This is a genomic window from Rubinisphaera margarita, from assembly GCF_022267515.1.
In the GTDB taxonomy this organism is placed as follows: Bacteria; Planctomycetota; Planctomycetia; order Planctomycetales; family Planctomycetaceae; genus Rubinisphaera; species Rubinisphaera margarita.
Genome location: NZ_JAKFGB010000009.1, coordinates 921,333 through 979,003, shown reverse-complemented (window position 1 = coordinate 979,003; position 57,671 = coordinate 921,333). Strand labels below are relative to the sequence as shown.

The window sequence follows — 57,671 nt, the reverse complement described above, 5'->3', positions numbered from 1 at the left end:
GGTATAGCGCTTATTGAGATCGACGCCGACACGGCGGATCATGCCGATTTCGAACAGGCCAATGCGTTCGACCTGATCCCAGCGATACGTTTTACGCCGGAATCCCGAGGCAACCGTCACGCCGGCGGGATCGACTTCCAGATAGCAGGCGCCCGGCAGGATCACGCTCAGAGAGGCGATGATCGAGAGTGTGAACAACGTCACGAGAAACCAGCCCGCCATGTTGCCCTGGCCGACCATCTCAATGCCGGCGGCCAGAAAGATGACCGAGAAAACCAGCACAATAATGCTGCGGGTCAGATCGGGGGTCAGTCGTAAGGTCGGGACCTCGAACGACGGGTCCTGCTGTTGAGTGTTCTGTTCAGTCATGGGGACATCCTCCATGCTTGCTCCGTACGCCAATGATTCACAGACAGATCAAGGCCGACCTGTACTCCTCGATTATAACAATTCCGGCCGATGATTCCCGCCGTTTTCACAGGACTGTGCCAGATCGAATCGATCGAAGCCGTTGAAACTCGCGCCCCTTCGTCGGAAACCGCCCTCAACCGGTGCCTCTGAAAGAATGCTCGCTCCAACTTCGGGCCTTGCTCAACCGATTCGCTCGAGCAGCGGGTTTGATCCGCCTTCTCTGATTCGGAATTTCAATCGACACATTCGCGGTCGCTCCTATAATCGGCCCTGCAGTCCAGCCGGTGGGAATGAAGATGAACTGACCGACTCCGATGCGATCCCCCGGGGTCTGCCACAGATTCGCTTCCGCGGATCTCTGCCTACAAAGGAAATCCATGCTCCAGTTGCTCGAGTCTCCTCTGATTTATCTGACCGGCCTGTTCGTGCTGGGCATTACGGCGCAGTGGCTGGCCTGGCGTTTGAAGCTGCCGGCGATTCTGCTGCTGCTCACGTTCGGCTTTCTGGCCAATCTTGTTGTCGATCCGACCGTGATCATCGACGACAAGCTGCTTTTCCCGATCGTCTCGCTCTCGGTGGCCATCATTCTGTTTGATGGGGGACTCAGTCTCCGGCTCGCCGAGTTGAAGAACACGTCGAAGGCGCTCACACGACTCGTGTCCGTCGGCTGCCTGATCACCTGGATTCTGGGCACCGTGTTCGCGAAGCTGATCTTTGAAAGCTGGTGGGTCTGCGCACTGGCCGGGGCGATTTATACCGTGACCGGCCCGACGGTCATTGGCCCGCTGCTTCGGCACGTGCGACCGAATGCAACAGTGACCTCGGTCGCGAAGTGGGAAGGGATCGTGATCGATCCGATCGGTGCCCTGCTCGCTGTGCTGGTCTCGACGGCGATCGCCTCGAGCAGCGTTGCCGAAGCAACGGTCGACATCATCATCAGCCTGGGAGCGGCGGTCGCCATTTCTACCGTCGTCGGTTTCATCACCGCTTACATCCTGATCGTGATGATCCGCAAGCATTTGATTCCGGACTATCTGCAGAGCCCGCTGATGCTGATGAGCGTGCTCGCGTCTTACACCCTCTCGAACGTCATGCTGGCCGAATCAGGACTGGCGACCGTAACCGTGCTCGGAATTCTGATGGCCAATCAGCGGAGCGTGTCGATCGGGCATCTGATCGAGTTCAAGGAGAACCTCGGAGTTCTGCTGATTTCCGTGCTCTTCATTCTGCTGGCTTCGCGGTATCCGTTCATGGAACTCCTGGAACTGGGCTGGCCAGCTGTTCTGTTCCTGGCTTTGATGATCGTCATTGTCCGCCCCCTTGCCGTCATGATCTCGACCTACGGAACGAACCTGAAATGGAAAGAACGTATCTTTCTCTCGATGCTGGCTCCCCGCGGGATTGTCGCCGCCGCCGTTTCGAGTGTGTTCGCTCTCGAACTTTCCCACCTGGCTCATGTGGAACACACGCCTGAATCTGTCGCAATGCTGGCAGATCTTTCCAAGCTTGTGCCGCTGACATTCGTGGTGATCGTGGGTACGGTCGCCTTCTACGGCCTGACCGCTGGTCCGCTGGCCCGCTACCTGGGATTGTCCGAATTGAATCCTCAGGGAATCCTCATTGCGGGAGCCGATCATGTTGCTCGCGCTGTGGCCGGTGCGGTCAACAAGGAAGGCTTTCGCGTCCTTCTGGTGGATACCAATCACGAGAACATCAAGTCGGCTCGCATGCTCGGCCTGCCAGCCGTGAACGCCAGCATTCTTTCCGAGTATGCCCGGGAAGAGCTGAACCTGGGCGGCATCGGTCGCTTTCTCGCGCTCACGCCGAACGATCAGGTCAACATGCTGGCCGCGCTGGAGTTTCACGAAATCTTCGAACGAGCCGATCTGTTTCAGCTGAAGCCGAACGTCTCCGAGAAGCATCGCCAGGCTCTGTCGCATCAGTCGAAGCGGGCGCGGTACGTCTTTTCCGGAGGGACGACGTATCGCACGATCAGCGATTTGATTACCGATGGCAGCGTCGTGAAGTCGACCAAGCTGACTTCTGAATTCCCGTACTCGGCCTTCGTGAAGAAGTACGGAGCCCAGGCGGTGCCGCTGTTCGTGATTTCAGAGTCCCGCAAGCTGGAAATTCTGACCGATGAAGATCGCTCGGAACCGCAGCCCGGAGAAACGCTGATCGCTCTTGTTCCCGATCTGACCTACGCTAAAGTAGCAGAAAAGCTGACCTCTACGGCGGAAGCGAAAACGAATTCGGAAAGTTCGAATCCGCCCTCGTAAGAGCCTGCCAGTCGTTCATTCTGCGGGTGTTCTGAAAGGAAAGTGCGATGCGACTTGGCCGGATTCGTCGAAGTGGGAACGTTCAGGACCGGCGGGCCATGGGCCCGAAGAAAGTCGCCGCCGGCGGAGGCCTGGGGCTTCTGCTGATGGTTGGTCTGATTTTTCTCTCGGGCGGCAACCTGGGCGATGTTCTTCAATTCGTCGTTCGGAATCAGGCAAACGTTCAGAATCAGCCGGCTCCGCTCAATCCCCAGCAGCAGGCCGAGCAGGATGAACAGGCGGTCTTTGTCAGCAAAGTGCTGGCGTTGACCGAGGATGTCTGGTCGGAACTCTTCTCGGAATATGGGCGCGCCTATCAGCCCCCTCAACTCGAGTTGTTCCGGGGCACCACGCAGACGGCCTGCGGACATGGAGCAGCCGCAATGGGTCCCTTCTACTGCCCGGCCGATTCGATGGTCTACATCGATCTGTCGTTCTACGACCAGCTGCGGGATGAGCTGAACTCGCCGGGGGACTTCGCTCAAGCGTATGTGATTGCGCACGAGGTCGGGCATCACGTGCAGAATCTTCTCGGTTATTCCGATCTCGTCCAGCGGGCCAGAATGCAGTCGTCGGAAGAGGAAGCGAATCAGATGTCGGTCCGACTCGAACTGCAGGCCGACTATCTTGCCGGCGTTTGGGCCCATCATGCTCAACAGCAGTTTCAGGTGCTCGAAAGCGGCGATGTTGAAGAGGGCCTCAACGCGGCTCGTCAGATTGGCGACGACATGCTGCAGAAGAAATCTCGCGGCGTCATCGTTCCTGAACAGTTCACACACGGCACATCAGCTCAGCGTGTTCGCTGGTTCCGGGAAGGCCTGCGTTCGGGAGACCCTTCGAAGGCGACCCTCGATCAGTTTTTCGATTCGTCTTATTCCTCGCTCTGAAGCGGATCGCTCGACCGGATACGGAGGACTCCTCTCGGATCGGAGCGTCCGCACTATTGAACCAGCCGCTCTAAACCCCCACTCACACAAGCATTTGGACATATACTGACCTGAATTCGGAACACGATTCGCTTAATCCAGTCATCATGTCGCGGCGAGGACGCCGCGGAGGACTGATCCCAGTATTCTACTGTGAAATAAGGGCGAATCATGAACAAACTGTGTCAGCGAGTGCTTGTGACCGTAGCATTGGGTGCCGCTTTCTTCGTCACCTGGAGAGAGGGTTACATTCAGGGATTCTGCGAACGTCAGGAATATGAACAATTTGGAGGACTGATCGAGACTCCGGCAGAAACGGTCAGCTGGAACTTCGATGTCAGCTCGAATCAGTAACTCTGCAAACCCGGACTGAGCCTACCGAAACCCCACCCAGAAGCCCCACCAGTTGACCTGCCGACTCTGAGCTCCCCGCTTCAGAACCCAACAAGCCCAGCGACAACCAACACACGATCGATTATGATAACGGTGCGCACATTTTGTGTGACTCCGGCGTCGCCCTGCACTTCAGTGGACTCACGCCGCCCTTCGTTTCGTAATCCTCGCATGTCGGATATCGCCGCTTGAATCGGCCGTTACATAACCGTGAAGAATACGTCGAGCAGGCCTACTTCTTCCGCGCCTATCGGGAGCGGCTCGAAGAGGACTTGCCTGCGCAGGAGATTCTCAAGTCGATCTCTCAGGAGATTCTGGCGACGACCCGACTGCCGATGGCGCTTGAGTTTCTCGCCTCCGAGTTGATGATGCACGGTCGCATTGGCGGCGGGATGCAGCGTCTGCCCCATTACTTCACGCCGTTTCAAACGTTCGTCATCGGCCAGGCCGAACTGGATCGCTCCCGGTTCGATCTGAAGATTGCGCTGGAGATTCTTGAGAAAGAAGCGGAGTTTCTGGCCGGCGAATCAGCCAGTCGCCAGGGACTGTTCATGTACCAGTTCGAAGCGCTCTCGCGGAACCGCCTCGGCTATCAGGACGGGCTGAACTCGGTGGCCAGCGACCCAATGTTCGACGATGACTGGCGAGACTGGATCGGCAAGGTGAAGCAATCACTCGGCATGGTCGAGTTCTCCGAGATGATCTACCTGCGTTCGGAATTCCGCGTCTTTGAAGTCCAGCGCAGGACCGAGAACCCCGACTACAAGCCGTCCTATCCGGTGCTGTTCGGTTTGCAGGAAGGACGCATTGCGCAGGCGAATCGCGGCCGCGATCCACTTTACATGTTCGCCGCTCTGCAGCGGCATCTGGGCTATCCGAGAGTTCCACGACCGAAGCCGCCGGCCAGCAAACGGATTGATCCTCTCGTTGAAACCCGTCTGCAGCAACTCGAAGCCCGCCTCAAACTGCTGGAAGCCGAACAGGCCGGCCAGCTCGATCTCTCGGAGTTCTACGTGAAGGACGAAAAGCCGACATTCAAGGACGGGCCCGGTTGATGACCGGTCGAAGCGGAACGATTGCCTGAACCGGCGACTCCTCGATAGACTCGAATTCGTCCCCTGCTCCGTTCAAAGGATCGATCCGATGATTCGCCGCAACGCCGTTCTGCTGCTTCTGTTTTCCCTGAGCACCCCGTTCTTTTCGCATGCTGCCGAACCGGATGTCCGCCATTCGTTTCTTACTGCGGACTCGTCAAAGAATCTGATCGCGATCATCGGCGACGACAGTCAACTTCAATGGAGCCATCAGATTGGTCCCCTGCACGACCTGCATCTGCTCGAGAATGGCAACGTTCTGTTCCAGGACAACTGGACGCACATTGTCGAGATGAATCCGGACACCAACCAGGTCGTATGGGAATTCACGGCCGGTCAGAATACGGATCGCAAAGTCGAAGTCCATGCCTTCGAGCGACTCGCGAACGGCAATACGATGGTCGTCGAATCAGGGACGTCGCGGATTCTGGAAGTCGATCCGAACGGGAAGGTCGTGAAGACGATCCCGTTACAGGTGAAGGAGCCGCATCATCACCGCGATACCCGGCTCGTTCGCAAGCTCGATTCCGGAAACTATCTGGTCTGCCACGAAGGCGAGGGCCTCGTCGCTGAGTACAATGCCGACGGCAAGATCGTCTGGCAGTACAAGGTGCCGCTCTTCGGCGAAAAGCCGCGCAAAGGTCACGGCGTCGAAGGATACGGCAACCAGTGTTTCGCAGCCCTGCGACTCAAGAATGGCAACACGCTCATATCGACCGGGAACGGCCATCGTGTGATTGAAGTGACGCCGAAGAAAGAGATCGTCTGGTCGCTCGAACAGAACGAACTGCCCGGCATTCAATTGGCGTGGGTGACAACACTGCAGGTTCTTCCAAATGGCAATATCGTGCTCGGAAACTGTCACGCCGGTCCGGAGAACCCGCAGATCATCGAAGTGACACGGGACAAGAAGGTCGTCTGGTCGTTCAAGGATTTTGACCGTTTCGGGAACGCGCTGACCAACACGCAGATTCTGACAACCAACGGCAAAGGCGTAAATTAAGCTCTCACAGCAGGGCTGGCTTCGAAAGCATCAGGCGAAATCGAGCCCGGTCATCGTCCCCATGCCGGATGAGAACCGGTCGGTCTCGATGCCCATCCGCTGCAGCATGCTGACGTAGAGATTCGCCAGCGGGTAGTTGTTCTTCCGCGAAAACGCCAGATGCTGGCCATGCCGGAATCCGCCGCCGGCGAGCAGGACCGGCAGGTTCGTCGTATCGTGCCGCGAAGCATTGCCGAGGTTACTGCCGTAGAGCACCATGGTCTGATCGAGCATCGTCGCCGATCCTTCCCCGACTCCGCGGAGCCCGGTCAACAGACGGTTCAGTTCCCCGAATTGGGCTTCTTCGACAAGCCGCAACTGCTCCCGCGATTCTTCGAGACTCATCTGATGCGTCAACGCATGGTGAGGCATTTCGACGCCGGGCAGATCGACCTTGGGATTGAACTGTTGCGTCACAAAAACCGTGATCAACCGCGTCGAATCGGTCTCGATCGCGAGCCGTGACAGATCGTAAATTGCCCGCGTCCGCTCGACGAGAGCCGTTGGGTCGAGATTGTCCTTTGGCATCTCCACATCGACCCTGGGCTTTGGCTTCTGCTCCCAGGCTTCGCTCGCTTCGAGCCGCTGTTCGACCTCGCGGACGGACGTGAGAAACTGATCGAGCCGCTGGCGATCTCGCTTGCCGGCTTTCCGTTCGAGAGACTGCAGTCGGCCTTCGAATTGATCCATCAGGCTCTGGCCCTCGCGGAGCCGGGCGATCTGGGCTTCGACTTCGCGCGGAGATCCCTGCAGGAACAGCTGACGGTAAATCGACGAAGGCCGAAACTCACTCGGAATCGCCACGCCGTCGGCGGAGTAGGACAGCGACTTGTTGGAGGGACCGACGCGCAGCGTCAGACTCGGGAAGCGCGTCACCGGACCCTGAATCATGGCGGCGTACTGGTCGAGCGAAATCGAGTTCTTGAAGCCCGGCTTTCGTGGATGGGGCGCCCCGGTGAGGAAGCAGAGATCTGTCTGGTGGCCGCCGGTTACTTCGGGATGCGACAGGCCAGAGAAGACCGTGAACTGATCGCGATGTTCGGCAAGGACTTGCAGGTAGGGCGTCAATTTGAAATCGCGACCGGGTGCTTCCGGGAAGAAATATTCCGGCACAATTCCGAGATCGGTCATGATGGCGATCATTCGGCGCGGTGGCGTTGGTTCGCCCGCGCCGGCCCAGCTGCGTTCCACCAGACATTCGAGCCAGGGCAGCGTCAGACAGGCTCCGGCCGATCGGAGGAATCCACGGCGGTTGAGTGCGTGCTGAGTGTGCATCATCGAACGGTCTCGACTGAAGTTTGCTTGTGGTCCAGAAACATACGGCTTGTCACAACCGCATCGATCATATCACGAATACCGAAATTCCCGGCTTCCAATTCTTTCAGGATCGCTGTGAACTCGGCTTCATCAGCGAAGCTGACGGGCGTACCGGTCGCGTAGACGATGAATTGCCGCAACAGATTCCCGGCCAGTTGCCGCTCTCTCTGCAGCAGAAGCTGCTTGAACTCTTCAATGGTCTGAAACTCTCCCGATCCGGGCATGTCGCCGGAGGGATCGACCGGCAGCGCGAGGCTCACGCGAGCCGGCTGTCCGCCGCGGAGAAACAGATCAGGAATCCGTTCCCCCTGCCCCAGCGACCGATACCGTTCCCGAAAGCCGCCCATCACGTCGAACGATTCGAGAGCGAAACCGGGGGGATCGATCTTCCGATGACATCCCGCACAGGCCGGATCGTCGCGGTGTTGAGCGAGCTGCTCCCGAATCGTGGTCGCTCCCGAAATATCGGGTTCCACAGCCGGTACCGATGCGGGCGGAGGAGGTGGCGGGTCCCCCAGAATCTGCGACATCACAAAAGTCCCGCGCGTCACGGGCGAAGTCGTCGTACCGTTGGCGGTCGTCTTCAACACAGAAGCCTGCGTCAGAATTCCGCCGCGATGGCAATCCTCCGGCAGTTCGACACGACGCATGACCGTGCCGGTGACATCCGGAATTCCGTAATGCTCGGCCAGTCGCTGATTAAGCACGGTAAAGTCGGAATCGGCGATGTGACTCACGCCAAGATTCTCGCGAACCAGCAGCGCGAAGTACTCGCGGGTTTCTTTCATCATCGAATCAAGCAGCAGCGGATTGTACTCGGGGTACAGATTCTCATCGGGCTCGGTGAGTTCGATGTCCTTCAGAAGCAGCCAGTGATCGAGAAAGTGATTGATGAAACGTCCCGCCCGAGGATCGGCCAGCATCCGGTCCACGTGACTGAGCAGGACCGCCTGATCGTCCAGACGACCGGAAGCCGCGTCGCTCATCAGACGCTCATCGGGCGGTGAAGACCAGAGGAAGTACGCCAGTCGCGATGCGATCGCGTATTGAGACTCGCCGCTATCCGGTGCATTCACCAGGACAACGGCCGGCGAGGTCAGGATCGCTCGATAAGCGGCAAGCAGTGCTTCGGCATAGCTGGCTCCGGTGGCAGTCTTCTCCCGATAAACAGACCGCGGCACGTTCAGGTCTGAAGAATTAACGGCGCGGCGTAGAGCTCTGCCCGCAAACTCGGCCAGCAACCGCTCGGCTTGTTGATCAGCGTTCTTCGGGGTCAATGTTGACACGTCGACCGGAGCGTAATCGCGACCGCGGCGTTCGCGGCGATTCAAGCTGGCTTCATTCTTCTTGGTCAGTTTTTGATCGCCGAACAGTCGCTGATGGCTCTCAGGTGGCCACTGGTCATAGAACGGACCTTCCATCTCCAGCCAGTTGAAGACGACGCCATTGCCCCGTTGTCGCTTCCAGGCTCCCAGTCCCTGCCCGCCCGATCGAATCACCGGATACGTCGAGGACGCGACGAGCGGTTTGATGTTGTCTCCCGCGTTGAGCCAGACGGTGATCTCGGCTGTCGTCGGTTCGTAGGACGGCAGATCACAGTAACCGAGCGTGCGGTCATCGGTATAGAAGCCGACCGTCTCTACCCGGTCAGTCGGCACGATCTCACCCAGACGATTCGTGATTCCATAGCCATGCACGCGAAGCGTGTAGTAGCCGGGCAGTTCGACGCGGAATGGTCGGATCGTCATCCCCAGATTGCTTTCTCCATTGATGAAAACCGCGAGTCCGTCGAGTTTCGGCTCCTGGTCGACCACATCGCCGCTGTCCTGGGCCGCGAAGTCGCCAAGGTTAATCTCCAGCGTTTCATCCGGCTGCATCCCGTTCATCGGAATCGCCCGCCCCTGCCGCAGCATGGAATAAAATCCCTGACAAGTTTTCCGGGTCTCGTCAACACCAAGGACTTCGGCTCGAATCAACTTCGGTTCGGGTTTAACGGGTGTCGGTGCAATCGCCTGCTGCAAAGCGAAGTCGGCGGCTTCCATCCACTTCACGACGTGGACATGCGAGATATCGAGAGCCTCGGCGGACTTGTCGAAACCATTCGCCGAACCGTCGGGCGGGAGAATTTCGAGAACGTTCAAATGCGGCATTGCGAGAATCTCACGCAGCGTGCTCTGATACTCATAGCGGTTAAGCCGCCGCAAAGCCGATCGACCTTCCTGGGCATAAAGAGCCTGTTCCAGCGAAGTCAGCTCCTGACGCAGCGCTTCAACGAACAACGTCCGTTCGGCCGGAACAGGCTGTTCCATCTCGGCGGGAGGCATCTCGTGCCGCTCGACCCGCTGATGAATCTGTCGCCATTCCAGAAGAGTGGACCGATCGACGCCGGTATCGAGCAGGTCGTCGAGAGTGAAGCTCGCTTCCGCCGAATCGCCCTGATGACAGTCGAGGCAGTGCGTGTTCAGAAACTTCTGCACCGCGGTTTCTGACGCCCTCACGGGGAGTACGAACGCAACGCAGGCGAGAAAGATAAAGAAAATTGAGCGCAAATTCATTGGGAATCACTCAGCAGGGAGCGGAAGAGGCGGGCCATCAACATGGTATCGGTGCCTTCCGATACGGACAAGGAGTAATTTCGAGCCGAAGCCCCGCCGGGAACCGCAAATCCAGCCGGAATCGGTTAGAGTGACCCTGCACTCTGGCTCCCCTCATCCGCTACTGAATCGCGAGTCTTTCCATGCAATGTCCTTCCCTTTCAATCTGCTTCGGCTTTTTTCTCGGCCTCACGATTGCTTTCGCGAACCCAACTGCGACCAGGGTTCACGGTGAAGAAACCTCCGAAATTCCGCGAACGGGATCGACTGAGTCTCGTCTCTCTGCGGACCAGCAGACTGAGATCGACCAGGTCGTCAAGGAAGGAATCGAGAACGGCCAGATGCCGGGCTGCGTGGTGCTGATCGGTCACCGGGGCAAGATCGTTCTGGCGAAAGCGTACGGCCATCGTCAGTCGGAACCCGAAGCGGTCCCGATGACTCTCGATACCGTTTTCGATCTGGCTTCGCTGACCAAACCAGTCGCGACCGCCACAAGCATTCTGCATCTGGTTGAACAGGGGAAGTTGAAGCTCGATCAGAAGGTGACCGCAATCCTGCCGACGTTCACTGGAAACGGCAAGGAGAATATCACCGTCAGACAGCTGCTGATTCACCAGTCAGGACTGATCGCCGACAACTCCATTCACGACTACGGCAACGGTCCCCAGCAAGCGTTCGAGCGAATCGATGCACTCAAGTTGACCGCCGATCCCGGGACGAAGTTCATCTACAGCGATGTCGGGTTCATCGTGCTCGGCCGGATTGTGGAAGCCGTCAGTGGTACCCCCTTGAACGAATACGCGGCTGCACACATCTTCAAACCGACTGGCATGCAGGAAACCGGCTACCTGCCCGACAAATCGCTGCACAGCCGCACGGCTCCGACGGAACAACGAAACGGTGACTGGATGCGGGGCGAAGTCCACGATCCCCGGGCGTATGCCTTGAATGGCGTCGCCGGACATGCCGGTTTGTTCTCCACGGCAGAGGACCTGGCCCGCTATGCGACGATGATGCTCAACGGGGGCACAATCGATCGGCAACGGGTGTTGAAGCCGGAAACCATCGAGCTGATGATCACGCCCCACGAGGTCTCCCGCGGAGTTCGCGGACTGGGCTGGGATATTCAGTCGCCTTATTCCAGCAATCGCGGCGACCAGTTGAGCGAGCGGGCGTTCGGACACGGCGGCTTCACCGGGACGGTCCTTTGGATTGATCCCGACCAGGATCTGTTCTTCATTTTCCTCAGCAATCGACTGCACCCTGATGGCGAGGGTTCTGTGAACTCGCTGGCCGGTCGGATCATCTCGATTGCGGCGGCTGCACTGTCTTCGACGGAGTGAACTTTGAAAGGTCCCTGAACGAGCGATGAGCACGTTCCAGCTGATTGAATTGATCGCCGTGATTTCGGGCGGAACTTACGGCGTGCTGCTGGCCCGCCGGCATGAGATGGATCTGGTCGGCGTATCGAGCCTGGCGTTCATGGTCGCCTTTGGCGGGGGAACGTTGCGAGATCTGTTTCTCGACCGCTATCCCCTGTTCTGGATTCGACACGATCATTACGCGGTCATCGTCTTCGGGCTGGCCCTCGTCACTTCGCTGTTGCCGCGAATTCCGGACGCCGTTGAGAAATACCTGAGCATCCCGGACGCTCTCGGTCTCGGCATGTTCAGCGTGGCAGGAGCGCTGGCGGGACTGGAATCGGAGACCTCTTTATTCATCGCGGCCATCCTCGGCGTCGTGACGGGAACGTTCGGCGGAGTGATTGCCGATGTCGTCTGCAATCGCGTTCCGAGCCTGTTTCGTCATGCTCCGTTGTATGCAACCTGCTCGTTCGTCGGCTGTTGGCTGCTGTTCGGTCTGCAGTGGCTTCAGATTCCGGATCCCTATGCCATCGCGATCAGCCTGGCGTTCATCGTCACTATGCGGCTGATCGCTCTGCGATGGAACGTCCGCCTGCCGCAATACTCCCCGAGTGATGAGCCGTTCGACGAATAGAGCTCACTGGAACAAATCAGCAGTGGTCCGCCGCTTCACCCTCGACGCTGTCCAAGACATTCCGCATCTGGTCTGTTACAGTGAAACGCCCTTTCTGCGTGAGTGTCACATGATTCATGTCCATAAGCTGACAAAGCGATATTCCGCCACGAACCTCGCGGTGGACGAGCTCTCGTTCTCAGTCAACAGTGGTGAAGTCTACGGCCTGTTGGGCCCGAACGGCGCCGGCAAAACGACGACGTTACGGATGCTGCTCGGCCTGTTGCCACCGACATCGGGAGACGCCAAGATCGAAGAGCATTCGATCATGAACGCTCCGGTGGAAATCAAGCGGCGGATCGGTCTCGTTTCCGCTTCGGCTGGTCTCTATCAATGGCTCACACCGCGCGAGGTGCTGGAGTACTTCGGCTGGGGTTACGGCTTGAAGCCCGAGACCATTCGCCGCCGGACCGCCGAACTGACCGAAGTCATGCAGATCGGCGATTACCTCGATCAACGGTGCGCGACACTGAGTACCGGGCAGACGCAGCGGGTCAATTTGGCTCGCGCGTTGATTCACGATCCCCCGGTTGTTCTGCTCGATGAGCCGACTCGCGGACTCGATGTGCTGGGGGCGCAGGTCATCTTCGACTACGCCGCCCGGCTGCGTCAGGACGGAAAAGCGATCATTGTCTGTACCCACAAGCTCGAAGAAGCGGAACGACTGTGCGATCGCTTCGGCCTGCTCCACCGCGGTCGACTGCAACAGGAGGGAACGATTGAAGAACTTCGAGCCGCCACCGGCGAAGATTCACTGGTCGAGATGTTCCTCAAGATGATCGGCCCACTGCCGACGGAGGAACGGATCGCATGACACAGCCGCCCCCCACTTCGGCCGACGACTCGGATTCTGTCGCCCGACAGATCTTTCATCTGACCCGCAAAGAACTTCGCGAAACGCTGCGCGATCGCCGGACGATCATTACGCTGCTGGCGATGCCGCTACTGCTCTACCCGCTGCTCGGTCTCACGTTCCGCTACATGGCGGTGCTCGAAGCCCGGGCGGAAGCACCTCATGTTCGCCTCGCGTTTGAGTCTGAAGACGAAGCGTTGTGGATTCAGGATGTTCTGGAAACAACAGATGCTCTTCGCAACAGTTCCGAAATCGACGATATCACCGACCCTCGACTGAAGTTCGACTTTCTCGTGGCTCAAGACGGGCAGTCTCTGTCTGATTCGGTCGCGAGAGGAAGTGCCGAGCTTGGCATCCGCGTTTCGATGACCGAGCCGATCACGCGAACCGGCCCGCGGGGACGTTCCGTCGAGTTAATACAGGTGGCGGGGTCGGCAGTCAGCCAGCGAGCCGCCGATGATCTCGAACGCCGCCTCGCTGCCCTCAATGTGGTTACGCTGTCAGACATCGTGAAAGACAGCTACCCGGAGTTCAACCTGCCGATCACCCGCACAATCGAGATGGTCGAACCGGTGGGAGAGACGTCGGCGATTCTGGGACTGCTGCCGCTCGTGCTGTTGCTGATGACGGTGACGGGGGGCGTCTATCCCGCGATCGATCTCACAGCCGGCGAGCGAGAACGCAATACGCTCGAAACTCTGATGGCCCTGCCGGTGCCGCATATTCGGCTGCTGTTCGCGAAGTACTTCGCGGTCATCACCGTGACCATGCTGACCGGGTTGATGAACCTGCTGGCGATGAGTGTGACCGTCTACTCGCTGCAGCTCGAAGGAACGCTGTTTGGCGAGAACGGACTGACGGTGCTTGTGCTGCTCAAGCTATTTCTTGTCCTCGTCGCGTTCGCTGTTTTCTTCTCGGCTGCGCTGCTCGCTTTAACCAGTTCGGCTCGCAGCTTCAAAGAAGCCCAGGCGTACCTGATTCCGCTGCTGCTACTCGCGATTGCCCCCGGCTTCGTGATTCTGCTCCCCGACTGGGAACTGACGCGGACCACCGCGATTGTGCCGATCATCAACGTGCTGCTGCTCGCGCGGGATCTCTTTCAGGGCACCGCGTCGCCCCTGCTGGCTCTGGCCACTGTCGGGACGACGTTGCTGTATTCGACACTCTTCCTCTTCATCGCGGCTCGTATTTTTGGAGCCGATGCGATGCTCATTGGCAGCCGGGGACAGTGGCGGGATCTGATTGATCGCCCCGCGGAGTTCGCCCGAACGCCCACGGCTGCCGCAGCGGGATGCCTTCTGGCGTTTCTGTTTCCGGTGTACTTTGTGAGTTCCGGATTGCTGCAGCGAATGGCCGACGCCTCGATTGCACAACGGCTGACCGTCTCGGCTCTGCTCACCATCGCTCTGTTTGTCGGAATCCCCCTCCTCTTCGCGATGTGGCGTCGATTGCGCGTGTTGACCGCATTCCGGATCGCCGCTCCCGGTTATTCCGTTTGGCCCGGCGTTGTCCTGCTGGGACTGGCGACCTGGCCCTGCATCTTTGAACTGGTCGTGCTTGTGGAATCGACCGGTCTCCAGAGATTGACCGAACAGAACATGGACCGCATTCAGGCTCTGCTCGATGCCTGGCGACAGGTTCCAATCTGGGTGGTCGTGGTTGCCCTGGGAATTGTGCCTGGAGTCTGTGAAGAGTTTTTCTTTCGCGGTTTTCTGTTCTCCGGACTCCGATCGCGAACCAACGGACTGCTGACCGTCCTCGGAACGGCGATCGCGTTCGGACTCTTCCACGTGGTCCTGGCCGGAGGAGCTGCCCCGGAACGGTTGATTCCAAGTACCTTGATGGGCCTGCTGCTCGGCTGGGTTTCGCTGCGAACCGGAAGCATGGTCACCACCGCAATCCTGCACGGGATTCACAACTCGACGCTGCTCATCATGGCCCACAAACGGGACGAACTGGCCAACTGGACCGTCACCGCCGCCGAACAGTCGCACCTGCCCGCGACATGGATCATCGCCTCCGCAGTCGGCATTGTTGTCGGGACAAGCTGGATCTGGATCACAACCCGCCAACCTCAATCGTAATGGCGGGCGCCTTCACGATTCGTGTTGGTTTGCATCCCAACCCGAAGCGTGAGCGAGGGCCGGATGCGCGTCCGACGTCGATTTCCCTCGCTGACGCTTCGGGTTAAGACGTTTCCTGACGGGGAGCGTTTCAGGATTCTCACGGGCGGGGAACGAAGTCCCAAGAGGCTGCGCCGTGGATGAGAGGCGTTTAATACAGAAACGGTATCCAGCGCCAGCGGGTGCGGCAGAACTCGCCGTAATCGGGGAAGCGGGCGTGCAGGGCTGCTTCTTCGCGGCGGGCTTTTGTGTCGAGGACGAACATCAGAGCGATCCAGACCACTGTTCGCCAGGAGAACAGATCGGGAACGATGGTCGCGACCGACGACAGGGCGAGAGCCGAGTACATCGGGTGTCTCAGCCAGCGGTAAGGGCCGTTGGCGACGAGTCGGGCGTTGGCGCGGAGTTCCGGGAGCACCGAGACATACCGCAGGCGCATCGTGAGAACCGCCCAGATCAACAGCAGGGCGCCGAGCACAACAGCCGTCCAATGCCAGACTGTCATCGACTGCCAGGGAAGCGTGAGAAACAGAACCGCGGCAAGAACGGTTTGCAGAACGACCAGCATCCACGACAATCGACGGCTCACAGGACTCCTCCCTCTTTCAGAAGAATCGTCCGATGGATCAGCATCTGATTCCGAATTCGAGTCAGTCCGAACTCGAAGCCGCTCATGCGCCGCCGGCGATTCGTGCTCGCCTCGAGTCGGGCCCCGACAGCAACTATTTGAAGGATGCGATCTATGGGGCGATTGACGGAGCCGTGACCACGTTCGCGGTGATCTCCGGCGTGGCGGGGGCGGGACTGCAGGAGTCGATCATCATTATCCTCGGCGTCGCCAATCTGATCGGCGACGGCTTCAGCATGGCCGCCAGCAACTATCTCGGAACCCGAGCCGAGGAACAGTTGCGACTCAGACTGAGACACCTTGAAGAAGAACACATCGACCGTATCCCGGAAGGCGAGCGTGAAGAAGTGCTGCAGATCCTGAAGAAGCAGGGCTTCAAAGGGGACGATCTTCAGCGAGCAGTCGATGTGATTACTTCCGACCGGGATCGCTGGATTGAGATCATGCTGCGGGAAGAACATGGCGTGGCCCTTTCGAATCCCGATCCGCGGAAAGCCGCCCTGACGACCTTCCTCGCGTTTCTCATTATCGGGTTTCTACCGTTGCTGCCCTTCGTGGCCGATGTGGTCCTTCCCTGGTCGCTCCCTCGCCCTTACCTGATGAGCACCGTTATCACCAGTATCGCCTTTTTCACGGTCGGAGCCATCAAATCCCGTTTCGTTTCACAGTCCTGGCTGATGTCGGGACTGGAAACACTCTCCGTTGGAGGAGCGGCTGCCGGGCTCGCTTACCTGTGCGGCGTGATTGTCGAATCGCTGCTGTGACGCGTCAGGAAAGCTTCGGAATCTCGGCGACCTTCCCGGTATCGACCGATTCCTGAGCAGAGAGGCACATCGCCACCGACCAGCGTCCATCTTCCGCCGTGCACGCGAGCGGCTTCTGACTGCGCACCGCATCGACATACATCGCGATCTGATCTTCCAGCTCGAACAGCTCGCCGGTGATCTTCTCGATCGGCACGTCGCGAACGGTTTCGCCATCGAAGGCACGCAGCGAGAATGTCGGATGCCGCGTCCGGTCCATCGCTCCACTCCACGAAGCCCACAACGCTCCGTCGGTTCCTGTCACCTTCACGGTCACGTGATGTTCGAAGGCGCTGAGCGTCTGTGAAACGACGGCGTATCCGCCCTTCTCGAAGTTGACGATCGCACTGAAGTTGTCCTGCAACTCCGGATGATCCGGCTGCCGCGAATTCGCCGAGGCGTAAACGCTGACTGGATCTCCGCACGGTTCGAGATACCAGCGGGCCAGATCGAAAAAGTGAATCGGCTCCTCCAGAATCCAGTTGCCGACCCGATTGATATCGTACCGCCAGCCGTCCGCTCCGAGTCGATACGGATTCCGTGAGAGCTCAACCAGAGCATATTGCGGCGAACCGATCAGCCCTTCGTCGATGAACTCCTTCACTTTGCCCCAGAGCGAAGAGAGCCGAAACTCGTGGCCGACCGCGAGCATCTTCTGCGTCTCGCGCTGCTGGCGAATCAATTCGTCACACTGATCAATCGAGATGCCCATCGGCTTTTCAAGCAGGACATGACAGCCGGCCTGAAGGACGTCGCTGGTGATCTGAAAATGCAGATCGCTCGGGACGACGATATCAACGACATCGAGTTCGCCCTCGTTGAGCATCTCCCGGTAATCGGTGTAGACGCGGATGCCAGGATACTCGGCCTGAGCCTTCTGAGCAGATGCCTCTGTGCGGGCGACGACGGCACACAAGTCCGCTCCTGCGGTCTTTGCGATGGCCGCTGCGTGATGCTGGCCCCAGGCCCCGAAACCTACCAGTCCGAATCGTACGTTCTCTGCCACGTTGTATCTCCCGGTCAGTTGAATCTGCGTCGACGTCGATTTATTACGATATCGAATTAACAGCAGATTGTCACTCCCGGGAGCTCTACACCAGACGACTCCAGAAACTTCACCTTGCATTCCGCTTTACTCCTGACTATTATTTCGATATCAAAATAACACACTTTTGAAGTGATTCCTGATGAGTGATCCCCTGCCCGCACAAATGGTTGAGGCAATGCGACTGCAGCAGCCGCTGTCGCGTGTGGAGTTGTCGCGGCGGCTGGCGATTGCCCCTTCAACTGCTGGCATCCATGTCGATCGTCTGCTCGAACAGGGTTTCCTGCGGGTCGCATCTGTTCCCGTCTCTTCCCCCGGACGACCGCCGGTGGTGCTGGAATTGAATCCCGAAGCGGGGCAGTTCATCGGCATCGATCTCGACTCCCGATCCATTCGGGGTGTGAGCGTCGACTTTGCTCAACGGCTGCTGCGGGACCGATCCGTTTCCCTGAAGCAGACGGCCAATGCGAACGAAGTCACTGAGCAGATCGCGGCAACGATCGAGGATGTCCGTGATCAATCGCGGCCACTGCTGGCGATCGGGCTTGGCGTTCCTGGAATCTTCGATGCCGAACGCGGCGTCGCTTTGCATTACGCACACATTCGAGGCTGGACCGACCTGCCGCTGGCGGATCGCTTCGGGAACCAGTTCGAAGTTCCGGTTCATCTGGAGAACAACATTCGGGCGATGGCTCTGGCCGAACGCTGGTTTGGTCAGGGGCGCGACAGTCAGAACTATCTCTGTGTCGGCATCCGCAGTGGCATCGGAGCCGGGGTGTTCGTGAATGGCGAACTCTATCGGGGAACGCACGGGCTTGCCGGCGAGATCGGTCGCTGGCCGATTCCGAATGGGGAGTCAGATGCCGCTCTGGAAGACGTCGCTTCCATCAGCAGTCTGCTGCAGTCCGCGACCGAAGCGATTGCCTCGGGACGAAAGACATCAATGCGAGCCGTTCGGCAGCGCGTGTCGTGGGATTCATTCCACGAGGCCGTGGATTCGGGGGACACGCTGGCCTGCGAGATTCTGCAGAAAGCGGCCCAGCACCTGGGAGCAGTCCTCGCTTCTCTGACGCTGGTTCTCGATCCCGAAAAGATCCTGATTGCTGGACCGCTTCAGGAGACAGGCAACCGATTCCTGGACGCCCTTCAGGCGACGCTGCTTGAGCACCTCCCGGCCGTGCATGCCCGAACGCCGGCGGTTGCCTACTCCGAACTCGGCGATCTGGTCGGAGCCTTCGGAGCAGCCGGCGTCGCCGTGCATGCCTGGCAGCCGACCGAAACAGCCGTGACCACACACTGAGACTGTTATCATCCGCACTCAATAAGAGAGATCGAATCATGAGCACCTGGCCCCCGCAGGACTTGAAACTGGAGCGTGCGTCGGCTTCCGATTTGAACGCACAGCAGTACGAGGACGGTTCGCAGTTTCCGGCTGGCTATCTCTGCCGGGACGAGAATGCTCAGCTTACTCCGTTGCTTGAAGCGATCTCCGGCGCCCGAGACGAACTCCTCGTCGAGGCGACGCAGCATGGAGCCGTCCTCTTCCGGGGGCTGCCGATGCCGACCGCGAATGAGTTTGATCAGTTCATCCAGGCACTGCAGTTGCCGAACTTTCCGTACGCGAAGTCGCTGTCGAATGCGGTGCGGGTGAATCGAACCGAGCGGGTGTTCTCCGCCAACGAAGCTCCGCCCGATGTGCAGATTTTCTTCCATCACGAGATGGCTCAAACGCCGTTGTTTCCGCGCTGGATCATGTTCTATTGCGAGATCGCCCCCGAGGTTGGCGGAGCGACGCCGATCTGTCGGTCGGACATTCTGCTGAAGCGGCTCGAAGCCGATTGCCCCGAGTTTGTCGCCGCCTGTCGCGAGAAAGGGCTGAAGTACACCAACGTAATGCCTTCGGAGAACGATGCCCAGTCGGGCATGGGACGCAGTTGGAAGAGCACGCTCGGCGTCGACAGTCGCGAGGCGGCGGAGCAACGATTGCAGGACCTCAACTACAGTTGGGTCTGGCGTGAAGATGGCTGTCTTGAAGCGACGACTCCGCCTTTGCCGGCTGTTCGCGAAACGATCTCCGGCCGTCCTGTCTTCTTCAACCAGTTGATCGCGGCCTTCAGTGGCTGGAAAGACAGTCGCAATGATCCGAGCAAGGCGATCCGTCATGGCGATGGCAACCCACTCGATCCGGCAGCCGTGGCTCGAGCCATCGAACTGGCCAATGAGCTTTCTTACGATCTGGAATGGCAACCGGGCGATGCGGTGCTGATTGACAACACGATCGCCATGCATGCCCGCAAACCGTTCTCCGGCACACGGAAGGTCCTGGCGTCTCTGGCGTGCATGGAAACGCAGAGCTTTGAACTGGCGGAAGCCCGCTAAACGCGAACGTCCGGGTGGCCCCGAAAGATTCTTTCGGGGCGGCGGAGCCGTTGGAGGGTGCGGTTGAGCGTGGAGTCTTTCACTGCCAGATCTTCTTAGTGAAGATCGCGGTTGATGGGGGGCATCAAACGGCGTGCTCCCACGGCTGCGCCGCCCTGATAGCCGAGCTATCAGGGCCACCCCTGGAGGGCCTGCTTTGAAGTGAGAAACCTTGAGCGCGCATAAACAGCGATGCAGGAATTGTTATCTGGATCGCCTTGTCTGTTCCCCGTCCGGGTTTCGGGGGCGGCTAAGCCGTCGGAGGGTGCGGTTGAGCGTGGAGATTCCAATGCCAGATCTTCTTTGTGGGGATCGCGGTTGATAGGGGGACATCAAACGGCGTGCTCCTACGGCTGCGCCGCCCTGATAGCCGAGCTATCAGGGCCACCCCTGGAGGGCCTGCTTTGAAGTAATCTGCCACGAGTGCGCATGAAAAAAGCGGTGCGGGATTTGAGTCCTGCACCGCTCTGTGTTTTCAACCGGAGTTGATGGAATTACTTGCCTGCGACCTGAACCGGCAGTGGTGGCAGCAGGTCGTTCATCTGCGTTGGCGAGTAGCGAGCAACGGTCGGAACGCTGAAGCGAGCCGAACGAGTCACGCGGGTCGGTGTTGCGGTGACGGACCAGCTCAGGTCGGTTTCATCGATAGCGACCGGAGCAGGAATCAGGTCGAGCCGTGGGGCCCGCAACGCGTCCGAACCGGATTCGGCCGGGATCTGCTCAACAGGAGCGGGAACCTTCAGCGATTCGCGGCTGCTACTGCTGTCGAAGTTGAACGGGGGAGCGTCCGAACGCGGAGCGGCATCGGTCCCGTTGCGTTCCGGCATCTCGAATCCACCGGAATTGTTCGACTCGTCGTCGTAGTTCTTGGAATCGGTGTTCGTGTCCTTGTTGAGCGTCGGCTCGGTCGACTTGAAGGTCGTGGTCGGAGTCGGCGACGGAGTGGCCGGAGCCGGCGTCGTGGTGCCAGTCGCTGAGTTCAACCCGGTGCAGCAGTTGTTGCCACCAACGCAGTTGCTGCAGCCGGTGCAGCCGGTCGTGCAGCAGTTGGTCGCACAGCCGTAGTTACAGGTATTGCAGGTGCCGCACGTGCCACAACTTCCACAGGAGTTGACGGCGCCGTAGTAACTGGTAGTCGGGTAGGCGGCGTAGTAGTTCGTCGTGTAGCCCGAATAACCGGCGTAGTACGGGGTGTAACCAGCGCTGTACCCGGCAGTATAGTTGGTGCCGCAACAGCCGCCGGCGTTGTAACCGCCATAATTGGCCGTGTAACCGTAAGCGGGGCGAGCCGCGAAGGTCGATCCGACCGGGCCGAAGATTGCGTTATAAGTCCAGGGGATAAGCCCGGCGTCGGCAGTCGTGGTCGTGCTCAGAACGAGCAGTCCACAGACAGCGATTTTGGTCAGACTGCTAATGCTCTTGGTCATGGGTTCCTCTCAGTGTGAAGAATGCTCAGGTGTGGGTCGCTTTCCTCATGAAAGAGCTCTGACGGGCATCGAACCCGCCAGTGAATTACAATGAGCTTCGACGACAGCCACCGGTCTTCGAAGTCCGTTGAGTGCCTTGCCTCTTGCAGGGCCCTTTAGTCTATTTTCTCACATCGTTCTAATCTCTATCCCTTGTACACCCGCTAAATTACGGTTGTCAATCAAGAAGTATGGCCCCGGCGGAAAGCGATCCTGATTCAAAAATAATCTTCCGGTTACACAGACCGGAGAACCGGCCGAGTTTCGGCAGTCTGCGGCGGCTCGCCGGCGGCTTCAGCGGAGCAGGTGTCTACCGCTACGAGGCCCCGGCGGGACCGTTCGTGCTGCGAATCTGGCCTGAGTCTGTTCAGTCCCCTTCCCGATTGAGCCGGCTGGCTCACTTCCTCGTGCATCTCAATTCCTCGCAACCGACCAGAGTACCCGTCCCAATCCCCGACACAATGGGGGATCTGTTCGGTTTTTACCGACAGCGGCTCTTTCACATCGAACCGTTTCTTCTCGGAACTCCTCTGCCAGTTGATCCGAATCCGCAGATATTGACGGCAGCCATGCACGCGATCGCTGCCCTGCATCTCGAAAGTGCAAAGTATGTGCCGCCATCGGGAAGCAGCGGCGAGATCCGGCAGGCAGTGATCAGTTTGTCCCCGGCGCTGCGGCGAAGACTCGAACTGCTCCATGAGGCCCTGCGACACGGAATCGCGATAAAACAGGGGCCAGGCTCCCCCGGCGCGATGGCGGAGAAGGTTGTTCCGCTTCATCTCAGGCTCAAAGAACTTCTTCCGGAAATTGCCGCTCAGGCGTTGCAACTTTTACAATCCGCAGCTTCAACGCCACTTTTGCTTCAACCGGTCGCCCGCGATCTGTGGCGGGAGCATGTCCTCATGACTGACGGCCAGATCAGCGGAGTGATCGACTGGGCGGCAACGGGAACGGATAGCGTCGCGACCGATCTGACACGCCTGCTCGGCAGCCTCCTTGGCAATAATCTTAAGGCCTGGACCGATGCTGTGAAGGCGTACTCCGAAGTGCGGCCGCTCTCGAATGCCGAACGCGAGACGTTGCAGGCGTTTGATCTGAGCAATCTGTTGCTGAGTGCGATCCGCTGCTGCGAGCGGTGCTACACCATGACCGAACGCGAAAAAGCCGCCGCAATGCTGCGACGGCTTGAGGAATATCTCGATCGACTGGAAGGATACCACCAGTTCCGATTGTCCGAATCGCTCTGATTATGCGGCCCGAGCCGGAATCGTCATGCGGTCTTCGCTTTCCTGACGGATGATGCGACGCACGGCGTAATGGCGATTCGAAGAGTTCGTGTAATACAGGCGGGTGCAGACTTCGCCAAGGATTCCGAGGCTGAGGAACTGCATGCCGACCATTACGGAGAGAACCGTCTGGAGCAACAGCGGATTGCCGGTCATGTCGATGCCGCCAACGAGTTTCATGCCGATCGTGGCGAGAGCGGAGACGCCGGCGATACCGACGCACCAGATTCCCAGGCGACCGAACAGCTTCATCGGGCTGTCGAAGTACTTGAGCAGGAAGTTGACGGTGATCAGGTCGAGAACGACGCGAGTCGTGCGACCAATTCCGTATTTAGTCTGGCCGAAGCGGCGGGCATGGTGCCTGGTGACGACTTCAACGCATTTCGCCCCGCGGCGATGAGCCAGAATCGGAATGAAGCGGTGCATTTCGCCGTAGAGTTCGAGCTCCTGCGCGATCTCGCGGCGGATCGCCTTCAGGGTACAGCCGAGATCGTGAATCGGGAAACCGGTCGTCTTGGAGATGAGCCGGTTGGCGATCTTGGAAGGAAGCTTGCGGTTGATAAAGGCGTCCTGACGATTCTTCCGCCAGCCGTGAACGAGATCGAAGCCGGCTTCGATCTTTTCCATCATCAGCGGGATGTCGGAGGGATCGTTCTGGAGGTCGCCGTCCATGGTAATGACGACGTCGTTCGAAGCGACATCGATTCCGGCCTGCATAGCCGCGGTCTGTCCGTAGTTGCGGCGGAACTGCACAACGACGACGTGCGGATCGCGTTCGGCCAGCTGAGTCAGTTTCTCGAGACTGGTGTCGGTGGACCCATCGTCGACGAGAATCAGTTCATAGTCGCGTCCACTCGGGCCGAGTTCATCGACCAGCTGCTGATGCAGGATCGGAATGTTCTCTTCTTCGTTGTGGATCGGCACGACAACAGAGATGCTGAGGTTGGGAGCAGACGATTGTGACATGGCAGGAACCATTTCTGGAAACAGGTTGTCGAGATGGCCACAACGAGTATCAGGCAGCCTGAGAATGGCTGTCTGGAGTGATGGTCAAACGAGGTTCTGAAGTGGATGAGATGGGATCGGACATTATCGCCCGCACGCGAGCGGGTCCGTAATTCAACACGAGAGTCGCCACAGTCCACCCGAGTGCAGCTCCGGCGAACACATCGCTCGGATAATGCGCTCCACATTGAACGCGTCCGTAAGCGACGAACACCGCCAGGGTGAAGAACAATCCGCGACCGGTCGGGAACAGCTGTGTCAGCACAACCGCCAGCGCCCAGGCGACGGTGGTATGTCCGGAGGGAAAGCTCTGGCTGCCGCCGATGTCCTGCAGGACGGGAAGCCAGCCGGTGAACGTATCCGCGAAATCGGCTCCGGCGAGTTCAAGGTCGCGCGGACGGGTCCGGCCGTAAGTAAACTTGATGACATTCGTGCAGAGCCCGGCTCCGAGAGCAATCGCTCCGGCGGTGACGTATCGCAGTGACTGTTCTCGATGAACCAGAGCCAGCGATGTGAGCAGGAGAACCACGCCGATGCCATGCCCGAAAGGTTCGGTGTTCTCGACAAGCTCGCGGAGAAAACCGGGGTAGTGGCCGGCATGGAAGAAGCGGGCCACGGGGAGATCGATCGTCAGACAGCAACCGGCTGCGATGAGCAGCGAAACCGGAATCAGCCACACGGCCGGAGACAGCGCGCGATCCGTCTTTGCGGAGCGGCTGGGAGCCGGCGATTCCTGATGTCGGAGCGACGTAGACAACGATCCATCCCTGGAAGTCGAAACGCGACCGAAGTCGCTGAGATCTGCTGGCGGCGGTCGCATCCATGGACGGCCGGGGCCCGGCGCGGAAACTGCGCACGGATCCTGAGATCAGTCAGTCGTGGTGTATCACAAATCGGGAGGATGGGGCAAGACGGCCTCGGCCCGTCGGGTGTCAAATGACCACGTCCCGTTTGGATCAGTGATTCGAGGCTTCCTGCGTCTTCGACGATTGTACTTTTTTCAAAGCAGCGGCGTTCTTGAGGAAGTGCGGAGCCGGGATCGCTTCCGGACCATGCAGAATCGGCAGAGCCTGCGTGATGTAGCAGTCGCCTTGAGCAAGATCGACGATGTTCTCCGCGCTGGCCGTGAGGACATTTCGACCGTGCTGGTCCTGCACAATCTGAACGATCGGCTCGGTGAACCGATCGCCGTTCGCCCGCAGAACTTTGGCCATGCGTCCGGAAGAAAGCATGACTGTGCTGCCGACAGGAAAGAGCGACTGAGCGCGGAGCAATGCTCGAATCACATTCGGATCGTGCACGCCCTGCTTGGTTGCTTTCAGAATCTGCAGCATCGCATCGTAGGGAGATAACGCCGGGCGGTACGCATAGGCGGTCGTCAGTTCCACATATGTGTGAGCGACATTCAGAATACGGGCAAACAGATGAATGTTCGCTCCGTGACGCCGGCGGGGATAGCCCTGACCGTTCATCTGCTCGTGAACCTGGTACGAAACGAGCGGCACGAGCGTCGGCAGACCTTTCACGCGACTGAGCATATCGAGCGAATGCATAACGTGCTTCTGCACTTCAAACTGTTCGACGCTGTTGAGTGGCCGGCTGGGATTGCGGATCTCTTCGGGCACTTTCAACATGCCCCAGTCGTGCACCAGTCCCGTGGTCCCCACGCGGGAAACGTTCTGCTCGTTTAGGCCCAGTTCAACCGCGATACTCATTCCGAGCACCGCCATCCGATAACAATGTCGGGCGAGAGTGGCGTCATCGGACAACTGCAAAGCGGCTGCATTCACGCAGTCAAAATCCTGGCAGAGGTTTTTCAGGGTGCTGTCGATGGAAGTCCGGATCTGGCCGCCATCGACTTGCCGGAAGTCGGCGACGGTCAGCATCAGATCATCGATGACTTCGCAGTCTTCGGTTGTGCGGCGAGTCATCTCGTCTCGCGTTTCCTCTTCATATCCCGCCGTTCCATGACGCTCGACAAGATCGCGGGCGACGGTCCCTTCGTTGGTGACAAACTGTAGCCCGGCCTTTACGGCCTTTTTCAGCTGAGTGTCTATGGCCTCGTCACAAGGCACGGAGGTCTTTTGCTTTTCAAGACTGGCGACGACATGTTCGGTCGAGATCAGATTGGCATCGTCGCTGTGAACGTCGAGCCGGGTGATGAAGCGTTCTCTCAGTTTCGACTTGAACACCTCGGTGATCATCGATCCCTCGGCAAGGAGCAGCACGCCGGCGCGGTCGTAGAGCGGGAAACGCGTTTCACGACCGACAATCAAGGACGACGCATCGACAGAAACCGTCTGCGTTGTTGTAGTGTTCTCGGGTGACGGTGAGGTTTCGGAGGCGGGGTGTTGATGCATTGTCATGAAACAGAGATCCTTCGCACGCAGCGGAAGCTTTCGACCAGGTCCGGCATCCATCCGAACCGGAGGCGGAATGTTGCTTTTTCGTGCAACCGATGTCGCCTCAAGGGAACCCTACGTTGCGAAACGGCAACAGGAGCGGAGCGGAAGCAGGAATCGTCACAATTGCAGCCCGGATGACGCGAAGAACCGGCACAATCACACCTCTGACAGCATCCCAGACCTAAAGATCTGCAAGGGAAGCCAACGTCGCCTCTGAAACGGGCCCTCGCTCACGCCTCGAGTTGAAATGGCGAGACAGCCCTTAGACTGGGATCGCCGTCAGGCGTATCGCAGCACAAGGTGCGTACTACTACTTATCAGCAACCAGCTGCAGGCAGATCCATTCCTGTTCGTTGCGGACGACGAGGACATTGCCACTGAGAGCGGGCAAGGCGCGGGTGACTCCGTCCAGAACAGAGGTTCGTTGCAGGATCTGAAGACGCTCTTCGCTGGCCTTGGCGAGAACGAGTTCTCCATCAGTTTTGACGATCAACAGCTGGTTGCCGACTCGGATCAGCGTGGCGTAACCGAAGCCGGTTTCCCGCCAGCGGACATCGCCGGTCGCCGGGTCGAAGCAGACGAGATCGGCATCTGGTCCATCCTGCCGGCCGTCGCAGCCTATGAGGGACGTTCCGACGGGAACAGGCGTCGTGTACTGAGAAGCCATCGGATCCAGTCCGGTCCGTTCGATCTCGATCGACTTGTCGTTGAATCGGGCCCAGACGCTGCCGATGTTGTAGCTGGCGGTGAGGAAAAGGTGATCCCCGCGAACGACCGGCGTCGCTCCGTTGACCGTTGGCCCCCGTGCTCCAAACGGAGTCTGGAACAGGACTTCGCCTGTCTTCGGATTGAGTCCCACCGTATCGAGCCGTGTGCAGAAGATGGCGATGGGTGTTCCATTCACCTGCGTGAGAATCGGAGCGGAATAGCTCGGCTGCCAGGCTCCAGTCTGCCAGACGGTCTGACCCGATTTCAGATCGAAGGCGACCACGCCAGCATTATCCCGGAATCCACCGACGTTGACGAGGACCAGGTTCTCTGTGATCAGCGGAGAACTGCCGGCTCCGAAGTAGCCTTCATCGGCTCCGTAGTCTTCGAGCGCATCCCGCGACCAGAGAACTTTGCCGGTCTTGCGTTCCAGGCACCGGAGTCCACCGGAGGCTCCGAACAGCACGATACGATCGCCGCTGATGGTCGGGACGCAGAGCGGACCGTCGTCGGGCATGATGCGCGGCTGATAGTTCGTGGGGAACTTCTGCGTCCACTGCAGCTGACCTGACTTCAATTCCCGAGCTTCGAGAACTTCCTCGTCTTCAACGCGGAAGAACAGGTACGCCGTGCCTTCCACGATGGCCGCCCCCGCGACACCCGAACCAGCCGGAGTTCGCCAGAGCACTTTCGGACTCTCTCCGGACCAGCCAAAATTGGGCGGAGCTTCGGCGACCACGGCGTTGCGATCCGGCCCCAGAATCTGGGGCCAGTCGGAGGCTGATGTCGGTTGAGCGGTCCACAGCAGGCAGACGAACAGCAGCAGGCGAATCACGGCGTCTCCTTCTCCGCAGAACCGGGATCCTGCGGCATTCCTGAACGCGGAAGCGGCGCGATTCTCTGCTCGTGATCGGCTATCGCGCTGCGACGGGCCACTCATGATAGCAGCCGTTGCAATGGAAGGCGACCACGGTCGCGGTCCCTGGAATCGGCATGCCGGAGGCGTTCAGCGAGGGATCATTGAGTTCCAGCGGCTCCACGGCCACCGAGTTGCAGCAGGGGCAGAACCGGTTGTGATGCATCAGGCGAGCACGGTTCAGAGCCAGCGTTTGAGCCCCGTCGTCCGAAGACGTCCGGCCAAAGCGGAGCCGGGGAAACGGGATCGTCATTGGTTCTTCAGCAATACCGCTCGGGCGGTAGATCGAGACACAACTCATCCTTGAGTCCTTTCGATCGAACTTTCACAGTCCATGTGGGTGACTCCGATTCGTCTGACGTTCAGACGCCGGGGTCGTAAGTAGAGTTCCTTCTGAACTCCGGAGGGGGCGTATTGTGCCGACCGATTTTCCGGTTGACAAGCCAGATCTGCGCAATTCGATCGAGGAATTCCAAGTTCATTCAGCGACCGCGCAGGGCTGATCGATCTGGCAATCTACAGCGACCTGTCAAACTGCATCGGTTCCGGTAGCCGGCTGAAGCTCTACCGAGTCAAGATGCTTCACATTCACGCAGTTGTCGAGTTCGGAACGCCCGCAAAGCACGGTCCCCGGGACCAGCAGCCGACATGGCCCCCCCATATCCGGCGGAAGTGGTTCGTCGCCCAGTGCGTAAATCAGCACGGCGTCGTCGGGAATGAGCCCCCAGTGGATGATCTTTTCAAAGCCGTCCTGACTGGAACGCAGTACCAGCGACTGAACGAGAATCGAATCGCCGATGAGTTGCTCCAGCCACTGGCGGAACAGCAGCCCAGTCCCCTGGCGACCAGGAAACCGTTCAGCGACATCGGCGACCTGCAACGCCGGATCCCCGCGCTGAAGATCTTCCAGGGCGAACGTCCACGTCTGATTCGGGATGATGATGCTCAGGTTCATGAGCGGACTCTCTCAGAGAAATTCACTCTTCAAAACGGGCCGCCGCTCCGTCGACCTCGCCCAGGGGGCAGCTTCTGGGGCGAGGTCTGACTTCGTTGTTACATATCACTGATGTCGACTTCGCCCTGCACACTCAGTGGTTCCGGGCCCAGGGTGAGGACCTGGAACTGTCGAGCCGAGCGCTTATTGACGTAATCGACGATCTGATCGACGGTCAAGGCTTCGACCTTCTGGCGAACTTCCTCCAGCGTGCTGATACGTTTCAGGTGGAACCAGTCGCGGACCATCGCGCCGGCTCGGGCCATGGTCGATTCTTCCTGCATGATCAGCGACGACTTCGCCCGGGCTTTGCATCGCTGCAGTTCGTCTTCGGAAATGTCGTCCCCGAAATTGATCAACTCGTTGAGCGTGACATCAAGCGTTTCCTGAGCACGTTCGTTGGTCGTCCCGGCATAACAGATCACGCGGGCCCGGTCCCGCAGCGTGTTCAGCGAGGCACCGATCGCATAACAGAGCCCCCGTTCTTCGCGGACCTTAGTGAAGAGCCGCGAGCTCATGCCGCCGCTCAGAATGCCGACTGCGGCCCAGGCTTTGTAGTAATCAGGATCGCGATACGGCACAGCCGGGTAGGCGATGCCGATGTGGGTCTGCGTGGAATCGTGCTTGAGGTGCCCCTGATGCACCTTCGGCTCGAGCTCTTTGAGCGGCTCGGGGGCGATCCCCTTCCAGCCGCCGAAGAGTTGATCGCAAAGTCCGCGAATCACGATCGGATCGACATAGCCGGCGATTCCCAGGATCGCCCCCTGCGGGACGCAGCATCGGCGGTAGTGATCGGTCACCGAATCGAGCGAAATGTTCTGAAGATGATCCAGCGTCCCTTCGAGCGGACGGTTCCAGGGCGGGGAATAACTGCGGCGGCGCAATTCCACAGTCAGCTTCTGTCGCGGCTCGTCTTCGATGGAACGGAGCACCTGTTCGCGGCCGACCTGACACATTTCGAAATGATCGGCTTCGAGTCGTGGCTCCTGAATGACCTTGGAGATCAATTCCAGAGCCTCGGGGATTCGCTCGGCGACGGTCGCGGCGTGCAGGGTGATGTGGAACCAGCCCGGCGAAACGGAATGCTGGACGCCGAGGTTATCGAAAGCGACCGACAGAGTTCGCGAGTCCATGTCTCCTGCTCCGCGAAGGAGCAGATCCGCCAGCAGAGCCGATGTCCCGTTCTCGCCTCTCTGCTCGTGAGCGGTCCCGGCGGGGACAGTCAGCGTAATGGCGGCGGAGCGGACAGCAGGCATGTGCTCGATGAGCAGAGTCATGCCGTTGGCCATTTCGTACTGATGAATCTGTTGCTTCGCCATCGCACCGGTTGCCTTCAAAAATGGAAAAATCGCCGGTCCGAAGAGCGACGATGAGGTCTTGAGAAGATCCCCGATTATAGAAGGTCAGCAGCGAGGGGGAAACCTAGCAATTGAGCGGGGAGCCCCGGAGTTCACAACCCGCCGGCCAACTCCGTAGGAGCCGCATCCTGCCGTCGAAAGGACGTGGTTGCAGGAACCGACGTAGAGCGTCTCAGCGGGCGGGGAGCTGAAAACCCAACTGCGTTCGTCAGCCGTTCAGCGCCGAAGACGAAGGCGTACGCATTCGGCGGCAGGATGCCGCCGGTACATGAGACGCGTTTTAGCCGGCGTTGCGGAGGGGTTTGACGTTTGGTCCGATGGTCAGATTCGGCGGCGGGTTCTGGTCGAGCCACGTCTTGGCTTTGTCGAGCACGGCGTTGGGCATCGCCTTGGGATTGGCGACGTTGTTGCTCAGCACGCCGTTCACGACCGGCAGTACGACATCGTAAGCCGAGGCGACTTCCGCACGATAGCCGCTGAGCGGCGGCGACTGTGTCCGGGTCAGCAGCGCCTGTCGGCCGGACGCTTCCGGTTTGTAGGCGGTGTAAACACGAAAGGCACAATACCGCCAGTGCGGGGCGTTCGGGTTCGCGTTGAACTGCTGACCCATCTCGTGGGCGAAGCGAACGATCTCGTGAGAGACCAGCGAAACATTGATCTCGCCATTCATGTTCGTCCGTCCGAGCCCGGCAGCCGCTTCGGCGCGAACGCTCCAGGGTTGCTTGGAATCGACGAGAATCTCGGCAAGTTTCTGCACGATGTAAGGCCGGCGTGCCTTGTCGAAAAGCACATCGGTGAAAGAGACCGCCTGAACGAGCGTCCGCTGATACCACTCGTGCAGACTGGGTTTGCTCAACTCGCTGATCATCGTATCGGCGATCCGCGAGCGGACGTCGACCTTGGGACTTCCATCCTGACAGAGACGCATCAAACCGTTGGCCGCGATCACCTTGACGGCGATGTGCTGTTCCGGATCGTTGAGAACCTTGAGCAGCGGATCGGTCATGCCGACCCAGGGCTTGGCGGGAACCTGACGGGCGAGCTGCCCCGGTTCTTCATTCATTTCCGTAATCAGCAGGCAGGCGTTGAGTCGGACCGGCAGCGGATGCTGCAGCAGTGCTTCGCAATTCTTGATGACCTCGGGAACCATGACGGAGCGGACGGCTGGGGTGGCCCGCAGATTGAGATCGCGTTTGAGTCGCTCGCGAATGTCGGCCAGTTCGGTCCGCTTTTCCTTCATGCTCATCTGCAGAACCTGAATCTGCGTCATTTCGGTCAGCAGAGCGATGTCGGACTGCTTCAGGTTGCTTTGTCCCATGGCCGTGAACAGCTGCGGTCCGTTGCGTTTGAGCTGCTGAAGCTGGGCAGCGTTAACGAGCTCCTGATTGTTCACTTCCCCCTGAGCGTAGAGAACAGAGTCGGGAGAACGCGAGAAGGTCTCGAGCCCGGACAGCGAAACTGCCGCTCCGAGTAGGGCCGCGAGAACTTGGGCAGACTTTATATTTCTGATCAGTGAGAACACAACATCCCCTGCTCTGGTATCTGTTCGCGTCATGTCGAATCGCATGCGAGGCCGGGAACCGGAACGGCCGCCGAAAGGGAGCTCAGTCTCTGCGGCGCAGTGAATGGCAACACGGACCGAACATCGCATAGCGCGAGTTTATTATGAAGCCCCTGTCTCCCTATGCCAAGAGAATAGCTTCCGAAACACTTATACGTCGAACGTGCCGGTCTCTGGTGGGCGGCAATAGGCCTGAAAAACTGGTTTTTAGGATTTTTCCGTTCAATGGAACAAGGTTCGCCCGGAAATGAACACGAAACGTGCGGCCAACCTGGATGCAGAAAACCGTGAGATCCCGAGAGATTGGATCAGAATGAAGGACGGATCTCAACAGATCGGAGTTCCGGCAAAACGCCCGAATCCCCGAAAATCGGCTGTGCGGTATTGTACGATCCCGCGAGCCTCATGAAAATATGGTGAGCCTGCAAACTTCGTATTTTCACGTTGCCTGCCCCTGCAGCCTTCCGATTCCATCGGCTTTTCAGCGGATACCTCCTGAATCAGCATGCCTGTCGCCGACGAAACAACTCGTTGTCTCTACTTACATGACGAACGGTTCCTCGATCATCGAACCGGCAGCCATCCGGAGACTTCGCTCCGGCTCAAGAGCATCGAAAAGATGATGCAGCCGATTCTCGCTGCCGCTGATCCGGCTGATCTTCGGGCGCGGGAAGCACAGGATCCGTTCAATGCCGAGCATCGTGAAGAACTTCTCGACCTGCTGACAACGGTCCACACCGCCTCTTATCTGCATCGACTCGATCAATTCGCGGTTCATGGCGGAGGCAACTGGGACGCCGATACTGTGGTCTGTGCCGATTCTTACGATGTGGCCCTGCTGGCCGCCCAAACCGCGATCGATGCGGTCGATGCAGTCATCTCCGGTTCTGCGAGAACGGCGTTCTGCGCCATGCGGCCGCCGGGACATCACGCTGTTGCCGACTCGGCGATGGGGTTCTGCCTGGTGAATAACGTCGTCGTTGCCGCCCGGCATGCCGTCAAAAGGCATGGCCTGAAGCGGGTGCTGATCGTCGATTGGGATGTGCATCACGGCAACGGCACGCAGGATCTGGTGTACGAAGACGAACAGATCTGGTTCTTCTCGGCTCATCGCTGGCCGTTCTATCCCGGCACCGGGGCAGCGGAGGAGACAGGAACGGGGAAAGGTCTGGGGACGATTCGCAACCTGCCGTTGCCGGCCAACACGACACCTGAGCAGTATCTCAAGGCATTCGAAGAGACCCTGGGATCGTTTGCGGACAAGTGTCGCCCCGAACTCGTATTAATCAGTGCCGGCTTCGACGCTCATCGTCTCGATCCAATCGGCTCGCTGAATCTCGACACCGAAGATTTTGGCCGGTTGACTCGATTTGTCGGCGAAATCGCACGGACGCACGCCAAAACCCGGATCGTCTCCCTTCTTGAAGGTGGATACGACCGCGACGCTCTGGCGGCCTCGGTACGGACTCATGTGGAAACTCTGAGCAGCGCGGATCTGCACTCCGATCGGACAGGGAATTGAGTACCGCATGAGGCTGAACTAGAATGAATGATGACACGGGGACAATTTGATGGGCCAGCGGTGGTTCACAATGCCATTTTTCCAGTAGAACCGAGCAAAGTACGCAGCATGACGAGCGTGAAACTTCCAGCTCCTGTCCCCCGCCTCTGTTCCCGGACTGTTCGCTGGAGCCTCCGACTCGCGACCGTTCTCGTGTTCTGCTCTGTGGCTGTGCCGTCTGCATGGGGCCAGCCGCTGCAGATTCTTGATCCGATCATCATCGACGACCAGGACCCCGACGACATTTCCGGCTGGTATCGCGTCGATGTCGAAACCGACTTCCAGCGACGGTTTCAAACTCTGGAGAACCTGATCGCCGCCGACCGCACACTCGATGCGGCCACTGCCCTGCAGTCCGTCATCGACTACCCGTCCGACTTCGTGGTCGTCACCGGGGAAGCCGAGTCGAGTCTGAAACGAAATTTGATTCCGTGGGTCGAAGACCTTTCGCCCGAGATTCTGAAAGCTTACGACACGCAGTTCGATCCCGACTGTCGGCATCTTATTTCCCAGTGGGAGCAGACCGGCGATGCGTCGCTTCTTCAGGAAGCGAGCCGGCGTTATCTGCATACGAAATCAGGAGGCACGGCTGCCTATAAACTGGCGAATTACTACCTGGACCGCGGAAACTTCACGGCCAGCCTGATGCTGTTTCAGCGACTGATGATGATCGAGCGGCACACAAAAACGCTGTCCCCCGCCCTCGATCTCCAGACGGCGATCTGCATTTCCCAACTGCTGTCGGTCGATCAGGCGAACGACTTTCTCGCGGAGCGACTGGGCGACAAACCGGTGAAGATCGGCGGGCAGCAACTTTCCGGCGAGCAGCTTCGAGAGTTCATCGCAGCCCGTCACGACGAGCTGGCTGCACAGTCGACGACAGAGACGCCGCTCGCTCCGGCGAACTGGACCATGTATCGTCGTGACGCCGCCCGAAAACAACACGCGGCTGACTACAACATGCTGCCTGAACAAAGCTGGCAGACCGATCTGTTGCCTCATCTGCTCCCTGAACGACTGCCGCGTGCGAACTGGGTCTCGGAACTGATCGAAGCACTCATTGAAGGGCTCCATCACCGGGAGCTGACCACGCTGCCGGCCTGGCATCCCATTATCGTCGAGGACCGGATCATCGTGAGCAGCTTCGGGAACGTCGCGGCGTTCTCGCGGGACGATGGTCAACTCCTGTGGAGATCTTCGACCGGCGATCGCGTGTTCGAGTTCCTGCTCAATGAAAGCCTGATCGAACGGGCGAACGTGATCGAGAACGGCAGCGTCTCGGAACTGCGCGATTATATCTGGCAGCATCTCGTGGCCGATCTTGTTTCGAGCACACTCAGCAGTGACGGGAAACGCGTGTATGCCGTCCGCGGTAACGGACTGGCCACGACCCGGCCTGTGGTGGGCATCGTTCGGGATGCCTCAAACGTGGCGATCACGCCAACGGACTCCAATCTGTTGACCGCGTTCGACCTGGAGACCGGACAGATCCGCTGGCAGATCGGAGGAATTCACGGCCAGGGGGGCGATCCCGATCTGGCCGGTCACTATTTCCTCGGGCCTCCGACGATCGTGAACGACTCGCTGTTCGTGATGACCGAGAATGGAGCCGAACTGTTTCTGGTTGAACTCGACGGTCGGAATGGACGGGTCCTCTGGATGCAGCCTCTGGCTCATCCGCTCACTCCGATTCTGGAAGACCGTCCGCGTCGACTGGCCGGAGCGATGCCGACCTATATGGCTCCGTACCTGATCTGCTCGACCAATTCCGGAAGCATCGTGGCCATCGATCTGCATCTTCGTGAGATCGCCTGGATGATGCCTTATCTGAAATTCGAGAATTCCTACGGCCGCTCCCCGTTCGATCGGATTGACCGCCGCGGAGCACGGAGTATGCAGCGAGCCGTCGATCTCCTCGATGGCGACCACTGGCAGGATACCGTGCCGGTCGTCTCCGGCGATGTGCTCCTGGTCGCCCCGACCGACAGTCAAGATCTGATTGCGATCGATCTGCATTCCGGTCAGCAACTCTGGCTCGAACCCCGGCAGGACGGAATGTTCGTTGATGTCTCTCCTTCGGGCCAGATCCTGATCGTCGGCAAGCGTTCCGTGCGGGCGCTCTCCCGGGATGGAAAGGAGATCTGGACGTTGCCGCTGGCGGGAGATCCGCCAGCCGGGCGAGGCGTTTTCCGGGGCAACACTTACGACTTGCCACTGCAAAGCGACGAACTCTGGTCAATTGACCCCACAACCGGCAAGCTGCTCGCTGCCAGTCAGCATTCCGCTCCGCTGGGCAATCTGTTCGTGAGTGAGGACCAGCTGCACGCAGTGGGCGAAGGCAAGCTGACCGCATTCAAGTCGCTTACTCAGTTGCAACAGGAGTTCTCCCCCGAAGCGGACACGCCCCGGAATGCCACGCAACTGGCTCTCGAAGGACAGCTGCATCTGCACCAGGGGGATATTCAACAGGGGTTGAGTCTACTTCAACAGGCTTACTCACTGGACCAGTCTGCTCAGGTCGCCCGTCAGATTACCCGCACGCTGCTCACCGCCGACGGTGCGACTCTGGAACTCGACGAGCGAACCATTCAGGAACTCGCCCGGTTGATGGTCTCGACCGACCACTCGGCGGAGATGGTCTTTCGCTATGTTCAGGCCCTGCGGAAACTCAACCGGCCCGTGCAGGGCTTCGAAGTCGTTCGATCACTGCTCGACTCGCGGAAGGATTCCGGAGAGCTGATTTCGGTCACGGCAATGCGCCACGTCAGCATTGCCAGTCTCGCCAGCGGGATGGTGCTCGATCTGTACAACGACTGCAATGACACTCAGCGTGCGGAACTGCTCGCCTCCGCCCGGACGCTGCTGCAGAACACGACCGCGCCGGAGACACTGCTCCACTATCATCCGTTATTCGTGCTGCCAGGACTGGAGTCGGAATATCGTCTCACGGTCTGTCGCCTGCTCGATGCCTCATCGAATCCGCTGCTCCTTGAACGACATCTGCTCTGGCTTATCAGTCACGGCTCCCTCGAGTTTCAAGCCGAGACGCTGGCCCGCATGACCGAGCTTCTGCTCAGCCGCGACCGAAGTGCAGCCGCTGCTCGCTTTGCCGCTCGACTCCGGCAGGACTTCCCCAATACCCCGGCGCTCCAGCAACAGACCGGACAACAGCTCGTTGAGATGTGGCAGACGCAGCATCCTTCCCTGCAGAAACTTCTCAGCCCGGAACCGGTCGAACCTGCCCGGTATGCCTACAACGTGAACGTGAACCCGGACCAGGTAGCGGGCTCGCGGGGCGATATCGCCGTCACCGTGCCGCTCAAGGTGTATCAACATTCTCCCTGGGAGGACTGGACCTTTTCTCTGCTGCAGACCCTCGAACTGATCACCGGTTTCGATGAGCGGGGCAAGGAGCAGTGGCGGTTTCATCTCGGAACTGAAATCGGCCGCAGCACTTCGCATCGGCTGCATCTGCAGGGGCATCTGGGCATCTTCCAGACCGACGGCGAGATCTACGGCTTGAACGGCTTTGATCTGTCTTCCAAGTACGCCGCCAAGCCGACGTGGTCGCTGCGGTATGGATCGGGAGACCTGCAGGGTCGCGGCTTCCTCCCCTCGCCGGTTGTGCATGTGCTCGGCCCGACGCCGTTGATGGCCGGCTGGAGCGTTGAAGCGGGTCAGCTCACGCCGCCCGTCGATCAGCATCTGCCGATCCGCGATGGCGATCGCATCCGCGTCATCAATCCGCTCACCGGAACGACCCAGTGGGAAATGCAGCGGCCCGAATCGGAGCAGCCGGTCGTCTGGGCCGAGGACGATTCGCTCTTCATTCTGCCGAGTTCCGGACGCTACTGCGAAACCGTTCGCCTGGTTGATGGGGGACAGTCGCGGAAAGTCGACCTGCCAATTCACGATGAACTTCGCGCCCTCAGCGGCTCTGTGGTCGTGCTTTGGGAACGAATTAACATGCAATCGGGCCGACTGCTCGGGTTCGATCTCAAGGCGGGCCGCACGCTGTGGTCGCTGAATGTCAGCGGCTCGATCGCCCTCGCTCAGCTCGACCACGAACGGCTCGCGCTCTTCGATGTCGGGCCAGGAACACTCCGGCTGCTCGATCCCCGCTCGGAGAATCCGGTCTTCTTCACGACCGAAGTCGCCGACTCCCCTGCCCGCTCGCTGTATGTCACCTCGGACCCGCAAACGTGGTACGTCCATCTGACCAGCAAGCCGGACAGCACTTCGCAGAACCTGGGGCTCGAAGCCGGCATGGATGTCAACGGCCCGGTCGTCGCCATCAGCCGCGATGAACCGCGAAAACTGTGGCAAAGCTCGATTGATCAACTCCGGTGGATTCCCGGCCAGTCAGCCGATCTCCCCTTCCTCATTTACGGAGCCAAGGTCGAAGTGATCCAGCGGGACGAAAACGGCGAACTGGCCCAGCAATACTACAAACCGACCCTCCGCATCCTCGACAAGCAAACCGGCGACCTGATCACCGAACTCCCGGAAGACGTCACCGGCACCCTGATGCGTTTCGTTCCCGACTTCGACAAGAACGAATTCACCTTCGAATTCACAAGCGGAGCCTTCACCATCCAGGCAACAAAACGGTAGCCACGCCGGAGAGAACGCGAATCACACCACAAGGTTGGCTCAGACGCGTGCGTCTGAGTGACGCAGTCACAGGAAGCACGTCACCCGCGTGGAGCGTCTCCCGACACTGCTCTCTATAAAGCGTCCCCCTGCAGGGGTGGCCCTGATAGCTCCGCTATCAGGGCGGCGAAGCCGTAGGAGGACGCCGTTTGGCGTGAGCAAAATTTCAACCTTGCTGCGTCTTTCCTCTCGAATGAAGTCTCTTGCCAAGAACCCCGTCCAACTCCGGTCTCCCACGGCTGCGCCGCCCCGAAAGAATCTTTCGGGGCCACCCTGCGAGACGAACGCCGCCAAGTGAACTATATCGTCTCGATCGCTTTGGACTGTCCCACGGTCAGACTGAACTCGTCTTCATCGGCGATCGCTTCCGGTAACCAGCGGATGTTTTCGAACCAGCGGTTGAGATAGGCTGGGAACTTCTTCGTATCGCGAAACCCGGCTGCCCAGGCGATAACACCAACCAGCCAGATCAGTCCTGCGAGAGCCGCGACGACTTCGGCGTTGTAGTAGACGAAGTAGAGAAACGCCCCGAGCAGACCGAGCAAGGCCGCCAGCTTTAGTTTGCTCTTGAGTCGAGCAAAGAACCGATCCGACTGGAAACGCGACTGGCACTGTTCGCAAAGCAGCAATGGAAAACTGGTTGCCGTGTAGTGTTCTTCGGAAGAGGCGGTGTGAAGAGCAACTCCGGTCAGCGTCGGCCGAATGCCACCATCGCTGGCGACAACGCGCTCTTCCATCACTGTCAGACAACAGGGCGTCGCGAACTGAGCCTGAGTGGAGTTGCAGCCGTGACAGAGCCCATTGAACGGAGCTTCGCCGGCGCGAGCCGTTTGTCGTACCTTCTCAATCGGCCGCAGATACGGATACTTGTCCCCCGACATCTCTCTCAGCGTGATGCTGTCCGGAATCATCACGGACTTGCTGCACGACGGGCAGGCGCGATCGGTCCCAGCGTGGTACAGTTCCACACGAAGCTGACTGCCGCAGTCGCAGTCGACGTAGTAAGTTTCAGGCATGAAAAGGGCATCCTCGCTGAACCCGAACGGGTGGTGAATCAGAACATCCCGTCCATCCTACCGCTCCAGCCACCGGTTGTCATGTCCACCTCCCGCTTTCAGACTGGCATACAAAAGGAGCGATCGCTGGCTCCTCGGCAAGAAACCGTCCAACTCCATTCTCCTACGGCTGCGCCGCCCCGAAAGAATCTTTCGGGGCCCCCCGGAGAGGACGCGAACACACAACAGGGTTGGCTCAGACGCGTGCGTCTGAGTGACGCAGTCACAGGAAGCACGTCACCCGCGTGGAGCGTCTCCCGACACTGCTCTCTATAAAGCGTCCCCCTGCAGGGGTGGCCCTGATAGCTCCGCTATCAGGGCGGCGAAGCCGTGGGAGGATGCAGTTTGACGAGGGGGGAACATTCAACCCTGCTTCGTCTTCCTCGTGAATCAAGTCCCTCACCAATAAGCCGTCCAATCCCGGTCTCCCACGGCTGCGCCGCCCCGAAAGAATCTTTCGGGGCCACCCTTTCTTGCGGGGCTCCCCCTTTCTTCTGGGGCCACCACTGGTAAGGCGTCAGCAATCCTCACGCAGAGCGTTTATCGTCCACCGGGATCAACTTGGGTTGAGGCAGGCGTCTGCCGACGATGCGGCCGTGGCGGTTGACGAGGCCTTTGAAGTTCGGCTGCAGGAAGTCGAACAGTTCGGCCGGCGGAGCGAGTTGCAGGTACTCGTCGACGTAGCGGTCCATGAGCCGGTCGTATTCTTTCTGGCTCGACGAGTGGGCGTGGTAGCGGCCTTCGAAGCGGCGGATGTCGCCGTCGAAGTGCGGGCTGATGTGATACAGTTCGTGCAGAACCGTGATCATCTTCTCGCGGAACGTATTGTCCTGGAATCGCGGCAGGTAGAACGTGAGCAGGTAGAGCATCTCGTGGCGGCCGAGAAAGACCCGCTGGACGGTCCACGTGCGGCCCCGCATCTTTTTGGTGAGGGCCCCGTCTTCGAAGCGCAGCGGCGTGAGCTTGGCCTGGACGCCATAAATGCCCGGCGTGCGCGCCTGGGCGAAGGTGACGGCCACCTGTTCCATGCAGATGTGCTGAAAGACTTCGATCCGCTCGCAGACGTCGGTGCATAGCCGCGTCATCGCATGCGTGAAGTCAAAATCCTGTCGTCGGCTCATCGGATGCTTGCCCTGCATGGGCTTTCAAAGTTGTGACCGGCTGCTGCTACTCGAAAGGGGACTTCGTGGCAGGAGCCGCATTCAACGGTTCATAACGCTGAATGTGGAACTGACTCTGCATATTAGGCGAAGAGCCGGCTTCGATAAACCCCTGAAGCCGATAGCGACTGCCTTCCTGGAGCCCTTTAAGCACGTCCGGCGAACCGGTCAGCAGCAGCTTTCCCTGAGGCCCCGGAGCAAACTCCAGCATCAGGCCGCCCGTCTGCGGATTGCGGCGGACCGTTCCTTCCAGGGAGTTGTCAGCCGAGGCGGTTTTCGGATCGCTGAGCGGCGGAGCCTGCAGTTCGAACAGATCGTTGGCCGGTTGCGGCTCGCTCGTGGCGGGCGTTTCTGCCGGCGAGGCCTGCGGGCGACTCGTCACAATGGGTGGCTCGAACATCTCGCCCGAGGTCTGCTCGATCCCGGCCGACTGCGGCTCTTCGGCAGCGAAGGTCGCCTGAGCAACCATCCCCGACTGCTCCTCAGCTTCCGGGCGGAAGTTGCTCTGCTTCTCGAAGTACGGCGAGTTATTGCTGCTTGTCGGATCGTTGTACCGCGGCACGGAATTGCCACCAGAATTCTGGGTGGGCTGCGACGGTTGTGCCCCGAACGGCGGAGCGTTGTTGCCGTTCCCCGGCGGCGAATAGTACGTGTCGCCGGGCATTGACGAAATCGTCGACGGCGGGAGTGATCCGGTTGGAACGCCCTGGCCATACGGCGAGCCCATTGGAGCCGGCGTGCCATACGAAGGGGCTCCATAAGGAGCAGGCTGAGCTCCGTAGGGAGCGGATTGATACGGTCCGTACGGGTTCTGGTAGTACGGCTGATAGCAACCGGCGATGGTCAGAATCACCGGCACAAGCAAAGTTCGTTGTGAAACGAACCGGGTGGTCGTTTTCATGATGGCATCCTTGCGCACGAACGGCAAAAAGACGGAAATCAACGAAGAGATCGTCTTCCCCGGATCTCGTCGCATGAATTCGACTCGACAATCCCCATTGTCGATGATGCCGAACTCGTCCGTTTTCTGGCCCTGCTGACTGCGATCATATCGGATCACAGACAGATTCATTTCCCCCCCGGCAGCCAGGCGTCCCGTAATGGGAAACATTCGCTGCGCAGGTGACATAATTCTCGAAAGACCGGACGTGCCGGTCCCCGAAAGCGCGGATTGTGCGCGAAACCCGATTTCATGTAAACCCCGAGTTTCGAACATGGCTCCCAGCCCCAAAATCCACTACGTTACGCCCCGAGTAGGCTCGGGATAGCCGCAGGCGTATCCCAGCACGATCGACGTCCAACACTGTGTTCAACGCCCCTCTAAGAAAGGGGTAGCCCCGGTTGCTCCGCTACCGGGGCCGACGCAGTCGGCAAGAGGTCTCAGATCGACTCTTGCTCCCTCGCAACGCCTTAACAACAGTGAAGTGAAGATAAACCACAGAGACACAGAGAACACGGAGAGCAGTCACCAACTCATCGTTCCTACGGCTCCCAGAGCTTCTGGAAATGGTCGTTGAAGCTCTCGAACACCGGTCTACCCCAGTAGATGCTCTGTGACCTCCGTGTCTCTGTGGTTCAACAAACCTTTCACCACCCACATCCCCCAAGAGTGAAATCCCCGGTGAAGCAGATGGACGATCAGACGCCGGTGCTTTCTCCGGAGACCGAGCGGCTCAGTCGGAGTGTGGTGCAGAATCAGCTGCTTTTCTCGGCTGGGTATGCGCTCACGACCGGCGGCTTCCTGTATTACTTCGCCAGTCATCTCGGAGCCGGCACGCGGACGATTTCGATTCTGCTGGCGTTGCCCGAGCTGGTTGGCGTCCTGGCTGTCTTCACGCCGGCTCTGCTGATTCTCTTTCGGAACCGCAAGCGGCTCTTCGTCGCCAGTTCGATTCTGGCCCGGCTTTTTACCGTTCTGATCCCCGCCGCGGCTCTGCTGCCCGACGACGACCTCCGGCTGCCGGTTCTCATCGGCGCGTTGGCCGGTCAGGGAATTCTGCAGGCGGTCGCTTTCACGGCGTATCTCTCCTGGCTGAGCGATCTGGCTCCGGAACGGAACTGGGGCCGGTTCTTTGCCCGACGCGATATCGCCAGGCTCGCCGTGCTGATCGTGGTGCCGCTCCTGGCAACGTCGATCAAGAGCCAGCTGCGAACCTCGGCCGAGTTCTGGGAAACGATCGGCTACATCGCCGTGTTCGTGATCGGCAATCTACTGCAACTCGTCTCGCTCATTCCTCTGTTGAAGTGGCCCGCCGTTCTCGCGGAGCGGCGAAGTTCGCCCGACGATTCAGCCCGACTCGATGACCGCCAGCCGCGTCCGCCGCTGCGGGCGTATGTCGGCATCGTGCTGTTTTCGTGGTGGCTGTCGTTCTTTCAGGGACTGACGCAGACGGCGTTCTTTCTCATCACCTATCGACAACTCGGACTCAGCCTCCGGAACTACTATCTGCTGACCGGAACCATGTATGCTCTGCAGATGTTCGCAGCCGCCTGGGCGGGCCGCATCGGCGATCGATTCGGCTACCGGGATCTTCTCCTCTGGAGCACGGTCCTGGTCGCGACGTCGGTTCCCTGCTGGATGTTCAGCCTGAACGGCGACCCCCGCTGGCTCATCCCGGCGTACATGATCTGGGGACTGTTCGGCGCGGTGAATCTGGCTCTGCAGAACCTGCTGCTGAAAGTGACGCCGCGACATCGCAACACCTTCCACCTCGCATTCTGCCGCCAGGGAGCAGGCCTGATCGCCGGCCTCACCGGCCTCGCCGGCGGCTTCTGGCTCGACTCCCAAATCAACCCCAGTGGAGTCCGAACCGAAGGCCCGGGTGCCCTGGAACCCTTTCTGATTCTCCTGCTGATCTCATTCCTCGGCCGAATCCTCGCCCCGGCCTGGCTGCTGTTGATCCCCGGGAGAGTGGGGAGGTAGCTGGGGCCGCGGTGGCCGTGGGAGAAGGCCGTTTGGCGAGGGGGAGAATTCAGCCCTGCTGCGTCTTCCGTGTGAGTGAAGCCGGTCACCAATAACCCCGTCGAACTCCGTGCTCCAACGGCTGCGCCGCCCCGAAAGAATCTTTCGGGGCCACCCCGGAGGGGACGCGAATCACACAACAGGGTTGGCTCAGACGCGTGCGTCTGAGTGACGCAGTCACAGGAAGCAGGTCACCCGCGTGGAGCGTCTCCCGACGCTGCTTTCTATAAAGCGTTGCCCCTGCAGGGGTGGCCGTGATAGCTCCGCTATCAGGGCGGCGAAGCCGTAGGAGGATGCCGTTGGACGAGGGGTAAAGATTCAACCCTGCTTCGTCTTCCTCTCGGAGAAAGTCCTCACCAATACGCCGTCCAATCCCGGACTCCCACGGCTGCGCCGCCCCGAAAGAATCTTTCGGGGCCACCCTTTGATTCGGGGTGTTGACAGTGGATCCTTACCGATCCACCGTGGGCAGCAGTAGTTTCAGGGTGGGCAGGATTTGGGTGTTGTGGGTGGCGGCGGCTTCCCAGTTGGTTTGCTGGACCTGGGGGGCGGCTCGCCATTCGGGGTTGCGGAGGGCGGCGTGGGCGATCGGGGTGCGACGCATCAGTTCGGCCAGGTAGATTCCGTCCACGATTGCCGTGCCAGCCGCCGCGTCGGGCATCGTGAGGATGCGAAACTCCTGCGGGAACTGGTTGGCGTCCGGCATCTGCGGCCACTTCAAAGCGACCTCGTCGTTCACTCGAATATTGCTGAGCATCATCTCCGGGCCGTCGCCGGAGACCGGAGCGATCTTGAAGCTGCGCAGCCGGTAAGGCTCGTGGCCGTCGAACGTCGCAACCGCCTGCCCGCCTCGCTCGCTGACTTGGGACGTGAGCACCAGTTGCCCCTGTTCGTTCCGGGTGAGCGAGCCGCCGGTGATGTCGGGGTTGTTGAACAGTGAGTGCAGATCGACCAGGAGCTGATAGTCGTCGGTGCGGCCGAGACCATAGTCGAGCTCCATGCCTTCGCCGGTGTAATGAATGCGGAAGTTCGGCCGGGCGTCGTCGCCCATGGCAATCGTGCCGGTCGAAATATCAAAGAAGGCACAGTCGCTGCCCGAAAGGAACCAGACCGGAGCGTAATCTTCCCCGGCAGCCGTGAGCATGCCGACCGTCTTGTCCTTCTCCCAGCAGATCAACGTATTGACCGGCACCTTGTAAGGCATGTTGACGGAGAAGCGAAAGCTGAACCCGGTGATCGACTCATCGGTCGTCGTCAGCACCGGCACCTTTTCGATGAGCTCGGCTACCGTCGGCTCGGCGGCGGAGACGCGGCCGGCACTTGCAAGCAGAAGACATGTGACGGCGGCAATCCGGGCGATGAATCCATTCATAAGAGGAGGTCCTGATCCAGGATGAGTGTGGCGATTCCATTCGAAGCGGAAGCATACGGAGCTGCCCAATAGTGTCAATCCGAATCCTATCCCCGCAGTCGGCTCACAATCGTTTTCCAGAAGAAAAGCCGGGAACAATCGGGCGAGCCGCCGCGTCTCAAGAGGTGCCGATTGTGAATTCGGCATGACTTCTGACCAGAACGGTCCTCCCATCTCTAAACTCCGGCTCGCGGAATCGCTATCCTGTGAGGCAGGAGACTTATGTGCATTCGCGCAGCTTTTCGAAGGATTGATTCATGCAACGGTTGGTGTTTCTCGCGGGCATTCTCGGCCTTTCGCTCGCGACCGTCTTTCTTCGCGGTGAGGAACCTGAGGTGACCGATCTTAAATCTCAGGCCGACCAGCTTTATCAAGACGGCAACTACAACGAGGCCCGGCAGAAATATCGCCAGCTCGTGCTGAGAGATGACGCGACGCAAAAGCAGATTCACGACGGGCTCTACCGCTCCGTCGAATGTATGCAGCGACTCGACCGCATCGATGAAGCCGATGCGTATCTCGAAGACGTGCTCAAAGCTCATCCGAAGACGTGGCACGTGCCGGTCTCGGTCGCCGGCGTCTATCAGACAATGCCGCATCATGGGTTTCTCGTCGAAGGCGAGTTCAAACGGGGCAACCATCGCGGCTCGGACGGCGCTCAGTATGTCGATGCCAGTGAGCGCGACCGCGTGCGTGCCCTGCAGTTGCTGCAGGACGCCATGTCGATGATCGAACAGGCCTCCCGTGAAGACCGGGCCAGATTCTATCTCGACTTCTCGCAGGCAATCATGGCTCATCGCGGCTCTCCCCAAACGAGCTGGGAACTGCAGTCGCTGACCGATCTTTCCACGCTGCCAGACTACGAGAATCAACAGCGGTGGAATCGCTTCGGCCTAGGCCCCGGAGGAAGTGGCACGCAGGGCGCTCCAGTGGACTTCGAAGGCAACCCCATTGCCTACGGCGTTCCGGCTTCCTGGGAAGAGGCAAAGAACGATGGCGAACGCTGGCGATGGCTGCTGGAGCAATCCCGGAAGTCGGACGAGAGCTTCACGAACAAGGTGATGCTGCGACGGGCGGAGTTCGCTCTCTCCCAGTTTGGCGTGCAGACACTCGGCGGTTTTCCCGGCCTGTTCGGTGGTTCGAAGAACGATGAAGAACTCGATCAGGAGACCGCTCCGTTCAACGTGCGACTGCTGGAGGAAGATGAGACGATCGCTCAGCTCGCCACCGGAGTGAAGCGATTCCACTTCCCGGAAGAATACGATCCGATCGCCATCTTCGGCGTCGTCGCCCAGGCGGAAAGAACGACGGAAGGGCAGCAGGCCTTGAGTCAGCTGGCTCAGATCTTCGAGAACCGGCTGCAGTATCCGCGAGCGGTCGAGTACTGGCGAAAGCTGCTCGAAGTGGCTCCGAAAGATCAGAAAGCCGACATCGAAGAACGCATCCGTCAGATCGTCGAGCCCTGGGGACAGTTCGAGGGAGTCAATGTCGAACCAGCCGGCGAGCAGGTCAAGATTCCCTTCCGCTTCCGCAATGGCGAGTCGATCGCCCTGCAGGCGTACGAACTCAAGTATGAGTTGCTGCTCGAGGATGTGAAGGCGTATCTGAAGTCGAATCCCCAGAAGTGGAACTGGGATCTGGCCCAGATTGGCGACATCGGACATCGCATCGTCGTCAACAACGAAACGAAGTATCGCGGCAAGTCGGTCGCGAAATGGAACCTGAAACTGGAGCCCCGCGAGAAGCACTTCGACCGGCGGATTTCCGTGGAAGCTCCGCTGAAGAAAGCGGGAGCGTATCTGCTTGTCGGGACGATGAAGGACGGCAACACGTCCCGAATCGTCGTCTGGCTCGATGATCTCGCGATCGTGAAGAAGCCGCTCGATGGCAAGGAATGGTACTACGTGGCCGACGCCCGCACGGGCGAACCGGCAGCCGGTGCCCGTCTCGACATGTTCGGCTACAAGGTCAACTACCGTGGAAACCGGCCGCCGCAGGTCAGCGTTTCCGAGTTCGCCGACAAGACCGATGCCGAGGGCCAGCTGATTCTCGGGGAGAAGCTGCTCGAACGCGATTTGAGCTGGCTCGTCACTGTGAAAACGAACGATGGCCGCGTGGCCCATCTCGGTTTCGATCGCATCTGGCGGAACAGCCGCCACTGGGATCGCTTCAACCAGGTGAAGGTCTATGCGATTACCGATCGTCCCGTGTATCGGCCCGACCAGTCTGTGAAGTTCAAGTTCTGGGTCCGCCGGGCCAACTTCGAAGCCGACCAGGAATGCGAGTTCGCCGGCCAGAAGTTCGAGGTGATGATCACCGATCCTCGCGGCGAGAAACTGCTGGAGAAAGAATTCACGGCTGATGAGTTCGGCGGCTTCGATGGCGAGATCAAGCTGCCGAAAGACGCCGTGCTCGGGAACTATGTCGTTTCCATCCCCTGGAAAAACGGACTCGGCGGAGCCGGAAACTTCCGCGTCGAGGAATACAAGAAGCCCGAGTTCGAAGTGACCGTCGATGCTCCCGACAAACCGGTGAAGCTCGGCGAGAAGATCACGGCAACGGTCAAGGCGAAGTACTACTTCGGCGCTCCGGTCGCCAATGGATTCGTGAAATACAAGGTGGAACGATCGAGCCACACGTCCCGCTGGTATCCGGTGGAGCCGTGGGACTGGTTGTATGGCAACGGCTACGGCTGGACCGGAAGCGATTACCACTGGTATCCCGGATTCCACAACTGGGGCCTGTCGCGGCCGACGCCCTGGTGGTGGCCGCATCGAGCCGATCCACCCGAGTTGATTGTCGAGAACGAAGTCCCGCTCAATCCCGACGGGACCATCACCATCGAAATCGATACCGAACTCGCCAAACAACTGCACGGCGACGAGGATCACCGCTATTCGATCACCGCGGAAGTGGTTGATGAATCGCGGCGGACCATTGTCGGCACCGGTTCGGTCCTCGTGGCTCGGCAGCCGTTCGAGGTCTACACCTGGCTCGATCGCGGCTACTACAACGTCGGCGATGTCGCCACGGTGAGTGTGAAAGCCCAGACCATCGCTCAGAAACCGATTCAGGGTCCAGTCGAACTGAAGCTGCTGCGAATTACGTACGACAAGGACGGCAAGCCGACCGAAACCGAAGTCGAGAGCTGGTCGCTGAAGACGAATGCTCAGGGCACGGTCGAGCAGAAGTTCAAAACGGCTCAGCCCGGACAGTACCGCATCTCCTGCAGCGTGACCGATGCCGAGGGCAACACACGCGAAGGGGGAACGGTCTTCACTGTTCGCGGCGAGAAATCGGGACTGGCCGACTTCCAGTTCAACGATCTGGAAATCATTCCCGACCGCAAGACTTATCAGCCGGGCGAAACCGTCAAGCTGATGATCAACACGAACCAGGAGAACTCCACCGTTCTGCTGTTCGTGCGTCCGAGCAACGGCGTCTACCTGCCGCCGCAAACGTTGAAACTCAACGGCAAAAGCACAGTCGTCGACATCGGCGTCAAAGCCGAAGACATGCCGAACTTCTTTGTTGAAGCGATGACGATCAGCGGAGCCGAGGTGTATCAGGAAGCTCGCGACATCGTCGTCCCGCCCGAGAAGCGGGTCATCAATGTTGAGGTTCAGCCCTCTTCCGAACGCTATCTTCCCGGCGAAGAAGCGAAGGTCGAACTGATCCTGACCGACCACGACGGCCAGCCGCTCACCGGTTCAGTCGTGATGACGGTTTACGACCGCAGCGTCGAATACATCTCCGGCGGGTCGAACGTCGGCGACATCCAGGCTCACTTCTGGAAGTTCCGACGGTCGCATCATCCGACGCACCGCTCGTCGTTACAGCGAGGCTTCTACAACATCCTGAAGCCCGGCGAAAAGCATATGCAGTCGATCGGATTGTTCGGCGATCTGGCCGCTGATATGGAGCCGGAAATGCTCGGCGTCGAGATGGAAGGCTTCGGTATCGGTGGAGGCGGCGGGGGTCTTCGCGGTCGCATGATGCTGGGCGACGCCCCCGCACCGGCGTCCGCACCCATGTCGAAAATGGCCGTTGACGGAGCGGTCGCCGAAGACGCCTCGGGTGAAGAGTTCTTCGCACAGTCGCAGACGCCCGAATTCGTCCAGCCGACGGTTCGGACCGAATTCGCCGATACCGCTTACTGGGCCGCGAACATCACGCCGGACAAGAACGGACGGGCCACCGTGTCGTTCCCCATGCCGGAAAACCTGACCGAATGGAAGCTGCGAGCCTGGTCGGTCGGCGAAGGGACCCGTGTCGGCGAAGGCACGGCCAGTGTCGTCACCGCGAAGGATGTTCTCGTGCGTCTGCAGGCTCCGCGATTCTTCGTGGAGAAAGACGAGGTCGTTATCTCGGCCAACGTTCACAACTACCTGAAAGACGCCAAGTCCACCCGCGTGGAGATCAAGCTCGAAGGGGACACTCTTTCGCCGCTCGATGAAATCTCTCGCATCATCGACATTCCCGCCAACGGCGAGGTCCGCGTCGACTGGCGAGTCAAAGCAACCGCCGAAGGTCAGGCCGTCATCACGGTTCAGGCCCTGACCGATGCCGATTCGGACGCCATGCAGATGACCTTCCCGGTTTACGTGCACGGTATGCTGAAGACCGACTCCTACACCGGCGTGATTCGTCCGGATGATCAGACGGGCAGCTTCGAGATCAACATTCCGGAAGAACGTCGTCCTGAGCAGTCGGAGCTGATTGTCCGCTACTCGCCCACACTGGCCGGAGCTCTGGTCGATGCGATTCCGTATCTCATCGATTACCCGTACGGCTGCACCGAACAGACGCTGAACCGCTTTGTGCCGGCTGTGATTTCACAGAACGTGCTCATAGAACTCGGCGTCGATCTCGAAGCGATCGAGAAGAAACGAACCAACCTGAACGCTCAGGAACTCGGCCCAGCCGACGAACGAGCCGCTCAGTGGAAACGCTATGACCGCAATCCCGTCTTCAGCACGCAGGAGATGGAAGAGATCGTGAAAGTCGGCGTCAAACGTCTGACTGACATGCAACTCTCCGACGGCGGCTGGGGCTGGTTCTCCGGCCGTGGCGAACACTCCGGTCCACACACTACCGCGACCGTGGTGCACGGGCTGCAGATTGCCGAAGCGAACGGAGTCGTTCTGCTCGAGGGCGTGCTGCCACGGGGCGTCGAATGGCTGAAGAAGTACCAGGAAGAACAAATTCGCCTGCTCAAACGGGGCGAAGCGAAGAAGCCGAAGCCTCCGTATCGGAATCATGCCAACGACATCGACGCCCTTGTCTTCATGGTGCTCGTCGATGCCGGCGTTCACAACGAAACGATGCAGGACTACCTGTACCGCGATCGGACGAAGCTCTCGATGTACTCGCTGGCCATGTTCGGCCTGTCGCTGCACAAGCTCGATGTCCAGGACAAACTCGACATGGTGCTGCGAAACATCGAGCAGTACTACGTCGAAGACCTGGAGAACCAGACCGCGTACCTGAAGCTGCCCGCCGGCTACTCCTGGTGGTACTGGCATGGCAACGAGATCGAAGCGAACGCCTACTACCTCAAGCTGCTCACTCGAGTGGACCCGAAGGGGGAACGGGCATCGCGACTCGTCAAGTATCTGCTCAACAACCGCAAGCATGGCTCTTACTGGAACAGCACACGGGACACGGCTCTCTGCATCGAAGCGATGGCCGAGTTCCTCGAAGCCTCCGGTGAAGTCGAGCCCGGCATGACCGTGCAGATTCTCGTCGACGGCGTCGAGAAGAAGAGCGTCCAGATTACAAAGGACAACCTCTTCGACTTCGATGGCACCCTCGTGCTCAAAGGCGAGGAACTGACGACCGGCAAGCACACGATCGAATTCCGCAAGACCGGCCGTGGCCCGCTCTACTGGAACGGCTACGCGACCAGCTTCACGCTGGAAGATCCGATCACGGCAACCGGCCTCGAACTCAAGGTTCGCCGCTCGGTTTACAAGCTTGTCCCGCAGAAAGACGCCACGGCCAATGTCGCTGGCTCTCAGGGACAGGTCGTCAACCAGAACGTCGAGAAGTTCGACCGCGTGGAACTGAAACCGGGCGATGAAGTCGTGAGCGGAGACCTGATCGAAATCGAACTCGGCATCGACAGCAAGAACGACTACGAGTACATCCTGCTCGAAGACTTCAAAGCCGCCGGCACCGAACCGGTTGATGTTCGCAGCGGCTACATTCCCGAAGCGAACGGAGCCTATGTCGAGTTCCGCGACGAGAAGGTCGCCTTCTTCATGCGTCGCCTCGCTCGCGGCACCAGCAGCATGAAGTATCGCCTCCGGGCAGAAATCCCGGGAACCTTCTCGGCTCTGCCGACCATCAGCTACGGCATGTACGCTCCGGAACTCAAAGCGAACTCCGACGAGTTCAAACTGACGATCGAAGAACTCGTTCGCGAGTAATCCGCGATCTTTCTGCTCTCTCAGACCCTCCTCGTCAACACGGGGAGGGTTTTTCTTTTGCGCCCGGCGTTGCCCCGTCGTCTGATCGTTCCCCGATCGTAAAGGACATGAATCGTTCACAATACGTTGCTCGCCCTGCGAACTGAAGCGACCACAAGCAGAAAAGGCTCGGGTTTTACTGCGGATTCCCGTTGTTTGCAGACCACCCTCGCCTTTCGGCACGGGAGATGCATCAGGCCCCTTCGCGATACAGCTCGACCATCGTGGAAGGGCCTGAACGAACTGACTGATTGAGGAGCGCTCTGATGGCGACCAAAGCAAAGTATTACACCGACGACGACATGAGTGCCTGGGACCGGGTCAAGAAGGCCTTCGCCAACGACTGGGAACAGACGAAAGCCGACTTCGGCAGCGACTCAGCCCGCGACATGGATCAGGATGTTGACGATACCGTCAAGCAAATGGCCGGCTCCGACGACGCCTTCGAGAATCGCGAACAGGCGTTCCGCTTCGGTTACGCCGCCCAGCGACATTACGGCAAGACCTACTCCAGCTGGAACTCCGAACTGGATACGAAACTCCGCAGCGATTACGACGGCGACTACGACGCCGACCGTCGTTACATCCGCCACGCGTACGAATACAAGTACTAGGAACAGGGGCAGTGCTCGACACTGCTTCGCTTCGGTTGACCGCGAGGGGCAATATCCCCAAGAGTGCGGAACACGAACAGGCTGATCCTCGAATCGCCGGACTCGTTCGCTTCCCTCACCAGCGGTTACAGCCGAACCAGATTCCGGGGCATCCTCGCGATGTCCCCGGTTTGACGCCGTCGGTCAGAAACAGCCTGACCGGCGGTTCTTTTTATTTTCGGCCACCGAACAACGCACCGAGTTACGTTCTCGGGACGGAGACTTTCAGAGCACCGACTTCTCTCTCCACGCGAGTGACCTGCTTCCTGTGACTTCGTCACTCAGACGCACGCGTCTGAGCCAACCCTGTTCTGCGGTTACGCGGCTTCGGTGGCTGGCCCGTTAATCCGGAGTCCGTCTCAATCGCGTGCGTCGGCATCGTTCTCAAGCAGACCTCGCACAGCCCCGATCCAATACCGCGTCATCCATCGTGTTCCCGGGAACGGAATCACCCGTTCGATCCGCCATCCCGCCAGGCCGAGAACGTCGAGCATGTACTCGACCGCCCAGGTGTTGGTCGAGTGGATCACAATGGGAAACCTCGGCGGCCGCGTCGCCAGCCAGTCCGCGACTTCTCGACCTTCACCGCAATCCTGAGTGGTACCATCCGGCATAGAACGGAGTGGCAGATCGTTGTCGAGGGCCATTCCGACCACCTCATCGAAGTGCGACTCCAGCCAGGACGTCATTTCCCCCGCATGTTCAAAGAAGGCGAGTTCGTATTGAGGGAAGTGCTCGACGAGCAGCGGCCGAAAATGCGCGATCCGCTCGGGATCATCCTCAAGGACGGCAATCGTCCGCCGACTTGGCATGGGGGGCTTCTCCAAAGAGCTCCGAGTCGTTCCCGGGTGGCCCCGAAAGATTCTCACGGGGCGGCGCAGCCGTGGGCGAAGTGGGATTGGACGGCTCAGTACGATAGCGTGATTTCAGCACAGGTCCGGGCGAGAAGCAAGACCCTAATCAGGCCACATCAAACGGCATCCTCCTACGGCTGCGCCGCCCTGATAGCGGAGCTATCACGGCCACCCGCGGGCGAGAAACTGAGCCCGCTGCGCAAAAGTCCCGGAAACGGGGGAGTTATGGACTTTTGCGCAAAACACATGGCATAGAGTAGGTCACGCACTGCCTGACGAGAAATCGACACAGCTCGAAGAAGCCGCGCCAGGCGGTGCCTGACGTACGGGACTGAAATCAACGGATGAAAGTCTTGGTTTGTGAAGAAGGCAAAATTCGCGACAAGGTCTTATTGCAAAGAAAGATTATGCCGGCAAATAGCGTAGTTTCAGTAATGCATCCAAAGCTGCACGCGCCTGCCATAAAACAGAGGGCACAAAATGGCATAACGCAGCAAAACGACATAACCCAAATCGGAACGGGAGACTGATCATTCATTGCCTCCTCCGTTACCGATCTTCTCGATAAACTCTTTAGTTTGTCTTGTCGCTGCTTCAAATAACCCTGGAATGTGCTGAAGCATGTTTACACGCTCTTCTGCACTCCATTCTTCAAATGGCCGAATACTACAGATAGACGTCTGCTCGTAGTTTGAGCGATCTTCGTCGTAATTAACAATGCAGAATCTCTTCGACCCGTTGATTTTTCGCCATTCCAACGCGGAATAACGTTCTGGCATGAACTCGTTATAGTCGAAGACGAATTCGATGCTACACGGGATAGGAAGCCCCTTAAGGTGCTCAGCGATTGATTCCCATTGTCGATCGAGCCGTTGATACGCAGCTTCAACGTCAGGTCGAAGTGCCTCGAGAGGCGCAGAGAGCGTGCGAAGATCTAGATTGGCCATTTCGGCAACCTTTCTACTCCGTCAGGAGTGTGAATGAATTATGCCCGTCAGGGCACATTTCCGCTGTCAGCGGTCGAAATAAGTATTGCGCAGGCACAATCAGTTTTCAAGTCCAGAATTCTCGCAAAGCTACACAGTCGCCTCTTTTGGCGTCAGATACTTATCCACCTCGTTCGCCACGATCACGCCGTAGTTCACTGCGCCCAGCCAGCCGGACATGATGATGCCGACGGAGCCGGCGTGGTGGAGGCCGTGGATCTGGTGGGGGAGGGTCTGGCTGACTTTCAGGCCTTCGAACTTGGTGCCGAACGAGGCTCCGTGCATGTGGCGGGTGTAGTGCTTGAACGTTCGTGGCGTCGCCGCTTCGACCCAGTCGAGTTTCTCGCGGATGTCCGGGACGTATTGCTCCAGGCAGTCGATCGTGGTGTCGCAGAGCTCCTGCTTGTCCTTTTCGTACTGCTCTTCCGACAGGTTCGCCCAGTCTTCGTAGCGGGCGTTGGTCGACGAAACGATCAGCCAGCGGTCGGAGCCGGGGCGGGTTTCCGGGTAATAGAACGAGAAGGTCCGGCTGCTGACGTCCTTGCTGAGCATCGCGTCGATGTCGAAGCCGCGGTGCTCGGAGTGGAACAGCAGGTCGCCGCAGTAGTCGAAGCCGACGCCCGGCTTGAGGCCGAAGTAAACCTGGCAGCTGCTGTTGTTCACACGGACCGCTTTGGTTTCCTCGACGAACGCCGGATCGAAATTCTCTTCGCCAACCATCTTCAGAATCGTCGACTTAACGTTCGAGTTCGACAGCACGGCTCGGCAGCCAATGCGTTTGCCGTTCACGACCACGCCGGTGACGTTGCGATCCTTGTCGACTTCAATCTTCTCGACCAGCGAGCGGATGCGGAGATCGACGCCGTTGCGGAGCATCTCTTCCTTCATCTGCAGCACGAGCGCATCGGTGCCCCCCTGGAAGGTATAGACCCCTTTACTCATGAAGTTGGAGAAGACGATGCCGTAGGTGATGGCCGGGTCATCCAGAGTAGACCCGTTGGCGTAGGTGATCGGCTCCATGAGCAGACGGACGACATCATCGCGGCCGGGGAAGAACTTGTGGAACAGCTCCCGGGTCGTCATCGACTGGTCGTCGTAGAAGTTCATGCTGCGGGCGGTGTCGAAGAAATCGTTCACAGCCTGCGGCTCGACCTGAAACTTCTCGATCAGCAGTCGGGTAAAGTCTTCGCGGTTGAAGGTCGTTTCGAGCGAGAACTGCGGATTCTCGAAGCGGATTCCCTTCAGCTGCACGATCTTGTCGGCAATCTCCTGCGTCCAGTACTTCCGGCAACTCTTGATCATCCCATGCGGAAAGCCGTGCAGGGAGATATCGAAGATGTGCCCGCCGCGACGCTTGAACCAGGTCGCCATGCCGCCGAGCTGGTAATGATGTTCGAGCAGCAGCACGGAATAGCCGGCTTTGGCAAGGACGTTGGCTCCGGTGAGACCGGCCAGTCCGCTGCCAATGACAACAATATCGTAGGAGTCGCGGGCTCCCGCGAGAAAATCTTTAGCCATGAGATTTCAACAGATCGACGAGAAGAGATGCGAATTGCAATTCAGGCGTTCAGGTGACATGATAATGCCAGCCGCAGCCGCACGCCCGATTGTAGAACGGAAGCGGCGAGAGTGACAGTCTGACGTTCTGCCGGATTGTCGCAGCTGTGCCGGGCCTGGTTGTCAGGTAAGACATGGATGGGTGGCCCCGAGAGATTCTTTTGGGGCGGCCCAGCCGTTGGCGAAGCGGGATTTGACGGTGTTGACTGGTCGGCGAGAATCCAATCATCGATTGAGAGCATCCAGGTCTCACTGCGTCTTTCAACGACTTCGCCGCCCTGATCGCAGAGCTGACAGAGCCACCCCGCAGCCCCCAAACAATTCCTTGCGTGCCGAGAGAAAGTCATGCTGAAAATGCGAAAGTCCCTCCGATTCTGCCTGCTGATTCTGGCCACGTTGTTCATCGGCGGTTCCATCGCCCATGCTCAGACGCCCGCTCAGGTGCAGCGGCTGCTGGAAGAGGTGCAGAAGCGGTTCCCGGAAGCGGACGCCAATGGCGATGGGACGCTCACTGTCGATGAGGCCAAGGTCTATTACGCCCGGTTGAAAGCCGAGCATGAGCGGAAAAAGGCGATCCAGCGTCGCGGACAAATCAAGCCGACGCATGCCAACGTCCCTTATGGCCCGGCCGATCGCAACCGGCTCGACCTGTGGCTGGCCGATTCCGACAAGCCAACGCCGCTCGTCATCTATATTCACGGCGGCGGATTCGTGGCCGGCGACAAGGAGTCGATCGCGCCGCAGCTGATTCGCGAGGCTCATGAAAAGGGCTGGTCGGTCGCGTCCATCAATTACCGTTTCGTGAATTCAAGCATTATGTTCCCGGCTCCTCAGCAGGATGGAGCCCGAGCGGTGCAGTTCCTCCGGCACAACCGCGAGAAGTACAATCTCGACCCGGACAAGTTCGCCATCTATGGCGGCTCAGCCGGAGCGGGGATTTCGATGTGGATCGGCTACAAAGACGACATGGCCGACCCCGATGCGAAGGACCCGGTGCTGCGGGAGTCGACTCGCGTGGCGGTTGTCGGCTCGATCGGCGGGCAGTCGTCTTACGATCCGTTCGTCATCCGCGACTGGATCGGCGGACAGGCTCATGCTCATCCTTCGATCTACATGGTCTACGGCGTGAAGACGCTGGAAGAACTGACAAAGCCGGAACTCAAGTCGCTCTACAACGAAGTCTCGGCGATCAACCACGTCACCGACGACGACCCGCCCACCTTCATGTTCTACAGCGAAGCCGACCGTCCGCTCCCCCCGAACGCCCGTCCGGGACAGGGGATTCATCACCCGATCTTCGCTCACAAACTGAAAGAGAAGCTCGACGAAGAAGGCATCCCGGCGGTCTATCGGCACGTCTCAGTGCATGGACGCGATTTCGTCGGCCCGTTCCTGGAATTCGTGGAACGCGGGTTTGCGCAGGGACGCTAGAATCCGTTCGGTACCCGGTGTGCGCCCCCGATAGTCCGGCCTTTTTCCCTGAATTCCGATGGTTGCCTTTGACGGAGCCATCTGGAATAATCGATGGATGGTGATCACACCTCTTCTACACTCCACGCTTTCACGTCTCAGAATTCCCGGGAAGCTTATGAAATCGCTGAATATCCTCGCCCTCCTTACGGCTCTCTTTCTGGCGACGGCTTCGGCCCCCGCAGCCGAACTGGAGCTGAAACAGGGAGACAAGATCGTGCTCATCGGCAACACGCTGATCGAGCGGATGCAGTACTTCAACCACTTCGAAACCGCCCTGCACGAGCGGTTTCCCGAGCATGAGCTGGTCGTCCGCAACCTCGGCTGGTCGGCCGATGAGCTCAAGCTGCGACCGCGTTCGCAGGACTTCAACGATCACGGGCATACGCTCGAAGATCACCAGCCGGACGTCATCATCGCCGGATTCGGCCTGAATGAATCGTTCGCCGGAAAAGCCGGGCTGGAGAAGTTCAAGAACGATCTCCGCAGCGAAATCAAGACGTGGACCACGACAAAGTACAACGGAGAGTCGGCTCCCCGCGTGCTGCTCTTCTCGCCGATCGCCAGTGAGAATCTCCCCGAGCGGAACATGATGATCGGGGATCGGAACAACGAGAACATCGAGCTGTACACCAAAGCCATGAAGGAAGTGGCCGAGGAAACCGGCGTCGGATTTCTCGATCTGTATCGTCCGTCGCGGCGGCTGATGAATGCATCGAAAGAACCGCTCACCTTCAACGGTGTGCACCTGACCGATGGCGGCTACGAAAAACTGGCTCCCATCATGATCGACCGCATCTTCGGCAAGAGCAGGACGAAGTCGAACATCGACCGCGAAGCTCTGCACGCAGCCGTGGCTGAGAAAAGTCTGCAGCACTGGTACGACTATCGAGCCGTGAACGGCTTCTATATTTATGGCGGACGCAAGAAACCGTTCGGCGTCGTCAACTTCCCGGCTGAGTTCGAGAAGCTCCGCAACATGGTCGCCGTGCGCGATGCCCGCATTCATAAGATCGCCCAGGGCGAACAGGTTCCGGACAAGATCGACGACAGCGGCACCGGCGAGTTTGTCAATGTCGAAACCAACATCACGTTCGATCTCGAAATCACCTCACCCGAGGCTTCGCTGAAGACATTCAAACTGCCGGACGGTTTCGAAGCAAACCTGTTCGCTTCGG

41 protein-coding genes (2 of these 41 cut by a window edge) are annotated in these 57,671 nt (G+C 59.2%); 20 read left to right on the top strand and 21 right to left on the bottom strand.

Features of this window, described 5'->3' with window-relative positions; translation table 11 throughout:
- A protein-coding gene (locus L1A08_RS07145) for a PH domain-containing protein (RefSeq protein WP_238755627.1) crosses the window boundary here: on the bottom strand, window positions 1-369 show its 5' portion. Its footprint begins 144 nt before the window's first position; 369 of the gene's 513 nt are visible here — the first part of the coding sequence; it begins with the start codon at window positions 367-369; the stop codon falls past the left edge of the window.
- Between the two features lie 419 nt (window positions 370-788).
- Between L1A08_RS07145 and L1A08_RS07140 the strand changes: the two genes are divergently transcribed.
- The 5 genes from L1A08_RS07140 (at window position 789) to L1A08_RS07120 (ending at window position 6,145) form a co-directional block, all read left to right on the top strand.
- Complete coding sequence (locus L1A08_RS07140) at window positions 789-2,690, top strand: cation:proton antiporter (protein ID WP_238755626.1); 1,902 nt, start codon at window positions 789-791, stop codon at window positions 2,688-2,690.
- Window positions 2,691-2,737: 47 nt separating this feature from the next.
- On the top strand, window positions 2,738-3,616 hold the full coding sequence (ypfJ, locus tag L1A08_RS07135; RefSeq protein ID WP_238755625.1) for a KPN_02809 family neutral zinc metallopeptidase: 879 nt from the start codon (window positions 2,738-2,740) through the stop codon (window positions 3,614-3,616).
- Between the two features lie 210 nt (window positions 3,617-3,826).
- Window positions 3,827-4,009, top strand: coding sequence for a hypothetical protein (locus L1A08_RS07130; RefSeq protein WP_238755624.1), 183 nt, complete (start codon window positions 3,827-3,829; stop codon window positions 4,007-4,009).
- 227 nt (window positions 4,010-4,236) lie between these two features.
- Window positions 4,237-5,103 carry a hypothetical protein gene (locus L1A08_RS07125; RefSeq protein ID WP_238755623.1) on the top strand — a complete coding sequence of 289 codons (867 nt, stop codon included), beginning with the start codon at window positions 4,237-4,239 and terminating at the stop codon, window positions 5,101-5,103.
- Between the two features lie 88 nt (window positions 5,104-5,191).
- Window positions 5,192-6,145: a beta-propeller domain-containing protein gene (locus tag L1A08_RS07120; RefSeq protein WP_238755622.1), complete on the top strand. Its 954-nt coding sequence runs from the start codon at window positions 5,192-5,194 to the stop codon at window positions 6,143-6,145.
- A gap of 30 nt (window positions 6,146-6,175) precedes the next feature.
- On the opposite strand, the gene L1A08_RS07115 is transcribed toward L1A08_RS07120, so the two are convergent.
- Together L1A08_RS07115 and L1A08_RS07110 are read right to left on the bottom strand one after the other, a co-directional pair.
- Window positions 6,176-7,462, bottom strand: coding sequence for a DUF1552 domain-containing protein (locus tag L1A08_RS07115; protein WP_238755621.1), 1,287 nt, complete (start codon window positions 7,460-7,462; stop codon window positions 6,176-6,178).
- Complete coding sequence (locus tag L1A08_RS07110; protein ID WP_238755620.1) at window positions 7,459-9,978, bottom strand: DUF1592 domain-containing protein; 2,520 nt, start codon at window positions 9,976-9,978, stop codon at window positions 7,459-7,461. The genes L1A08_RS07115 and L1A08_RS07110 overlap by 4 nt, the downstream gene beginning before the upstream one ends.
- A 260-nt stretch (window positions 9,979-10,238) precedes the next feature.
- Between L1A08_RS07110 and L1A08_RS07105 the strand changes: the two genes are divergently transcribed.
- From L1A08_RS07105 to L1A08_RS07090, 4 genes are all read left to right on the top strand, one after another.
- The gene (locus L1A08_RS07105) at window positions 10,239-11,438 is read left to right on the top strand and encodes a serine hydrolase domain-containing protein (protein ID WP_238755619.1); all 1,200 of its coding nucleotides are present in this window, start codon (window positions 10,239-10,241) and stop codon (window positions 11,436-11,438) included.
- Window positions 11,439-11,463: 25 nt separating this feature from the next.
- Window positions 11,464-12,093, top strand: coding sequence for a trimeric intracellular cation channel family protein (locus L1A08_RS07100; protein ID WP_238755618.1), 630 nt, complete (start codon window positions 11,464-11,466; stop codon window positions 12,091-12,093).
- Between the two features lie 109 nt (window positions 12,094-12,202).
- The gene (locus tag L1A08_RS07095) at window positions 12,203-12,946 is read left to right on the top strand and encodes an ABC transporter ATP-binding protein (protein ID WP_238755617.1); all 744 of its coding nucleotides are present in this window, start codon (window positions 12,203-12,205) and stop codon (window positions 12,944-12,946) included.
- Window positions 12,943-15,069 (top strand): ABC transporter permease subunit/CPBP intramembrane protease, encoded by a 2,127-nt coding sequence (locus L1A08_RS07090; RefSeq protein WP_238755616.1) that lies wholly within the window; start codon window positions 12,943-12,945, stop codon window positions 15,067-15,069. Before L1A08_RS07095 ends, L1A08_RS07090 begins: the two co-directional genes overlap by 4 nt.
- A 190-nt stretch (window positions 15,070-15,259) precedes the next feature.
- Here the strand turns inward: L1A08_RS07090 and L1A08_RS07085 are convergent, their stop codons facing one another.
- Window positions 15,260-15,697 (bottom strand): methyltransferase family protein, encoded by a 438-nt coding sequence (locus L1A08_RS07085; RefSeq protein WP_238755615.1) that lies wholly within the window; start codon window positions 15,695-15,697, stop codon window positions 15,260-15,262.
- A 32-nt stretch (window positions 15,698-15,729) separates the two neighbouring features.
- On the opposite strand from L1A08_RS07085, the gene L1A08_RS07080 reads away from it, so the two are divergent.
- Window positions 15,730-16,500 carry a VIT1/CCC1 transporter family protein gene (locus L1A08_RS07080; RefSeq protein WP_238755614.1) on the top strand — a complete coding sequence of 257 codons (771 nt, stop codon included), beginning with the start codon at window positions 15,730-15,732 and terminating at the stop codon, window positions 16,498-16,500.
- A 4-nt stretch (window positions 16,501-16,504) separates the two neighbouring features.
- Here the strand turns inward: L1A08_RS07080 and L1A08_RS07075 are convergent, their stop codons facing one another.
- Entirely contained in the window at window positions 16,505-17,665 is a 1,161-nt protein-coding gene (locus tag L1A08_RS07075; protein WP_238755613.1) for a Gfo/Idh/MocA family protein, read from the bottom strand.
- Window positions 17,666-17,726: 61 nt separating this feature from the next.
- On the opposite strand from L1A08_RS07075, the gene L1A08_RS07070 reads away from it, so the two are divergent.
- Window positions 17,727-18,884 (top strand): ROK family transcriptional regulator, encoded by a 1,158-nt coding sequence (locus tag L1A08_RS07070; RefSeq protein ID WP_238755612.1) that lies wholly within the window; start codon window positions 17,727-17,729, stop codon window positions 18,882-18,884.
- A 38-nt stretch (window positions 18,885-18,922) separates the two neighbouring features.
- The gene (locus tag L1A08_RS07065) at window positions 18,923-19,963 is read left to right on the top strand and encodes a TauD/TfdA family dioxygenase (RefSeq protein ID WP_238755611.1); all 1,041 of its coding nucleotides are present in this window, start codon (window positions 18,923-18,925) and stop codon (window positions 19,961-19,963) included.
- Between the two features lie 533 nt (window positions 19,964-20,496).
- Here the strand turns inward: L1A08_RS07065 and L1A08_RS07060 are convergent.
- A complete protein-coding gene (locus tag L1A08_RS07060; RefSeq protein ID WP_238755610.1) occupies window positions 20,497-21,429 on the bottom strand; it encodes a heterocycloanthracin/sonorensin family bacteriocin in 933 nt (310 codons plus the stop codon).
- Between the two features lie 230 nt (window positions 21,430-21,659).
- Here L1A08_RS07060 and L1A08_RS07055 point away from each other — a divergent pair, with 230 nt between their 5' ends.
- A complete protein-coding gene (locus tag L1A08_RS07055; RefSeq protein ID WP_238755609.1) occupies window positions 21,660-22,715 on the top strand; it encodes a phosphotransferase in 1,056 nt (351 codons plus the stop codon).
- On the opposite strand, the gene L1A08_RS07050 is transcribed toward L1A08_RS07055, so the two are convergent.
- The 8 genes from L1A08_RS07050 to L1A08_RS07015 all read right to left on the bottom strand — a co-directional run bounded on the left by L1A08_RS07050 (window position 22,716) and on the right by L1A08_RS07015 (window position 31,533).
- Entirely contained in the window at window positions 22,716-23,720 is a 1,005-nt protein-coding gene (locus L1A08_RS07050) for a glycosyltransferase family 2 protein (protein ID WP_238755608.1), read from the bottom strand. It lies immediately after the preceding gene.
- Between the two features lie 49 nt (window positions 23,721-23,769).
- On the bottom strand, window positions 23,770-24,516 hold the full coding sequence (locus tag L1A08_RS07045; protein WP_238755607.1) for a phosphatase PAP2 family protein: 747 nt from the start codon (window positions 24,514-24,516) through the stop codon (window positions 23,770-23,772).
- Between the two features lie 199 nt (window positions 24,517-24,715).
- Window positions 24,716-26,125, bottom strand: coding sequence for an HD-GYP domain-containing protein (locus L1A08_RS07040; protein WP_238755606.1), 1,410 nt, complete (start codon window positions 26,123-26,125; stop codon window positions 24,716-24,718).
- Between the two features lie 349 nt (window positions 26,126-26,474).
- Window positions 26,475-27,707 (bottom strand): outer membrane protein assembly factor BamB family protein, encoded by a 1,233-nt coding sequence (locus L1A08_RS07035; RefSeq protein ID WP_238755605.1) that lies wholly within the window; start codon window positions 27,705-27,707, stop codon window positions 26,475-26,477.
- 79 nt (window positions 27,708-27,786) lie between these two features.
- Complete coding sequence (locus tag L1A08_RS07030) at window positions 27,787-28,089, bottom strand: hypothetical protein (RefSeq protein ID WP_238755604.1); 303 nt, start codon at window positions 28,087-28,089, stop codon at window positions 27,787-27,789.
- Window positions 28,090-28,317: 228 nt separating this feature from the next.
- Window positions 28,318-28,743 carry a molybdopterin-dependent oxidoreductase gene (locus tag L1A08_RS07025; protein ID WP_238755603.1) on the bottom strand — a complete coding sequence of 142 codons (426 nt, stop codon included), beginning with the start codon at window positions 28,741-28,743 and terminating at the stop codon, window positions 28,318-28,320.
- Window positions 28,744-28,841: 98 nt separating this feature from the next.
- Window positions 28,842-30,101 (bottom strand): M16 family metallopeptidase, encoded by a 1,260-nt coding sequence (locus L1A08_RS07020; protein WP_238755602.1) that lies wholly within the window; start codon window positions 30,099-30,101, stop codon window positions 28,842-28,844.
- Window positions 30,102-30,420: 319 nt separating this feature from the next.
- Window positions 30,421-31,533 carry a hypothetical protein gene (locus L1A08_RS07015; protein ID WP_238755601.1) on the bottom strand — a complete coding sequence of 371 codons (1,113 nt, stop codon included), beginning with the start codon at window positions 31,531-31,533 and terminating at the stop codon, window positions 30,421-30,423.
- Window positions 31,534-32,206: 673 nt separating this feature from the next.
- Between L1A08_RS07015 and L1A08_RS07010 the strand changes: the two genes are divergently transcribed.
- Together L1A08_RS07010 and L1A08_RS07005 are read left to right on the top strand one after the other, a co-directional pair.
- Window positions 32,207-33,223, top strand: a complete 1,017-nt coding sequence (locus tag L1A08_RS07010; RefSeq protein WP_238755600.1) for a histone deacetylase family protein — start codon at window positions 32,207-32,209, stop codon at window positions 33,221-33,223.
- Window positions 33,224-33,331: 108 nt separating this feature from the next.
- Entirely contained in the window at window positions 33,332-37,876 is a 4,545-nt protein-coding gene (locus L1A08_RS07005) for an outer membrane protein assembly factor BamB family protein (protein ID WP_238755599.1), read from the top strand.
- A 338-nt stretch (window positions 37,877-38,214) separates the two neighbouring features.
- Here L1A08_RS07005 and L1A08_RS07000 read toward each other — a convergent pair whose 3' ends face one another.
- The 3 genes from L1A08_RS07000 to L1A08_RS06990 all read right to left on the bottom strand — a co-directional run bounded on the left by L1A08_RS07000 (window position 38,215) and on the right by L1A08_RS06990 (window position 41,190).
- Window positions 38,215-38,931, bottom strand: coding sequence for a hypothetical protein (locus L1A08_RS07000; RefSeq protein ID WP_238755598.1), 717 nt, complete (start codon window positions 38,929-38,931; stop codon window positions 38,215-38,217).
- Between the two features lie 566 nt (window positions 38,932-39,497).
- The gene (locus L1A08_RS06995) at window positions 39,498-40,091 is read right to left on the bottom strand and encodes a putative metallopeptidase (RefSeq protein ID WP_238755597.1); all 594 of its coding nucleotides are present in this window, start codon (window positions 40,089-40,091) and stop codon (window positions 39,498-39,500) included.
- A 46-nt stretch (window positions 40,092-40,137) separates the two neighbouring features.
- Entirely contained in the window at window positions 40,138-41,190 is a 1,053-nt protein-coding gene (locus tag L1A08_RS06990; RefSeq protein ID WP_238755596.1) for a hypothetical protein, read from the bottom strand.
- Window positions 41,191-41,760: 570 nt separating this feature from the next.
- Here L1A08_RS06990 and L1A08_RS06985 point away from each other — a divergent pair.
- A complete protein-coding gene (locus tag L1A08_RS06985; RefSeq protein ID WP_238755595.1) occupies window positions 41,761-43,053 on the top strand; it encodes an MFS transporter in 1,293 nt (430 codons plus the stop codon).
- A 490-nt stretch (window positions 43,054-43,543) separates the two neighbouring features.
- Here L1A08_RS06985 and L1A08_RS06980 read toward each other — a convergent pair whose 3' ends face one another.
- Window positions 43,544-44,464: a hypothetical protein gene (locus tag L1A08_RS06980; RefSeq protein WP_238755594.1), complete on the bottom strand. Its 921-nt coding sequence runs from the start codon at window positions 44,462-44,464 to the stop codon at window positions 43,544-43,546.
- A 296-nt stretch (window positions 44,465-44,760) separates the two neighbouring features.
- Between L1A08_RS06980 and L1A08_RS06975 the strand changes: the two genes are divergently transcribed.
- Both L1A08_RS06975 and L1A08_RS06970 read left to right on the top strand, forming a co-directional pair.
- Entirely contained in the window at window positions 44,761-50,934 is a 6,174-nt protein-coding gene (locus L1A08_RS06975; RefSeq protein WP_238755593.1) for an MG2 domain-containing protein, read from the top strand.
- Between the two features lie 305 nt (window positions 50,935-51,239).
- On the top strand, window positions 51,240-51,587 hold the full coding sequence (locus tag L1A08_RS06970; protein WP_238755592.1) for a hypothetical protein: 348 nt from the start codon (window positions 51,240-51,242) through the stop codon (window positions 51,585-51,587).
- A 398-nt stretch (window positions 51,588-51,985) separates the two neighbouring features.
- Here L1A08_RS06970 and L1A08_RS06965 read toward each other — a convergent pair whose 3' ends face one another.
- The 3 genes from L1A08_RS06965 to L1A08_RS06955 form a co-directional block, all read right to left on the bottom strand.
- Complete coding sequence (locus L1A08_RS06965) at window positions 51,986-52,438, bottom strand: cyclic-phosphate processing receiver domain-containing protein (protein ID WP_238755591.1); 453 nt, start codon at window positions 52,436-52,438, stop codon at window positions 51,986-51,988.
- A 572-nt stretch (window positions 52,439-53,010) separates the two neighbouring features.
- Complete coding sequence (locus L1A08_RS06960) at window positions 53,011-53,427, bottom strand: hypothetical protein (RefSeq protein WP_238755590.1); 417 nt, start codon at window positions 53,425-53,427, stop codon at window positions 53,011-53,013.
- Window positions 53,428-53,556: 129 nt separating this feature from the next.
- Window positions 53,557-54,984, bottom strand: coding sequence for a phytoene desaturase family protein (locus L1A08_RS06955; RefSeq protein ID WP_238755589.1), 1,428 nt, complete (start codon window positions 54,982-54,984; stop codon window positions 53,557-53,559).
- Window positions 54,985-55,368: 384 nt separating this feature from the next.
- On the opposite strand from L1A08_RS06955, the gene L1A08_RS06950 reads away from it, so the two are divergent.
- Window positions 55,369-56,454, top strand: coding sequence for an alpha/beta hydrolase (locus tag L1A08_RS06950; RefSeq protein WP_238755588.1), 1,086 nt, complete (start codon window positions 55,369-55,371; stop codon window positions 56,452-56,454).
- Window positions 56,455-56,611: 157 nt separating this feature from the next.
- On the top strand, window positions 56,612-57,671 hold the 5' portion of the coding sequence (locus L1A08_RS06945) for a PVC-type heme-binding CxxCH protein (protein ID WP_238755587.1). It continues 1,544 nt past the right edge of the window; only the first 1,060 of its 2,604 coding nucleotides appear in the window; the start codon lies at window positions 56,612-56,614; its stop codon lies off the right edge, out of view.

Bases quoted from the DNA above. Each gene is read 5' to 3' on its own strand.
- L1A08_RS06950 (WP_238755588.1), top strand. From the start codon at position 55,369: ATGCTGAAAATGCGAAAGTCCCTCCGATTCTGCCTGCTGATTCTGGCC.
- L1A08_RS06970 (WP_238755592.1), top strand. From the start codon at position 51,240: ATGGCGACCAAAGCAAAGTATTACACCGACGACGACATGAGTGCCTGG.
- L1A08_RS07000 (WP_238755598.1), bottom strand. From the start codon at position 38,931: ATGCCTGAAACTTACTACGTCGACTGCGACTGCGGCAGTCAGCTTCGT.
- L1A08_RS07075 (WP_238755613.1), bottom strand. From the start codon at position 17,665: ATGCAAGGTGAAGTTTCTGGAGTCGTCTGGTGTAGAGCTCCCGGGAGT.
- L1A08_RS06965 (WP_238755591.1), bottom strand. From the start codon at position 52,438: ATGCCAAGTCGGCGGACGATTGCCGTCCTTGAGGATGATCCCGAGCGG.
- L1A08_RS06980 (WP_238755594.1), bottom strand. From the start codon at position 44,464: ATGAATGGATTCATCGCCCGGATTGCCGCCGTCACATGTCTTCTGCTT.
- L1A08_RS07065 (WP_238755611.1), top strand. From the start codon at position 18,923: ATGAGCACCTGGCCCCCGCAGGACTTGAAACTGGAGCGTGCGTCGGCT.
- L1A08_RS06995 (WP_238755597.1), bottom strand. From the start codon at position 40,091: ATGAGCCGACGACAGGATTTTGACTTCACGCATGCGATGACGCGGCTA.
- L1A08_RS07100 (WP_238755618.1), top strand. From the start codon at position 11,464: ATGAGCACGTTCCAGCTGATTGAATTGATCGCCGTGATTTCGGGCGGA.
- L1A08_RS07060 (WP_238755610.1), bottom strand. From the start codon at position 21,429: ATGACCAAGAGCATTAGCAGTCTGACCAAAATCGCTGTCTGTGGACTG.
- L1A08_RS07095 (WP_238755617.1), top strand. From the start codon at position 12,203: ATGATTCATGTCCATAAGCTGACAAAGCGATATTCCGCCACGAACCTC.
- L1A08_RS07010 (WP_238755600.1), top strand. From the start codon at position 32,207: ATGCCTGTCGCCGACGAAACAACTCGTTGTCTCTACTTACATGACGAA.
- L1A08_RS07120 (WP_238755622.1), top strand. From the start codon at position 5,192: ATGATTCGCCGCAACGCCGTTCTGCTGCTTCTGTTTTCCCTGAGCACC.
- L1A08_RS06955 (WP_238755589.1), bottom strand. From the start codon at position 54,984: ATGGCTAAAGATTTTCTCGCGGGAGCCCGCGACTCCTACGATATTGTT.
- L1A08_RS06985 (WP_238755595.1), top strand. From the start codon at position 41,761: ATGGACGATCAGACGCCGGTGCTTTCTCCGGAGACCGAGCGGCTCAGT.
- L1A08_RS07050 (WP_238755608.1), bottom strand. From the start codon at position 23,720: ATGTCACAATCGTCTGCTCCCAACCTCAGCATCTCTGTTGTCGTGCCG.
- L1A08_RS07030 (WP_238755604.1), bottom strand. From the start codon at position 28,089: ATGAGTTGTGTCTCGATCTACCGCCCGAGCGGTATTGCTGAAGAACCA.
- L1A08_RS07055 (WP_238755609.1), top strand. From the start codon at position 21,660: ATGGCCCCGGCGGAAAGCGATCCTGATTCAAAAATAATCTTCCGGTTA.
- L1A08_RS07080 (WP_238755614.1), top strand. From the start codon at position 15,730: ATGGATCAGCATCTGATTCCGAATTCGAGTCAGTCCGAACTCGAAGCC.
- L1A08_RS06960 (WP_238755590.1), bottom strand. From the start codon at position 53,427: ATGGCCAATCTAGATCTTCGCACGCTCTCTGCGCCTCTCGAGGCACTT.
- L1A08_RS07115 (WP_238755621.1), bottom strand. From the start codon at position 7,462: ATGATGCACACTCAGCACGCACTCAACCGCCGTGGATTCCTCCGATCG.
- L1A08_RS07130 (WP_238755624.1), top strand. From the start codon at position 3,827: ATGAACAAACTGTGTCAGCGAGTGCTTGTGACCGTAGCATTGGGTGCC.
- L1A08_RS07105 (WP_238755619.1), top strand. From the start codon at position 10,239: ATGCAATGTCCTTCCCTTTCAATCTGCTTCGGCTTTTTTCTCGGCCTC.
- L1A08_RS07025 (WP_238755603.1), bottom strand. From the start codon at position 28,743: ATGAACCTGAGCATCATCATCCCGAATCAGACGTGGACGTTCGCCCTG.
- L1A08_RS06975 (WP_238755593.1), top strand. From the start codon at position 44,761: ATGCAACGGTTGGTGTTTCTCGCGGGCATTCTCGGCCTTTCGCTCGCG.
- L1A08_RS07040 (WP_238755606.1), bottom strand. From the start codon at position 26,125: ATGACAATGCATCAACACCCCGCCTCCGAAACCTCACCGTCACCCGAG.
- L1A08_RS07005 (WP_238755599.1), top strand. From the start codon at position 33,332: ATGACGAGCGTGAAACTTCCAGCTCCTGTCCCCCGCCTCTGTTCCCGG.
- L1A08_RS07020 (WP_238755602.1), bottom strand. From the start codon at position 30,101: ATGGCGAAGCAACAGATTCATCAGTACGAAATGGCCAACGGCATGACT.
- L1A08_RS07070 (WP_238755612.1), top strand. From the start codon at position 17,727: ATGAGTGATCCCCTGCCCGCACAAATGGTTGAGGCAATGCGACTGCAG.
- ypfJ (WP_238755625.1), top strand. From the start codon at position 2,738: ATGCGACTTGGCCGGATTCGTCGAAGTGGGAACGTTCAGGACCGGCGG.
- L1A08_RS07140 (WP_238755626.1), top strand. From the start codon at position 789: ATGCTCCAGTTGCTCGAGTCTCCTCTGATTTATCTGACCGGCCTGTTC.
- L1A08_RS07090 (WP_238755616.1), top strand. From the start codon at position 12,943: ATGACACAGCCGCCCCCCACTTCGGCCGACGACTCGGATTCTGTCGCC.